The organism is Wolbachia endosymbiont of Drosophila ananassae, from assembly GCF_008033215.1.
Lineage (GTDB): Bacteria > Pseudomonadota > Alphaproteobacteria > Rickettsiales > Anaplasmataceae > Wolbachia > Wolbachia pipientis.
Genome location: NZ_CP042904.1, coordinates 1,326,446 through 1,384,116, shown reverse-complemented (window position 1 = coordinate 1,384,116; position 57,671 = coordinate 1,326,446). Strand labels below are relative to the sequence as shown.

58 protein-coding genes, 1 tRNA gene and 1 pseudogene (2 of these 60 running past the window's edge) are annotated in these 57,671 nt (G+C 35.2%); 35 read left to right on the top strand and 25 right to left on the bottom strand.

All coding sequences use genetic code 11. From position 1 onward, the window contains the following. Nucleotides 1-456 carry the 3' portion of a DsbA family protein gene (locus EA652_RS06780; RefSeq protein WP_012673422.1) on the top strand. Its footprint begins 303 nt before the window's first position, so the window shows 456 of its 759 coding nt (coding positions 304-759); the start codon falls outside the window, past its left edge; its stop codon occupies nt 454-456. Nucleotides 457-647: 191 nt separating this feature from the next. Continuing rightward, nucleotides 648-1,244, top strand: a complete 597-nt coding sequence (locus EA652_RS06775; protein WP_007548538.1) for a TIGR02217 family protein — start codon at nt 648-650, stop codon at nt 1,242-1,244. Between the two features lie 123 nt (nt 1,245-1,367). Here the strand turns inward: EA652_RS06775 and EA652_RS06770 are convergent, their stop codons facing one another. From EA652_RS06770 to purE, 4 genes are all read right to left on the bottom strand, one after another. Then, complete coding sequence (locus EA652_RS06770; RefSeq protein ID WP_007548537.1) at nt 1,368-2,156, bottom strand: GTPase Era family protein; 789 nt, start codon at nt 2,154-2,156, stop codon at nt 1,368-1,370. 245 nt (nt 2,157-2,401) lie between these two features. Continuing rightward, the gene (locus tag EA652_RS06765; RefSeq protein WP_012673421.1) at nt 2,402-5,047 is read right to left on the bottom strand and encodes a 2-oxoglutarate dehydrogenase E1 component; all 2,646 of its coding nucleotides are present in this window, start codon (nt 5,045-5,047) and stop codon (nt 2,402-2,404) included. Between the two features lie 872 nt (nt 5,048-5,919). Continuing rightward, nucleotides 5,920-7,737 (bottom strand): DNA mismatch repair endonuclease MutL, encoded by a 1,818-nt coding sequence (gene mutL / locus EA652_RS06755; RefSeq protein WP_007548532.1) that lies wholly within the window; start codon nt 7,735-7,737, stop codon nt 5,920-5,922. 7 nt (nt 7,738-7,744) lie between these two features. Continuing rightward, entirely contained in the window at nt 7,745-8,236 is a 492-nt protein-coding gene (purE, locus tag EA652_RS06750; protein WP_006280351.1) for a 5-(carboxyamino)imidazole ribonucleotide mutase, read from the bottom strand. 436 nt (nt 8,237-8,672) lie between these two features. On the opposite strand from purE, the gene EA652_RS06745 reads away from it, so the two are divergent. From EA652_RS06745 to EA652_RS06705, 9 genes are all read left to right on the top strand, one after another. Further along, nucleotides 8,673-8,969: a helix-turn-helix domain-containing protein gene (locus tag EA652_RS06745; RefSeq protein WP_012673420.1), complete on the top strand. Its 297-nt coding sequence runs from the start codon at nt 8,673-8,675 to the stop codon at nt 8,967-8,969. 60 nt (nt 8,970-9,029) lie between these two features. Beyond that, complete coding sequence (gene rpoZ / locus EA652_RS06740; protein ID WP_007548528.1) at nt 9,030-9,437, top strand: DNA-directed RNA polymerase subunit omega; 408 nt, start codon at nt 9,030-9,032, stop codon at nt 9,435-9,437. A gap of 28 nt (nt 9,438-9,465) precedes the next feature. Then, nucleotides 9,466-9,711, top strand: a complete 246-nt coding sequence (locus EA652_RS06735; protein ID WP_007548527.1) for a monovalent cation/H+ antiporter complex subunit F — start codon at nt 9,466-9,468, stop codon at nt 9,709-9,711. Nucleotides 9,712-9,717: 6 nt separating this feature from the next. Then, nucleotides 9,718-10,005, top strand: a complete 288-nt coding sequence (gene mnhG, locus EA652_RS06730) for a monovalent cation/H(+) antiporter subunit G (RefSeq protein WP_006279703.1) — start codon at nt 9,718-9,720, stop codon at nt 10,003-10,005. A gap of 1 nt (nt 10,006) precedes the next feature. Next, complete coding sequence (locus EA652_RS06725) at nt 10,007-10,534, top strand: DUF4040 domain-containing protein (RefSeq protein WP_006280630.1); 528 nt, start codon at nt 10,007-10,009, stop codon at nt 10,532-10,534. Beyond that, nucleotides 10,527-10,946, top strand: a complete 420-nt coding sequence (locus EA652_RS06720) for a Na(+)/H(+) antiporter subunit B (RefSeq protein WP_006279705.1) — start codon at nt 10,527-10,529, stop codon at nt 10,944-10,946. Before EA652_RS06725 ends, EA652_RS06720 begins: the two co-directional genes overlap by 8 nt. Next, on the top strand, nt 10,943-11,254 hold the full coding sequence (locus tag EA652_RS06715; RefSeq protein ID WP_006279706.1) for a cation:proton antiporter subunit C: 312 nt from the start codon (nt 10,943-10,945) through the stop codon (nt 11,252-11,254). The genes EA652_RS06720 and EA652_RS06715 overlap by 4 nt, the downstream gene beginning before the upstream one ends. A gap of 138 nt (nt 11,255-11,392) precedes the next feature. Beyond that, nucleotides 11,393-13,345: an RNA polymerase sigma factor RpoD gene (gene rpoD / locus EA652_RS06710; protein ID WP_012673419.1), complete on the top strand. Its 1,953-nt coding sequence runs from the start codon at nt 11,393-11,395 to the stop codon at nt 13,343-13,345. A 140-nt stretch (nt 13,346-13,485) separates the two neighbouring features. Further along, complete coding sequence (locus EA652_RS06705) at nt 13,486-14,466, top strand: SGNH/GDSL hydrolase family protein (protein WP_006280157.1); 981 nt, start codon at nt 13,486-13,488, stop codon at nt 14,464-14,466. 174 nt (nt 14,467-14,640) lie between these two features. Here the strand turns inward: EA652_RS06705 and EA652_RS07225 are convergent, their stop codons facing one another. The 3 genes from EA652_RS07225 to carB form a co-directional block, all read right to left on the bottom strand. Continuing rightward, the gene (locus EA652_RS07225; protein WP_227738574.1) at nt 14,641-15,024 is read right to left on the bottom strand and encodes a hypothetical protein; all 384 of its coding nucleotides are present in this window, start codon (nt 15,022-15,024) and stop codon (nt 14,641-14,643) included. Continuing rightward, nucleotides 14,975-15,235: an IS110 family transposase gene (locus EA652_RS07220; protein ID WP_007548517.1), complete on the bottom strand. Its 261-nt coding sequence runs from the start codon at nt 15,233-15,235 to the stop codon at nt 14,975-14,977. The genes EA652_RS07225 and EA652_RS07220 overlap by 50 nt, the downstream gene beginning before the upstream one ends. 376 nt (nt 15,236-15,611) lie before the next feature. After that, nucleotides 15,612-19,067, bottom strand: coding sequence for a carbamoyl-phosphate synthase large subunit (carB, locus tag EA652_RS06690; protein WP_006280156.1), 3,456 nt, complete (start codon nt 19,065-19,067; stop codon nt 15,612-15,614). 138 nt (nt 19,068-19,205) lie between these two features. Here carB and EA652_RS06685 point away from each other — a divergent pair, with 138 nt between their 5' ends. Continuing rightward, on the top strand, nt 19,206-19,367 hold the full coding sequence (locus tag EA652_RS06685; protein ID WP_238514577.1) for a hypothetical protein: 162 nt from the start codon (nt 19,206-19,208) through the stop codon (nt 19,365-19,367). A gap of 480 nt (nt 19,368-19,847) precedes the next feature. On the opposite strand, the gene EA652_RS06680 is transcribed toward EA652_RS06685, so the two are convergent. The 4 genes and pseudogenes from EA652_RS06680 to EA652_RS07215 all read right to left on the bottom strand — a co-directional run. Further along, nucleotides 19,848-20,603, bottom strand: coding sequence for an SDR family oxidoreductase (locus tag EA652_RS06680; RefSeq protein ID WP_012673418.1), 756 nt, complete (start codon nt 20,601-20,603; stop codon nt 19,848-19,850). After that, nucleotides 20,590-21,315: a YihY/virulence factor BrkB family protein gene (locus tag EA652_RS06675; RefSeq protein ID WP_007548515.1), complete on the bottom strand. Its 726-nt coding sequence runs from the start codon at nt 21,313-21,315 to the stop codon at nt 20,590-20,592. Before EA652_RS06675 ends, EA652_RS06680 begins: the two co-directional genes overlap by 14 nt. Before the next feature lie 211 nt (nt 21,316-21,526). Beyond that, complete coding sequence (locus tag EA652_RS06670) at nt 21,527-22,549, bottom strand: IS110-like element ISWen2 family transposase (RefSeq protein WP_007548332.1); 1,023 nt, start codon at nt 22,547-22,549, stop codon at nt 21,527-21,529. 214 nt (nt 22,550-22,763) lie between these two features. Then, nucleotides 22,764-22,895 (bottom strand): annotated as a pseudogene (locus tag EA652_RS07215) (ribonuclease); the annotation flags it as partial. Between the two features lie 136 nt (nt 22,896-23,031). On the opposite strand from EA652_RS07215, the gene EA652_RS06660 reads away from it, so the two are divergent. The 3 genes from EA652_RS06660 (at nt 23,032) to EA652_RS06650 (ending at nt 24,275) form a co-directional block, all read left to right on the top strand. Then, nucleotides 23,032-23,373: a TrbC/VirB2 family protein gene (locus EA652_RS06660; RefSeq protein ID WP_012673417.1), complete on the top strand. Its 342-nt coding sequence runs from the start codon at nt 23,032-23,034 to the stop codon at nt 23,371-23,373. Nucleotides 23,374-23,390: 17 nt separating this feature from the next. After that, on the top strand, nt 23,391-23,747 hold the full coding sequence (locus tag EA652_RS06655; protein WP_007548675.1) for a TrbC/VirB2 family protein: 357 nt from the start codon (nt 23,391-23,393) through the stop codon (nt 23,745-23,747). Between the two features lie 207 nt (nt 23,748-23,954). Next, nucleotides 23,955-24,275, top strand: a complete 321-nt coding sequence (locus EA652_RS06650; protein WP_012673416.1) for a TrbC/VirB2 family protein — start codon at nt 23,955-23,957, stop codon at nt 24,273-24,275. Between the two features lie 669 nt (nt 24,276-24,944). Here the strand turns inward: EA652_RS06650 and recF are convergent. From recF to EA652_RS06630, 3 genes are all read right to left on the bottom strand, one after another. Then, complete coding sequence (recF, locus tag EA652_RS06640) at nt 24,945-26,042, bottom strand: DNA replication/repair protein RecF (RefSeq protein ID WP_006280110.1); 1,098 nt, start codon at nt 26,040-26,042, stop codon at nt 24,945-24,947. Nucleotides 26,043-26,058: 16 nt separating this feature from the next. Next, on the bottom strand, nt 26,059-26,526 hold the full coding sequence (bcp, locus tag EA652_RS06635; RefSeq protein ID WP_007548671.1) for a thioredoxin-dependent thiol peroxidase: 468 nt from the start codon (nt 26,524-26,526) through the stop codon (nt 26,059-26,061). Nucleotides 26,527-26,715: 189 nt separating this feature from the next. Then, nucleotides 26,716-28,143 (bottom strand): sensor histidine kinase, encoded by a 1,428-nt coding sequence (locus EA652_RS06630; RefSeq protein ID WP_006280108.1) that lies wholly within the window; start codon nt 28,141-28,143, stop codon nt 26,716-26,718. A gap of 66 nt (nt 28,144-28,209) precedes the next feature. On the opposite strand from EA652_RS06630, the gene EA652_RS06625 reads away from it, so the two are divergent. The 5 genes from EA652_RS06625 (at nt 28,210) to EA652_RS06605 (ending at nt 32,733) form a co-directional block, all read left to right on the top strand. After that, nucleotides 28,210-29,385 carry an aspartate aminotransferase family protein gene (locus EA652_RS06625; RefSeq protein WP_006280106.1) on the top strand — a complete coding sequence of 392 codons (1,176 nt, stop codon included), beginning with the start codon at nt 28,210-28,212 and terminating at the stop codon, nt 29,383-29,385. Nucleotides 29,386-29,399: 14 nt separating this feature from the next. Beyond that, the gene (gene rimM / locus EA652_RS06620; RefSeq protein ID WP_006279718.1) at nt 29,400-29,906 is read left to right on the top strand and encodes a ribosome maturation factor RimM; all 507 of its coding nucleotides are present in this window, start codon (nt 29,400-29,402) and stop codon (nt 29,904-29,906) included. Between the two features lie 62 nt (nt 29,907-29,968). Then, nucleotides 29,969-30,535 (top strand): elongation factor P, encoded by a 567-nt coding sequence (gene efp / locus EA652_RS06615; RefSeq protein WP_012673415.1) that lies wholly within the window; start codon nt 29,969-29,971, stop codon nt 30,533-30,535. 8 nt (nt 30,536-30,543) lie between these two features. Beyond that, nucleotides 30,544-31,239 (top strand): inositol monophosphatase family protein, encoded by a 696-nt coding sequence (locus EA652_RS06610; protein WP_012673414.1) that lies wholly within the window; start codon nt 30,544-30,546, stop codon nt 31,237-31,239. A 111-nt stretch (nt 31,240-31,350) separates the two neighbouring features. After that, the gene (locus EA652_RS06605; protein WP_007548562.1) at nt 31,351-32,733 is read left to right on the top strand and encodes an IS66-like element ISWen3 family transposase; all 1,383 of its coding nucleotides are present in this window, start codon (nt 31,351-31,353) and stop codon (nt 32,731-32,733) included. Nucleotides 32,734-32,847: 114 nt separating this feature from the next. On the opposite strand, the gene hemA is transcribed toward EA652_RS06605, so the two are convergent. The 4 genes from hemA to htpG form a co-directional block, all read right to left on the bottom strand. Continuing rightward, nucleotides 32,848-34,056 (bottom strand): 5-aminolevulinate synthase, encoded by a 1,209-nt coding sequence (hemA, locus tag EA652_RS06600; protein WP_012673413.1) that lies wholly within the window; start codon nt 34,054-34,056, stop codon nt 32,848-32,850. A 64-nt stretch (nt 34,057-34,120) separates the two neighbouring features. Next, entirely contained in the window at nt 34,121-35,242 is a 1,122-nt protein-coding gene (locus EA652_RS06595) for a TomO hydrophobic C-terminal domain-containing protein (protein ID WP_039963871.1), read from the bottom strand. Nucleotides 35,243-35,284: 42 nt separating this feature from the next. Next, the gene (locus EA652_RS06590; protein WP_007548662.1) at nt 35,285-36,886 is read right to left on the bottom strand and encodes a host RNA manipulator TomO; all 1,602 of its coding nucleotides are present in this window, start codon (nt 36,884-36,886) and stop codon (nt 35,285-35,287) included. A gap of 37 nt (nt 36,887-36,923) precedes the next feature. Further along, nucleotides 36,924-38,819 carry a molecular chaperone HtpG gene (gene htpG / locus EA652_RS06585; protein WP_041582670.1) on the bottom strand — a complete coding sequence of 632 codons (1,896 nt, stop codon included), beginning with the start codon at nt 38,817-38,819 and terminating at the stop codon, nt 36,924-36,926. Nucleotides 38,820-40,364: 1,545 nt separating this feature from the next. Between htpG and EA652_RS06570 the strand changes: the two genes are divergently transcribed. Further along, nucleotides 40,365-40,438: transfer RNA gene (locus EA652_RS06570), tRNA-Arg, on the top strand. Between the two features lie 8 nt (nt 40,439-40,446). Here the strand turns inward: EA652_RS06570 and EA652_RS06565 are convergent. Both EA652_RS06565 and EA652_RS06560 read right to left on the bottom strand, forming a co-directional pair. Then, nucleotides 40,447-41,397 carry a complex I NDUFA9 subunit family protein gene (locus EA652_RS06565; protein ID WP_012673411.1) on the bottom strand — a complete coding sequence of 317 codons (951 nt, stop codon included), beginning with the start codon at nt 41,395-41,397 and terminating at the stop codon, nt 40,447-40,449. Between the two features lie 50 nt (nt 41,398-41,447). Next, nucleotides 41,448-42,977: a UDP-N-acetylmuramoyl-tripeptide--D-alanyl-D-alanine ligase gene (locus EA652_RS06560; RefSeq protein ID WP_012673410.1), complete on the bottom strand. Its 1,530-nt coding sequence runs from the start codon at nt 42,975-42,977 to the stop codon at nt 41,448-41,450. 183 nt (nt 42,978-43,160) lie between these two features. Here EA652_RS06560 and EA652_RS06555 point away from each other — a divergent pair, with 183 nt between their 5' ends. From EA652_RS06555 to mdh, 7 genes are read left to right on the top strand one after another with little or no spacing between them, the layout of a single operon-like run. Next, nucleotides 43,161-43,934 carry a hypothetical protein gene (locus EA652_RS06555; RefSeq protein WP_012673409.1) on the top strand — a complete coding sequence of 258 codons (774 nt, stop codon included), beginning with the start codon at nt 43,161-43,163 and terminating at the stop codon, nt 43,932-43,934. A 16-nt stretch (nt 43,935-43,950) separates the two neighbouring features. Continuing rightward, nucleotides 43,951-44,208, top strand: coding sequence for a hypothetical protein (locus tag EA652_RS06550; protein WP_006279579.1), 258 nt, complete (start codon nt 43,951-43,953; stop codon nt 44,206-44,208). 3 nt (nt 44,209-44,211) lie between these two features. Then, nucleotides 44,212-44,580 (top strand): HIT domain-containing protein, encoded by a 369-nt coding sequence (locus EA652_RS06545; RefSeq protein WP_007548574.1) that lies wholly within the window; start codon nt 44,212-44,214, stop codon nt 44,578-44,580. An 18-nt stretch (nt 44,581-44,598) separates the two neighbouring features. Beyond that, nucleotides 44,599-44,952 carry an NADH-quinone oxidoreductase subunit A gene (locus EA652_RS06540; protein WP_007548575.1) on the top strand — a complete coding sequence of 118 codons (354 nt, stop codon included), beginning with the start codon at nt 44,599-44,601 and terminating at the stop codon, nt 44,950-44,952. Nucleotides 44,953-44,955: 3 nt separating this feature from the next. Beyond that, complete coding sequence (locus tag EA652_RS06535) at nt 44,956-45,462, top strand: NuoB/complex I 20 kDa subunit family protein (protein WP_006279574.1); 507 nt, start codon at nt 44,956-44,958, stop codon at nt 45,460-45,462. After that, nucleotides 45,455-46,027 (top strand): NADH-quinone oxidoreductase subunit C, encoded by a 573-nt coding sequence (locus EA652_RS06530; protein ID WP_007548576.1) that lies wholly within the window; start codon nt 45,455-45,457, stop codon nt 46,025-46,027. Before EA652_RS06535 ends, EA652_RS06530 begins: the two co-directional genes overlap by 8 nt. 3 nt (nt 46,028-46,030) lie before the next feature. After that, complete coding sequence (mdh, locus tag EA652_RS06525; protein ID WP_007548577.1) at nt 46,031-46,981, top strand: malate dehydrogenase; 951 nt, start codon at nt 46,031-46,033, stop codon at nt 46,979-46,981. Nucleotides 46,982-47,008: 27 nt separating this feature from the next. Here the strand turns inward: mdh and EA652_RS06520 are convergent, their stop codons facing one another. The 3 genes from EA652_RS06520 to EA652_RS06510 are packed head-to-tail and all read right to left on the bottom strand — an operon-like array spanning nt 47,009 to nt 48,871. Continuing rightward, nucleotides 47,009-47,776: a TatD family hydrolase gene (locus EA652_RS06520; RefSeq protein WP_006280340.1), complete on the bottom strand. Its 768-nt coding sequence runs from the start codon at nt 47,774-47,776 to the stop codon at nt 47,009-47,011. Further along, a complete protein-coding gene (locus EA652_RS06515) occupies nt 47,773-48,261 on the bottom strand; it encodes an RNA pyrophosphohydrolase (RefSeq protein ID WP_006279569.1) in 489 nt (162 codons plus the stop codon). The genes EA652_RS06520 and EA652_RS06515 overlap by 4 nt, the downstream gene beginning before the upstream one ends. Continuing rightward, nucleotides 48,254-48,871, bottom strand: a complete 618-nt coding sequence (locus EA652_RS06510) for an AAA family ATPase (RefSeq protein WP_044471315.1) — start codon at nt 48,869-48,871, stop codon at nt 48,254-48,256. The genes EA652_RS06515 and EA652_RS06510 overlap by 8 nt, the downstream gene beginning before the upstream one ends. A gap of 179 nt (nt 48,872-49,050) precedes the next feature. Between EA652_RS06510 and rsfS the strand changes: the two genes are divergently transcribed. The 7 genes from rsfS to EA652_RS06475 all read left to right on the top strand — a co-directional run bounded on the left by rsfS (nt 49,051) and on the right by EA652_RS06475 (nt 55,459). Beyond that, nucleotides 49,051-49,368, top strand: a complete 318-nt coding sequence (gene rsfS, locus EA652_RS06505; protein WP_006279567.1) for a ribosome silencing factor — start codon at nt 49,051-49,053, stop codon at nt 49,366-49,368. Beyond that, nucleotides 49,359-49,598 carry a hypothetical protein gene (locus EA652_RS06500; RefSeq protein ID WP_010963049.1) on the top strand — a complete coding sequence of 80 codons (240 nt, stop codon included), beginning with the start codon at nt 49,359-49,361 and terminating at the stop codon, nt 49,596-49,598. The genes rsfS and EA652_RS06500 overlap by 10 nt, the downstream gene beginning before the upstream one ends. 1 nt (nt 49,599) lies before the next feature. Next, nucleotides 49,600-50,850, top strand: coding sequence for a tyrosine--tRNA ligase (tyrS, locus tag EA652_RS06495; protein WP_007548582.1), 1,251 nt, complete (start codon nt 49,600-49,602; stop codon nt 50,848-50,850). A 963-nt stretch (nt 50,851-51,813) separates the two neighbouring features. Next, nucleotides 51,814-52,143, top strand: coding sequence for an SWIM zinc finger family protein (locus EA652_RS06490; protein ID WP_007548583.1), 330 nt, complete (start codon nt 51,814-51,816; stop codon nt 52,141-52,143). A gap of 862 nt (nt 52,144-53,005) precedes the next feature. Continuing rightward, the gene (ruvA, locus tag EA652_RS06485; RefSeq protein ID WP_007548584.1) at nt 53,006-53,578 is read left to right on the top strand and encodes a Holliday junction branch migration protein RuvA; all 573 of its coding nucleotides are present in this window, start codon (nt 53,006-53,008) and stop codon (nt 53,576-53,578) included. Then, entirely contained in the window at nt 53,575-54,549 is a 975-nt protein-coding gene (gene ruvB / locus EA652_RS06480) for a Holliday junction branch migration DNA helicase RuvB (RefSeq protein ID WP_007548585.1), read from the top strand. The genes ruvA and ruvB overlap by 4 nt, the downstream gene beginning before the upstream one ends. 400 nt (nt 54,550-54,949) lie before the next feature. Beyond that, on the top strand, nt 54,950-55,459 hold the full coding sequence (locus EA652_RS06475; protein ID WP_006280127.1) for a DNA-3-methyladenine glycosylase: 510 nt from the start codon (nt 54,950-54,952) through the stop codon (nt 55,457-55,459). 19 nt (nt 55,460-55,478) lie between these two features. Here the strand turns inward: EA652_RS06475 and purF are convergent, their stop codons facing one another. Together purF and rodA are read right to left on the bottom strand one after the other, a co-directional pair. Next, nucleotides 55,479-56,864 (bottom strand): amidophosphoribosyltransferase, encoded by a 1,386-nt coding sequence (gene purF, locus EA652_RS06470; protein WP_006280126.1) that lies wholly within the window; start codon nt 56,862-56,864, stop codon nt 55,479-55,481. A gap of 25 nt (nt 56,865-56,889) precedes the next feature. After that, a protein-coding gene (gene rodA / locus EA652_RS06465; protein WP_121721680.1) for a rod shape-determining protein RodA crosses the window boundary here: on the bottom strand, nt 56,890-57,671 show its 3' portion. 322 nt of this gene lie beyond the right edge of the window; 782 of the gene's 1,104 nt are visible here — the last part of the coding sequence; its start codon lies beyond the right edge, outside the window — the gene reads right to left on this strand; it ends in the stop codon at nt 56,890-56,892.

The window sequence follows — 57,671 nt, the reverse complement described above, 5'->3', positions numbered from 1 at the left end:
TTCCTTGACTATTCTTGTGGATATTGCAAAGCTATGAAGAATGATATAAAGCAGTTAATTAACGACGGTAAAATTAAGTATATCTTTAGAGATGCTCCAATACTTAGTAACGCTTCTTTAAAGGCAGCAAAAAGTGCTTTAGCTGTCTATTTTCTCGATAAAGAAAAATATTTCGATTTTCACCATGCTGCTTTAAGTCACAAAGGAGAATTTTCAGACGAAAGCATATTGGATATAGTGAAAAACATAGGGATTGATGAGGACGATTTTAATGATTCCATAAAAGATAACGCGGACAAAATTGAGCAAATGATAAACAACAGTAGGCTTCTAGTAAGAGATTTGGGAGTAGGTGGTACACCTTTTTTAATAATTGGAGATAGCCTGTTTGTAGGAGCAACTGATTTGAATGTATTACGCAAAAAAGTAGATGAATTAAGTCACAAGCAAGGCTAGTTACAGTTTGCCATAAAATTTTATTTTTTTTGCTTGACAACTCAAATGAACCTGAGTATAGTAACTGTGGGTGTGACAGCAGTTTAACTCAGTAGTCTCATCCACTTTCCATAGCGTCATTTACTATGTGAAACGCTTTCAAATTACAACATTTTCTTCAACCAAACTATTTTACTTTCACAGGAGGGTATATGTCATTCACAGAAATTAGATTTCCAGAAAATATATCTTATGGTTCCGCTGGAGGACCGGAATTTTCCACTGACGTTGTAACAACTCATAACGGTTGTGAACAGCGCAACATCAATTGGTCTCATGCACGCACTAGATACAACATAGCTTACGGGGTCAGATCAAACGAGCAGCTACTAGAACTAATAACATTTTTTCATGCACGAAAAGGTAAAGCAATAGGGTTTCGTTTTAAGGATTGGTCGGATTTTATAGCCATTAATCAAGAGATTGGTATAGGAGATAACAAAAAAACGACTTTTCAGCTAATCAAAACTTATGTAAGTGGGGAAGATAAGCATATACGTATGATCAAAAAGCCAGTACATGGGACAGTAAAGATTTATTTAAATGGTAAAGAAGAGAGTGAATATTCAGTAAATTATTCAACGGGAGAAATAACATTCATGAAACCGCCAGTAAAAGATGTGATAATCACTGCGAGCTTTGAATTTGATGTGCCCGTACGCTTTGATACAGATTACTTAAACGCTTCGATTGATGACTATGGAAGCAATAGCTGGAATAACATTCCACTAATAGAGGTAAAATTTTAGTTATAAGCGAGCATAGATCTACATCATAGTAGGGCTACCATAAATTGAAAAAATTAAGCACCACTGAGGCTCTATACCTAAATGAGCCTCAGTATATGCAATTATTTTAAACTTTATCACCAGCTATATACTACAATGTTGCTGAGCTTTGCTAACATTTACACTTGAAGCTTGGGGAGATTCTAGCTTAGTGCTTTCTCCTTCCTGCAAAATAGAAAGCTTCAACAATTCCTTTAGAGTTGATTTTGCAAGTGTTGTATCATCTTTGTTTAAGATGTAGTCTAGCATGTTGTTTTTCTGTAAACGATTAACAAAGTATCTATCTTCCTCATTAAGAACCTCTATCTTGTTAATACAAGATAATACTAAATCCGAATTCTTTGTTGCTAAAATTCCATTCAAAAAGATATCTAATTTTGTTTTGTCTTCAGTCAAGTCTCTAGCTAACCTATTTCTGATGTTATCATTATCAAGCACAGTGTACTCGAGGTACGAGCAAGGCTCAATAAGTATAAAGTCCTCTAAAGGCACTAGTTCTGGATAGGTGCCAGCGTAATCAAGTATGCCACACTCAGTAATACACCCTCCTTTTCTTATAACACAGCAATTGAGACGACCATGATACATTGATAACAAAGAAAAAAGACGTATTATACTTGTACCTCTATCTTTCATTTCCTCGAAAAGCTTCCTATCATTTATTAATTTGTGCAAAATGTAATCCATAGCAGGACCTGGTTTGCGGAAATGAAACATATTATTCTCTTCAAAAATGGCCTCAGCTAATTCGATAGATTCTTTATCCTCATCTACAAAAGCTTTTTCATTTCTATTTAACTGTATGATCTCAGCTTTGCTATCTCTGCGTAGACCAGTTCTCCTTATTAACATCTCAAATATTTTTGTATTCATATATATCCTATATTAATTAAAGTAAATATTAATAATGTTTACTTTTTAAATAAAAATAAATGAAAATTTTAATAAAAATTAAATTTTTTTTAATAGAATAAAAATCTTTTATATTTGCTTGAGTACCAAAAGGGCTTTATTGGTGTAATGCGTTTTCTATTGCGCCTGGCCGCAGCGCGTAATGCAACCGGATTCAAGTGTCAGCTACTTTTATAGCACCACTTCTGCTTCAATAACTGTAAATACTAAGCGATCTGTCTTAAAATCTCCTCTTGTTGCTGAGCATGGACACTAGCATAACCACATGCAGGAGATGCAGCAGCAGGTCTTGCGATACACTTAGGTCTTTTTGCTTGAATATTGAGATTGGATAACACTTCCTCTATCAATGGATTGACAAAAAACCATCCTCCCATATTTTTTGGTTCTTCTTGACACCATATAATTTCAGCGTTTTTGTACTTTTCAAGTTCATTACTTAGTTTATCTGCAGGAAACGGATAGAATTGTTCTAAACGTATCACTGCTATATCGTTTATTTTTTGTGTTTCAAGCATTTCAATTATATCGTAATAAACTTTACCGCTGCATATTACAACTTTTCGTACTTTATCACTTGAAACTAAACCTTTTCTACATTCTGGAATCACCGTGAGGAATTTTCCTTCAAAATCGGATAGGTTAGAAACTGCTCTTTTATGACGCAGTAGCGATTTAGGTGTAAACACTACCAAAGGCTTACGAAAGTCTCTATGCATTTGTCTGCGTAAGACATGGAAGTAATTCGCCGGAGTGGAACAATTAACTACCTGCATATTATCCTCTGCGCAGAGTTGCAAAAATCTCTCTATACGTGCGGAGCTATGCTCAGGTCCCTGTCCTTCATAACCATGAGGCAGCAATAAAACTAGACCGCTTGATCGCAACCACTTTGTTTCTGCAGATGCGATAAACTGGTCGATCATAATTTGTGCACCATTTGCAAAATCACCAAATTGTCCTTCCCAGAGCACCAGTGAATACGGGGAATCAAGGCTATATCCATATTCAAAGCCCATTACAGCATACTCAGATAGTGCGCTATCTATGACCTCAAAGTGAGCTTGCTTTTCATTTATATTGTTTAGCGGAATAAACGCTTCTTCTGTTACCTGATCAACAAGCCTTGAATGACGGTGCGAGAAAGTCCCACGACCAGAGTCTTGTCCTGATAAACGCACTCCTATTCCTTCTGTAAGCAGTGATGCAAACGCAAGACTTTCGGCAGTTGCCCAGTCTATATTACTACCGGAATTTATACTGTCTATTCTGCCATCGAGTATTTTTCTAACCTTATTGTTAATGTTAAAGTTACTTGGGATATTGCTATTTATATGCACACCTAATTTTTTCAGCTCATCTGGCGGAACACCAGAATCCGTGTAGTATTCGCTCAAATCGTTCAACTTTGCTCTTCTTAATTTTGACCACACTCCACCGAACCAGTCAGCTTTTTTTGGAGTGTAAGCCGCTGATTCAGCAAGACTTTTATCTAATTTTGCCCTGAATTCACTGCGCAATTTATTTACTTCATCGTCATCTAATACTTTCTCTGCAGTCAATTTTTCTTCATACAATGTTCCAGGAGTTTTATGCTTTGATATCGCCTTATACATAAGTGGCTGAGTGAAATTCGGTTCATCACCTTCATTATGGCCATATTTGCGGTAGCACATTATGTCAATTACTACGTCCTTTTTAAATTTCTGCCTATATTCCATCGCCAAATTCGCAACAAAACTCACAGCTTCAGGGTTATCTCCATTAACGTGAAACACTGGAGCTTCTATTGATTTTGCTATGTCAGTGCAATAAAAAGAGGATCGTGCGCAGCTTGGGCTTGCAGTAAAACCAACTTGGTTATTAATGACAATGTGCACGATGCCATCCACCCTATAGCCTTCAATATTGCTCAAGGTTAAAGTTTCAGCAACCACTCCTTGACCGATGAAAGCCGCATCACCATGAATTGATATGCCAAGCACAGATCTTATATTCTGTTTTGCTCTTATTCTTCCAGCCAAAACCGGATTTACCGCTTCAAGGTGAGATGGATTAGGGCATAAACTTAAATGTATTTTTTTGCCACCTGAAAGTGCTCGATCAGAAGAGTAACCAAGGTGATATTTAACATCACCAGACACCTCAAGACCACTTGGGTATGCAAGATTGCCTTGAAATTCAGACAGCATTGCTGCATATTCTTTGCCCATAACTTTGGTTAGAACATTGAGTCGTCCGCGATGAGCCATGCCAAGGACTATTTCTTCAATACCAAAAACCGTAGAATCACTAATGATTTTTTCAATTGCAACGATAGCTGATTCTCCACCTTCTATAGAAAAACGCTTATATCCAGGAAATTTCATATGGAGAAATTGCTCGAACATCTCAGATTCGATCAAGTGCCTCAGTATTTCCTTTTTATCTTGTGAACTCAGCGTATAGGTTTGATTTTCGATCTTTTCCTGCAGCCACATCCTCTCCTCATAAGAGGAGATATGCATAAATTCAAAACCGATGTTCTTGCAGTAAATATCTCTATAGATTCCAGCGTCACTTGCCGGATATAGATTCGAATATTTCTGATAATCTACTTCCTTATTCACATTGGGTGATAACGGATTAAGATCCGCAAAAAAATGACCGTAAGATCTGAAAAAATTTGCTACTGAATCATCCACCTTAGTTACATGTTGTGCACCGCAGGTCTCCGCTTTATTAACTTCTAAATTACTTGAAAAAATTCTGTTCCAATCTTCCCCGATTGATTTATCGCCCTGCAGATAACGGCTATACATCTCTTCTACAAATTCTGCATTATCACCATAAAGGCAGCTTAAACTCGACATAATCACTATAAAAAGTATCAAATACTTATAAGTATAACTTAAGTTTTTTAAAAAAGAACTTTTTTAGTTTCTATACGTCATACCGCCGCGGTATCTCTTAACATAGATCCCGCTAACACGTAGCGGGATGACGATTGTCAGGGTGTCATTCCAGCGCGTGACGCTGGAATCCAGTTTTTATTTGCAGCCTACTTGACTCGAAGCTAAGTTTTCTGGATCCAAATAGTCAAGGCACTGGGATGACAAAAAAAGGAGCACTGGAATGACAAAGCTATAGGTTGCAAGCGAGACGTCATACCGCCGCGGCGCTAACAAGAGATCCCGCTAACACGTAGCGGGATGACGGTTGTCGTTTAGCTATAAACATTAAGAAATTTACTAAGCGAAAAAAAAGGCAAAAGAAGCCCCGTGGTTGGCTAATTACTTACATTATACTTTCAAGTATGGCGTTTTTTTATTCTAAACGCTTAATAACCGCGATTTAGCTGCTTTTTAATGCAACTAACCTTTAGTCATAAATGTTTAAGAAATTTACTAAACAGAAAAAAAGGCAAAAGAAACCCTAGGGTAGCTAGTTATTCACTATCCATTTTTAAGTTGGCGTTTTTTTATGTTTTAAACGCTTTATAAGCGCGTTTCAGCTTATGTAGGTAGAAGTTTTATAAAGACATAAGGTGCACATAGTGCAAAAAATTAAACATGAGACGCCAGATACGTGAGTTTTTTTGTCATTTAATCTGTACAGAGAAGATAAATAAATAGCTTCACTTTCATGATAAGGGGGCTGACGGAGTTTGTCAAGGAAGTTTTTTCGTTTAATCCGTTTCTATGAGCTACTTGGATGACGAGGTTACATATTTATGGCAACCTCATTACCTACGCTCAAAAAGTTTTTCAATATCACTGAGTTTCATTTCTATATAAGTTGGTCTTCCGTGGTTGCATTGCCCGGAATATGGTGTTTTTTCCATTTGTCTCAGCAGCTCATTCATTTCATCTAACCTCATTTTTCTACCCGCTCTAATTGATCCATGACAAGCGATAGTGGCCAATATTTTGTTCACTTTATCTTCTACTGGCAATGTATCTTCTATTTCCGTTAATCTATCAATTATGTTAATTAGCATCTCTTTCACATCTATTGCTCCCAAAATTGCAGGGATTTCTTTTACTATCACTTTATTCTCTGATTTGATTTCAATATCAAAACCCATTTCAAATAACTTATCTTTATAGATTTCAATCATCTCCATTCCGGCTTGATTTTTGATTTCAACCGTTTCAGGAAGAAGTAGTTTTTGTCTTTTTATACTTGATTTTTGTTTTAGGCATTCATATACTAATCTCTCGTGGGCTGCATGCTGATCGACTATAATCAATTTGTCTCTTACCTCTGCAATAATATAAGTATTATAGACCTGACAGCGTGCAAACCCGAGCGGGTGGCTCTCTATCAAATCAACTTGCTCTAACACCTTTTTTTCTAGAACCATAGCCTCCGCTTGTGCTGGGAATTTCTGTATGCCGGTATAATCAAACGATTTTGACTGTTCTGATAAGCCTTTTGCTTTTTCATTTGGAGAAGCAAATTCTTTTATTAGTTGATTTTCAAAAGGACTTGGCCTTCTTTCATTTTGAACATCAGGTTTATCAAAAGGATCTGGCAATGTTGAATCCATTTTCTGGTCATGCGCTGGAAAGGTGCCTATCCTTCTTGACAATGCTTTAATTAATCCTCTTGTCATTATCTCATATATGAGCTTCTTATTCTGAAACCTTACTTCTGACTTATTTGGATGCACATTTACATCTACTTGATCATAAGGTATCTCTAAATGTAACGCTGCGAAAGGATACCTATCGCTTGGAATAAAATCATGATATGCATACCTAACTGCGCCAATAAGTAGATTATCTTTGATTGGCCTTCCATTAACAAACGTATAGATCTGAGTGGACTTACCACGATTGACGGTCGGCTTACAGATGTGTCCCGTAAGTTTAATGCCGTCTTCTTCTTCATTAATCTCCAGAGAACTGCCCTGAAATTCTTCTTCTACTTCACACAATCTATGAAATAACGAAGTCTGCTTAGCGTATTTTAAGAGCTTTTTATTACCTGAAGTGAGAGTAAACCCTATATGATAGTTAATCATTGCTAGGTTGTTTACAATATCAACAATGCTTTGAGTTTCTGCTCTTTCGGTTTTTAGAAATTTTAGTCTATTTGGAGTGGCAAAAAATAAATCTCGTACTTCAATATGTGTCCCTTGCGATAAAGAGTAAGGAGTTTGCTCCCCTATTTTCTCTCCACCCTCATAACTTATAGACCATGCTTCACTTGCTTCTCTTGCCTTAGACGATAATTTTATCCTACTTACTGCTGCAATTGAAGGCAGAGCTTCTCCTCTAAAGCCAAGATGCTTGATTTCTATCAACTCACTATCGCTCAATTTTGAAGTAGCATGGCGCATAAACGCAAGTTCTAAATCGTTTTTTTCTACTCCGTTACCATCATCTGTCACAATAATAAGGTTACGCCCACCACTTTCTATTTTAATCTCTATTTCTAAACTTCCAGCATCTATTGCATTTTCCACTAATTCCTTTACTACACTTGCTGGCCTTTCTATCACCTCCCCCGCTGCTATACGGTTTATGGTTTTTGTGTCTAAAAGAATTATTGCCATAGATTTATTATGAAACTGGTTTTTCTTTTACTTCTTTGGTCTGTTTCTCTCTCCACTTTTTTAACCTACCTGCAATTTCACTGTTGGAAATTGACAATATAGATACGGCAGTAATGGCAGCATTATATGCTCCATTTTCTCCTATAGACATGGTTGCAACTGGAACACCCTTTGGCATTTGAACTATAGAGAGTAGGCTGTCCAGCCCATTTAATTGTTTACTATGCACAGGAACGCCGATAACTGGTAAACAAGTTAGTGACGCAACCATACCAGGTAAATGAGCTGCACCTCCTGCACCAGCTATAATAACCTTAAAACCTTCTTCTTGTGCAGATTTAGCAAAATTGAAGAGCCTTTCTGGTGTTCTATGTGCAGATATTATGAATATATCATGTGAAACTTCTAATGCTTTTAACATATCAACAGTATGGACCATAGTGGTGTAATCTGACTCACTTCCCATAATAACAGCAACATCTTTTTTTATTTTTGTCATATTCAACACAATTTTACTTACTAACTAAATAATGTTCCAGCTAAAAAGCAACAAATATTTAAATTATATTATAAATATAATATATAGAATTCTCGTTAAAATAGAAATTTTAAAAATTTAAATAAATATTTATATTAAGATATAGAGATATAAACTTCTTATGTAAGATAAATTTATAAAATAATTATTTTTGTATTTCAAGCTTTGTAATCTTAGCTTGTTCTTTCTATAAATGGTTTTTTCAGATAGACTGATGGTAAAATGGTAATTTAAAATTACTAGAAATTTGATAAAAATATTAATATATAATCAACTTAAAGTTTTAAATATTGATATCATATAATTATTGACAAGTTACATGATATTAATATCTTGGTATATTAAATATTATGTTATAATATTTAATAAAGTTAATTGATATGTGAGTGTAAGAATTATGGAAATAATATCGTTAAATAACTTAGACAGTGCAGGAATAAAAACAAAGTTGCTTTATATAATAAATAAAATTGTAGAAAAAAATGCTTGGACTCAGGCTTTTGCAGCTGAGAAACTTGGTATTGATCAGCCAAAGGTATCGCAAATTAAAAATGGTAAAATAGATGGTTTTTCTTTAGAGCGATTGTTAGGATTTCTAAAAAAACTTGATCATGAGATAACAATCACGATGACAGAAAGCCAAGAAATAAAATCTGAGGCAGAAAAAGTAAAACATGAAGTTGAATCGCAATAGATACAAAGTTGACAACTTGTTTTTTGTGATATAGTATAAAACTTATTAAGGTAGTATCTTATGGCTGAGTCTATTGTAGAAAAGTGTATAGAACGGGTAAGTAACCGTTTCAAATTGGTTCTGTTGGCAAGTCAAAGAACACATGATTTAAATACAGGGGCAAGTAATCCAATTCAAGCAGCTAAGTTTAAAGGTCATAAAAATACCATAGTTTCCTTACATGAAATAGCAGGAAAACAGGTGGATACTCATGAGCTGTTTAGCCTTTTGGTAGGTAGATGCAAGGAATACATGAAAGGAAATATGAATAATGTTTACAGCAGTAATACAAGTAAGCTAGCGAATTTATTAAATTTTTCTGATAACACAGATCTTGATGCAAGTCAAGAAAGCCAAGATTATGAAGTGGATGGTGAAATAGATGATGAAATAAATGATCAAGATGGCGATGAAGAAGTATCCGTTTAGAAATCTACTGAAGTCACATAGTCTTTAAATGATTTGCATTGCTATCTATACACTGTTGTTCTGTATGAGTGTAATGTTGTGTTGCATAGTGTCTAAGTCAAATGATGTGTACAATAAGGTTTTAGCGTTCAATAATTTCTCAACGCAAGTAGTTGTACTTATAACAGCAATATCAATCATTCTGAATAATTTTTTTTTAATTGATATAGCATTGTTGTATGCTAGCGTTAGCTTTATATCAACTATAGCACTAATGAGATTAATGTTGTTTTGATAATTTATGATAGGATCCATTTTCATATTTTTAGGTATTTGTTTGATAATTATTTCAAATATAGGGGTGATCAGATTTCCTGATTTCTATACTAGGTTACATGCAGCAGGTATTACAGATTCTAGCGGTGCAACGTTATTGTTAATTGGTTTTGCTTTGCAGAATGGATTTTCAATCAATACTGTTAAAATAGTATTATTAATTTTTATAATATGGGTAGCTAACTCAACTAATAGCTATATTTTAGCACGCACTCATTATAAAGTTAAGAAAAAAACTGTTAAAGAAGGCTAAGGTGTTAGAAATATTAAATGTAGTGTTACTTTTGTTGTTACTAACAGTGACGGTTTTTATAGTCTTCTCGCAACATTTAGTCGTAAGTGCTGTTCTAATGTGTGTATTTAGTTCACTTATTGCGCTTATATACTTAATTATGAATGCACCTGATGTTGCAATTACTGAAGCTTCTGTTGGTGCGGGGCTCAGTACAGTTTTTACGTTTGCAGCACTCTCCTTGATAAAGAATCATAAAGTAAATCTATCTCATAACCCTATAACGCTTTTTTTTATGTTATTTCTGGCTGTATGTTTGTCATATTTTATGATTCAATTGCCAGATTTTGGCAGCCACAATGCTCCGATCCACTTGCATGTTGCTCCTTATTATGTGGAAAATACCGAAAAAGCTACCGGTATTCCTAATATAGTGACAGCTATTTTGGCAAGCTTTCGTGGTTATGACACGTTTGGAGAAACTATAGTAGTTTTTACTGCTGCGCTTTGTATAACGTTGATATTAAAAGAAGAAAAAGAAAATGATTAAAGATCCGATATTAAATGCAGTAACATTTTTGATGATACCTTTTATCATTTTATTTGGTTTATACATACAATTTCACGGTGATTACACTCCGGGTGGAGGTTTTCAAGCAGGAATAATTATTGCCTCCGGGATAATATTATACTCAATGCTATTTGGTGTATCTACAACTCTAAAAGCAATACCTTATTCTGTGATTAGATTGACTAACGTGTTAGGTATTTTAATTTATGGAGGAACGGGCGTTGCAACAACTTTACTTGGCCAAAATTTTTTATCTTATGATATCTTGTTAACCAATAATAGAACCGGTCAAAAATTAGGTATTTTTTTGGTGGAATTAGGTGTAGCATTTACTGTCTGCTCCTCTATGTTAATTATATATATAAATTTTGCTCGTAGGAAAAAACAATGACTTTATATAATTATACGATTATTATTGTATTAATGGTGCTAGGTTTATATATTATTATAAACGATAAAAATTTAATCAAGAAAATGATAGGGGTAAGCGTCTTCCAAGCATCTGTTTTGTTATTTTACATATCTCTAGGATATATAAAAAGTTCCTTGCCTCCTATATTGGTTTCAAATTTTTATTCATATAGCAATCCTATACCCCATGTTTTAATGCTTACTGCTATAGTGGTTGGAATTGCAACATTTTCAGTTGGATTATCCATAGCAGTAAAAATGGAAGAAAAGTATGGAACAATCGATTAAGACAAGTGTACATAAATTAACAGTATCTTAAACTATATGAAGTAACAAATAGCCACAAGTTAAAAGTAAAATTATAGACTTGCTCGTTGTAAGTTTGTTTGTTAATAAGAAATAAAATTATAAACTATAAAGGTAATGATGTCAACTATTAATGATGCAGAAGATAAGAAAAAAATTATCAAAGATCTGGTAACTAAGAGTATAAAAAAGGGTGGTTTTATCACCTTTGATGATATAAATGATAAATTATCAGATGAAAATTTTTCGTCTGACTTTATAGATGATGCTATATCTTTATTGCAGGATTCCGGAATTAATGTGCTTGAAAGTAGCGAAGATGAAGAAGATATTCCTTCCAACAGTGATGATAGTAAACTTGATGATGATGACACATCGCCAAATGTTACTGCAACTTTAGTACAAAATGATGATCCAGTGAGGATTTATTTACAAGACATGAGCTCCGTAAAGCTTTTATCAAGGGCAGATGAAATCGAGATAGCAAAAAAAATTGAATCTGAAAAGCATAACATGTTACGTGCAATAATTGAAACATCAGTAACATTAAAGGTGATAAAAGTATGGCGTGATGATTTAAGTAATGGAGCTCTCTTACTGAGAGAAATTATAGATCTGGATGCAATTTATAACTCTGATTTTAATGTGGTACCCAAAGAAGAAAGTGAAGAGAGTGAAGAAAGTGCTGAAGATGTTGAGGATTCTGAGGATGTTTCTGAAGATGCTGAGTACTGTAGTGATGATGAGAAAGATAGTAAAAAAAGTGATGATGAGAAAGACGGTAATAATGAAGATATAAGTTCAGTCAATTTAAATGTTTCTATTCTTGAAATGGAAAGTGACTTATTGCCAAAGGTCATAGTTGCATTGGATGAGATAATTACTTTAACAAATGAAGCGTTGATATTAAGAAAAAATTCTAAAAATTTCTCTAATGAGCTAGAAAATTTGTATAATCAAATATGGTCTATAGCATTACAAATTAAGTTAAGTGATGCTGCTGTTGCCAGAATTACACAAGAACTTTATAAGATAAATAGATCCATTACGCTTGAAGAGGCTAATCTTATTGCTGAGGCTAGAAAATACGATATCGATAGAGAAAGTTTCTATAAAGTTTATGATGACGTGCTTTTAAAGCACGAATTGAAAAAGATAAGTCTTTTAAAGATCAATGAAAATCAGTCCTCTTTTACAGGTGAATTAAAAAACAAATTTTTAAGGTTTATAGACGATAACTCTGAACATATAGCTAGTACCTTGAACGGTATTAAGCAGCATATACAGGAAGATAACGTACAAGAATTTAAGGAGCTAATCAAGAGAATACAAAAACACGAACGAGAAGTCTCTGAAGCAAAGCAAGAAATGATTAAGGCTAACTTAAGGCTAGTAGTTTCCATTGCTAAGAAGTATTCAAAAAGAGGCCTTGATCTGCTTGATTTGATACAAGAAGGCAATATTGGTCTTATGAAGGCCGTGGATAAGTTTGATTACAAACGTGGATATAAATTTTCAACTTATGGCACTTGGTGGGTAAGACAATCAATCACTAGAGCAATACCTGAGCAGTCTAAAGTAGTTAGAATACCAGTTCATATGGTGGAAATTATCAGTAAAATCAACAGAGCATTAAGAAAGATGACTCATGAGATGGGAAGAGAGCCGACGTTAGAGGAATTGAGTGTAGAACTGACAATGCCACTAGAAAGAATACGCAAAGTTATGAAAATAGCAAGGGATCCAGTAAGTCTTGAAGCTCCAACAGGAAAAGATGATAGTAGTACCTTTGGTGATTGTATAGAAGACAAGCGAGTCTCCAGGCCAGAGGATGCTGCAATACTTGCTGACTTGCGTGGCATTACAACCAATGTTCTTGCAACTTTAACACCAAAGGAAGAAAGAATTTTAAGAATGCGTTTTGGCCTTGGTAAAGATGGGAAGGAACATACCTTAGAAGAAGTAGGAAAAATTTTTAATGTAACACGTGAGAGAATTAGGCAAATAGAGGCAAAAGCACTGCGCAAGTTGAAACATCCAAGCCGTGCTAGAAAACTTAGAGGGTTCTTTTAAGTATACGTGTCAAGTTAAGAAGAAGCTGATTTTGCCCGGAAAAAGTGGAGAGCAAGTTAGGCCAAAGTTGTATAATTTCACCGCTATTTTTCTTTTTCTATGAATCTAATGAAACAACATGCTAATCTACAGTAAATATTATGACAAACAAAAATGACAATTCTAATTCAAAGTATAGAAATTTTTATGTTCTGGGTGATAGCTTATCCGATAATGGCGCAATCATTGGAATTTTAAATAATTTATCCTTTGCAAAAAGCGTAAAATTTGATGATCCTTTTTATCAAGGAAGATCTTTTAGCAATAGCCCTACTGCTGTTGAATATATAGCAAAATATTTAGATTTAGATGAATTTAAACCTGGGTGGAGTTATTCATTTTTTGGGAGATGCCACGAACAGCAAGGTCAGAATTACGCAGTTTCATATGCAACAGCATCTGAAATTTTTGACCCTATTTTTTCTTATTTCTTCAATAAATTTCGTTTAGCTAACCAGCTAGATGCGGTAATTAAACATCATCCAGATATAGGTAAAGAAGATTTATTTTGCATCATAATCGGCGGAAATGATGTTATGGTTGCCACTGCTTATGACGATACTAAAGCGGAAGAAGTGTTGGAACAAGCAGTGAGTGAAATATGTAATGCACTTAAGGTTCTAAATGAACATGGTGTTAAGCATGTAGTTGTTGCAAATGCACCTGAAGTTGGCTCAATACCAGCTTTTAATAGAGATGAAGAAGCAAGGGAACTAGCTACAAAGCTCACGGAGAGTTTCAATGCAAAACTGGCTAAAGGCTTAGATTATATGAAGAAAAGTACAAATCTTGAAATAAAAGCATTTGATCTTAACTCTAAAATGAGAAGTATGTTTAGCGAATACAAGAGCAAAGGTTTAAATTGTCAAGATGCATGCACATCGAACATTGCAGACCAAGTTGGGAGATTTAAAGAAAATATAAAAATACTCTTAAAGTTGATATTTAAAGGGGAACTTGACGTTCACTATAACCCTGGGTGTAGCAAAGAAACACTAAAGGATTATTTCTTTTTTGATTATTTCCATCCAACTGCGGAACTTCATCATGAAGTTGGTAATGAAGTGTATGAGTTGATTTGACACAGTTTTTTGAACATATCCTTTTAAATAGTAACCAGACTGCATTCTGTGATTTTTAGCAAAACACGATCTTTCATTTGAGCTTTCTTCAATTTAAAATAAATACAGAAAATTGCTGCCTATAGCTAAACTGACTTAGATTTACCGATAATTTGAAAAACCGTCATCCCGCTACTATATAGTTATTGATATATATTTTCTTTTAAGCTCTTGGTTTTGATCGATAAATGTAATCATTTCATCTTCTAAAGTTTTAATTTGATTACGTAAAATTGCAAGAAGTTCCTCTATTTGTTTGATTATAGATGTATCAGTTACCTGTTGGATTTGGGTTTTTTGTATTTTTGCTATTTCTACAAGTTGGTTTCTACGAGATAATTTTTGTTTCAAGCAATCAATATTGCCATTACTAACTGTTAAAGGAGTAACACGCATATCTGTATTATTAATATAACGTGAGATGATACTGCAGTCTATTTTATCAGTTTTTGTAGTAATACCAAGGCTTTTAGCATAGTCTCTCCCACCTTGGTTGAATGACGTACACTTTAAAACCATTGCTTAGTAAAGTATAGGCACATAATTTTTCGTATCCACCAGTTGCCTCAAGACCAATTTTGGTTACATTATGCAAACGTAAAAAGTCCAGCATTTCATCAATGGATTGTACATTGTTTTCAAATATTTTATAATGCTCAAGTGGGTGAATGTGGAGATCTAATTTACTTTTGCTAACATCAATGCCAGCAATAATGTTTGATGAATTCATAATTCCTCCGTAATAATAACATATACTGCATTTTCCAGCCTTATATACGAGCCTAAAAGCTCAATCAGTTGTTCGGAACTTTCAGTATAATAAACCAGAGAAGAGAACCTTGCTGAACAACGATTCTTATAATCAAGGGGCGTGACGGTTCCTCTTCTCTGTGTGTCTTTAATATCACTACTTTGATATTTATAAAGACTTGTTCTTAACATATAAGGGAAGTGTCCTCTAGGTGAGATTGTGGAGCATTCGTTGCAGCATTTGGCTGTTCAATTACGCTAGTTGATTCTTTAGGTATACTATTTCCTTCAAAATTCCCATCTTTTTATTATGTTCTCTTTAGCATTTTGAGAGTGAATTATTCTAGTTTTGATATTTAAACGTTTTGTATCTGCTGTAATGATTTCACTTCCAGTTTGCTATTCTTTACATATTGAATTGCAAGCACTAACGCTTTACTTCCGGAAGCTGTGGTGCTGTAAGCTATATTTTGCAAAATAGCAGTTCTCCTGATATCTTTGCTGTCTGAGACTGACTTTACACCTTTTGAAGTATTAATCACTAGATTTATTTTTCCATCTTTGAGCATATCAACTATGTGGGGTCTGCCTTCTCTCACTTTATTTACAGCTTTTGCAGCAATGCCGTTATTGTTCAGATACAAAGCCGTACCTTTGGTTGCATATATTTCAAAACTCAGTTCTTTCAACATTCGTACAACAGGCAATATATACTCTTTATCATCATCTTTTACTGAAACCAGAGCTGCTCCTTCTGTTGGTAACTTGTATCCTGCAGCCATGTGCACTTTTGCAAGTGCAGCTTCGAAAGATGAGTCGATTCCCATCACTTCTCCTGTTGATTTCATTTCAGGACCAAGTAAAGTATCCACTCCTGCAAAGCGGGTAAATGGAAAAACAGCAGCTTTAACTGCAAAATGATTGAAAGGCTTGTTTTCCTGATTCAATTTTTTACCCAAAATAACCTGAGTGGCAAGCTTTGCAATAGGAATATTGATTACCTTGGAAATAAAAGGAACTGTGCGACTAGCCCTTAAATTCACTTCAAGTATGTATACATCACTAGACCTCTTGCATAACTCGATTTCTGAAGGCAATTTTGTCGTCAAAGCTTGTCTGCGCTCCTCAAATACATTCGAGTATTCTGTGGTGCTCATCTGCACTTTTCCTAAAAATTTCTCATCACAAACAGGTTCTGCAAGAGGTCTATTCTCTTGAACAGCAAACTGAATGTTTATCAGACCTTTCACTTTTAATGCTAATGCTATTCTTTCAGTTTGTAGCTTAATCTCTTTTATTACTTCGTCGCTCAATGTATTTGTCGGTATTGAGCATGTTGAATCGCCAGAGTGGATACCAGCTTCTTCAATGTGCTCCATGACCGCTGCAATGAAAACTTTTTCCCCATCACATACAGCATCAACGTCAACCTCAACTGCATTGACTAAAAATTTATCAAGAAGCAGCGATCCGTGTTCAAAAATTTTGGTTTGATTCAAGACATACTCTTTAAAGCTCTGAGTATCGTGTCTAATCGACATGGATTGACCACCGAGGACATATGATGGCCTGACTACTAGTGGAAACCCCACCTTTTCTGCATTGGTTAACGCTTCTTCTACTGAATAGCAGATAGAACTTCCAGGTTGTTTTAAATTAAGTTGCAAAGCAAGATTCTTAAACCTCATGCGATCTTCTGCAAGGTCAATAGAATCAAACGAAGTTCCCAGAATTTTGAAACCTCTCTCGTTAAGCACTTTGGCTAACTTTAAAGGTGTTTGACCACCTATTTGAACTATTACACCAACCAGTGTGCCATTTTCTTGCTCTTTACTAAGTATTTCAAGCACATCCTCTGCAATCAGTGGGGCAAAATATAAACGATCAGCGGTATCGTAGTCAGTTGAGACAGTTTCTGGATTACAGTTGATCATTATTGTTTCATACCCCATTTCTTTGGCGGCAGAAGCTGCATGTACGCATGCATAATCAAACTCAATACCTTGACCAATGCGATTTGGACCACTTCCTAAAATGACAACCTTTTCTCGGTCAGAAATATTCGCCTCACATTCCGTTTTATTTTCAACATCACCCTCATAGCAGCCATACATATAAGCAGTGCTCGATTCAAATTCAGCTGCACAGGTGTCTACGCGTTTATAAACTTGTTTAATGCCAAATTTTTTTCTTATTTCTTCGATTTGTTTTACTCGATCTCCAGCGTGTAACGCTGGCTGGATCCCAGTGTCACGCACTGGGATGACATTAGAGGGTACTGGAATGACAGAGGTAGGTCTATTACTTAACTTTGCTAATCTTGCATCTGAAAATCCCATTTTTTTCAGCTCTAACATTTCGTACGCAGTTCCAGGAAATCCATTTTCCTTGATTTTTTGTTCAGTTAATATAATTTGCTGTATATTTTGCAGAAACCATAAGTCATATCCTGTAATCGAATTTATTTCTTCTATGCTAATTCCGTGGCGCATTGCGTCAGCAGCAATCAGTAATCTGTTTGGTAGCAATTTTGCTAATTGAGATTTTACGTGATCAATATCAATGTTCTCAGGAAACACTTCATCAAGTCCTGTAAGATCAGTTTCAAGTGAACGAAAAGCTTTCTGCAGTGACTCATTAAAAGTGCGGCCTATAGACATTACTTCTCCCACTGATTTCATGGAGGTTGATAGTTCACAATTCGTTCCTTTAAATTTCTCAAACTCAAATCGAGGAATTTTAGTGACGATATAATCAATCACTGGTTCGAATGCTGCTGGTATTATTGGAGCACAGTCGTTACGTATTTCGTCGAGGGAATAGCCAATAGCAAGTTTAGTTACAACTTTTGCAATAGGATAGCCTGTTGCTTTCGAAGCAAGTGCAGAAGAACGAGAAACCCTTGGATTCATTTCAATTACAACGAGGCTTCCATCTTCTTTAGGATTCACTGCAAACTGAACATTTGCACCACCGGCACTAACATCAATTTCTCTCAGCACTGCTATAGATGCATTTCTCATCTGTTGGTATTCTACGTCACGCAGAGTCAAAGCAGGAGCAACAGTTATGCTATCCCCAGTGTGCACTCCCATCGGATCAACATTTTCTATCGAACAGACTATTATGCAGTTATCTTTACAATCGCGGATAACTTCCATTTCATATTCTTTCCAGCCGATAATTGATTCATCTATCTGAACTTCATTTATTGGCGAAATTTTGAGAGCACTTTCTGCGATATTGAAAAACTCCTCTTTATTATATGCTATGCCACTACCTGCGCCACCAAGAGTGAATGACGAGCGGATAATTGCTGGTAATCCAATGTAATCCAAAGCCTCTTTTATTCGTTCTTGATTTTTTATAATGATACTTTTGGGGTATTTCAGTCCTATTTTATCCATGGACTGGCGGAATAACTCTCTATCCTCTGCTTTTTTTATTGCTTCTCTATTTACCCCTATTAATTCTACGTTGTATTTGTCTAACACTCCATCATCTGCAAGTTTTATTGCACAATTGAGCGCTGTTTGCCCGCCCATTGTTGGCAATATTGCGTCTGGCCTCTCCTTAATTATAATTTTCTCTATGATTTCAGGCAGTACCGGCTCAATATACGTCGCATCAGAAAACTCAGGATCTGTCATTATAGTTGCGGGGTTGGAGTTAACCAAAATGACTTTATAACCTTCACTTTTTAATACTTTACAGCTTTGCGTTCCGGAATAATCAAACTCGCATGCCTGACCTATAACTATTGGGCCTGCTCCTATTACTAATATAGATTCTATATCTGTGCGTTTCGGCATAATTACAATAACGGTCTCTATTCAAGTAATGTTACCAATCTTTCCTGTATATGTGAATTTTTATTAAACCTATTAGCTAATTACTTTTAGGCTTGACGCATAACTGTACGAACATTGCAATTTGCGTGGCAGATTCCAGTGCTTGACACACAGCTGTACAAACATTCATTTTTGAAGGTAAATTGCACAGCAAATGATGTCATTCAAGTAGCTGACACTGGTTCCTTTATGACGGCAGTGCCCAGAGGTGTCATCCCAGTCTGGGATGGCTTTGTTGCATCGCTACTTATGAAAGGCTAACTATAATTAGGATTATAAGCAACTTATTGAAAATCTTGTTTTTTTTGCAATCAATCTGATCAAATTTAAGAATAGTAACTTGTTATTTATATTAATAAATTTAATTCTATTGAAAATAGCTAAAGCATTGAAATTCTTGAATTTTAGCCGGATTAGTGAGTGGTAGTGAAATTTCTTTTACTCAAATTTAGGTATTCACTGACCGTTCTTGTTATAAATACCAGAATAATAAGCTACTGATATTCTCCACCTTTTTTATCTTTAATCCATCATAGCTAGCGATGCAACAAAGCCATCTGGGATCCAGAAAACTTAACTTTAAATAAGTGGCTGCATAATAAAGACTAGATTCCAGTGTCAAGCACTGGAATGACACCATAGAGGCACTGGGATGACATCCTTCCTAGTGGAGATTACTCTCAAATCACAATGTTCATACAGTTGTGGGCTTAACGGTATCTTTGCAGATACTATGGTAATTTATTCGGGAGATTTGCTGAGCGGTAAGATTTTTCCTGATATGCTGCAGTCTTCAGAAGCTAATTCCACAAATTTATCTGTTAGTTTATCAGGTGACACCAATTCAGATCCAGGAAATGCCTGCTCACTACCCACAGGTCCTTCCGTGTATACAGCATTTACACATAATTTTGTATGTTTTGTCTCAGATGCATATATCTGCACCATTATTTCTAGTGCAACTTTACTTGCAGCATACGGCATCCAATATGGATAAGAGGAAGGAGAAAGTGTCACTTCTGAGGTCATGAATATCGCTCTTCCAGCATTAGACTTTTTTAGCATTGGATCTAAGTTTTTTAGTAAGTACCAATTGGCAGTAAAATTTGTATTCATTACGTTCTGTAGCTCTTCAATCTCACAGTCATGAATGGGGTTCAGTTTGCCTAAAATTCCAGCACACGCAACTAATATATCAAGTGCTCCAGATTCTGATAATTTCAGGCTTTCTATCATGTTTGTCAGTATCTTTACATTCTCAAAGTCTAAAAGATCAAGCTGAATTAGTTTCACAGAGCCTTCTTTAAATTCTTCAAGCTCTTCAATTTCATTATATAGTGGCTTGAGATTATCAAGAGATCTTGAAATCAGAATCACACATGCACCTTCTCTTATAAACCTTTTTGCAACAGCAGAGCCTACTCCACCTGAAGCTCCGGTGATTAAAGCTACTTTACCTTCTAACTTACCCATTTCTTTCTCCTTAGCGAGATCCATTGAAATATTTTAGCTGAAAATTGAATTTTGCTCCATATATAAAAATCAAACTTAGCATATAAAAAAATAGTAATGACACTACCACACCACCTAAACTTCCATATATCAAATCCAGTTGGTCAAAGGAAGCTTTTAAGTATTGCTTAAAAGCTGAAGCAGAAATCGTCCAAAGAATAACAGCTACACAAGATCCAGGAAATACGTCTGATAAATTTTGTTTTATGTTTGGTAACATAAAATATAGCCAAGAGACTACTGTGAAAAGTACAAATTCAATAAGTAAATACCTAGTATAACTTAGCCCCTGATAGGAAAAATCAATTAGCATTGGTACTAGTGTAGAAAACACTATAGTTAGAGTTATAATAAGCGTGATTACTAAAAATTGTAATATACTTAGTACTCTTCTTAATATATAAGGCGGCGAAACCGGAACTTTATAGGCCTTATTGAGTATTGTTCTAAGCCCTTCAATTGTCGATGAAGCGGTCCAAACAGCACCTACAATTGCTAAAGTTAGTAAGCTTTGCGGCGGGCCTGATATTATCTCCCTAATACGCGGCATCAAAGATGATAAAATATCCTGTGGCATGTTATCAATGATAAATACCCAGCCAATGTTGTACTGGTCTAAAAAATTTGCGAATGTTGACGCCACAGCCATTAAAACGATGAGAAAAGATACCGTCTTGTTAGTCAACAAAAAAGTCATAAAAATTCTCCAAATTGCATAATAAAATCAAAAAATACTTCCAACTGTGTAGCAGTATACAGATTATAGTTAGTGGATATGTTGATAAGTAAATTAGTTACATATAAAACAGCAGAAATTTACTTATCAACATATCCACTAACCAACAACATTCAATAAATTTGTGTAAGATGCCATTTTACATAAGATGAATTAGAAGCATTTTTTGATTTTAAAGTACTAAACCTTCAGTTAACCTTTTAGCCCTATAGTTCTTGATATGATCTGGATCAAAGGCCTTTTTTGAACTTAAAACACCAAAAACTATATGAAGTAACTTACGCATTGCAGCACCAACTATGGCCATAGCATGCTTGCCTTTCTCTTTTAATCTTTCGCAAGAAGCCATAATGATAGGATTATGCTTTTTAGCTGCTATAGCAGGAAAGTACATTGCTTTACGTAATGTTCGTGAACCGGTTTTACTTAATCTGGGCTTGGCATGTACGGATGAGCCTGATGTTATATTTTGTGGTATAGTTCCAGCATATGCTGCCAATTGCCTAGCATTTATAAAGGCTTTTATACCAGGAATTTCAGCTAAAATAGCTATTGCTGTTTCCTCTCCTATTCCTGGAATAGTTAATAGGAGTTGAAAATCTTCCAACAATTCTTTGTGTTGTTTTAATAGTTCGCGTATGGAGTTTTTTATTGTTTCTATTTTTTGCTCTATGTTCATTGCAAGGTCTTCCCAAGCATTTGCAACTTCTTTAGGCAGTCTCTCTTTCTTTTCTAAATGATTATTTGCTAATGTTAACTCATCCTTTAACGCATTTGAGCAACGATAAAGATGTTTTAATTTTTTCTTTTCAGGAGAAGGTGGTGTCCAACGAGAAGGTTCCTGTCTTTGACAATAATCTGCAATAATCTCTGCATCAGTCTGGTCATTCTTTTGTCGTGTAAGCTTACTTTTTGCATAAAATCTTATGCAAGCTGGGTTTACAACACTAACGAAATATCCAGCGTTGTGGAGGAACTCAGCCAAAGCTTCGCTATAACAACCAGTGGATTCCATGCAAGCTTTTACTTCTTCTACGTTATGTTTTTGTAGAAAGTTCAGTAGACCTTGAAACCCAGTATCATCATTTTTAAATTTCCTTTTCCTAGTTTCACGCTTTCCTTTTTTACTTATGAATGAGAGAGAAACATCAAAGCGTTCTTTTGAAACATCTATACCTAAAAAGTTGTTGATCATATATAACTCCATATACTACTATTAAAAATGAAAAGTAAGGCTTACCTTGTGAATACAGAATTAGAACCATTTAGGCCTTTCTACGATACCGTCCAGCCTCTACTTTTGAGAAGGGAACTCTTTTCTTTTCTACAGATTTTATATCTAAGGAATCTTCCAGAGTTCTTCCCTTCTCCACCTAATGCTTAAGCTTAAAAACACTAGATGCTTTTTTCAAGATACAAGGAAATATTGATAACAGAATTAAAAATGATAAATACCCTGCATGCTCCACTCCATCATTATGAATTGTGTCAATCAAAGCACGATAAAGGCAATAAACGATGCTGTAAAATTTCTGTAGCACTGTAATATAAACGAACCAAGAAAAGTATTCTAAATGAAATAAAGGATACTTTTAAGCAAAAAAATCCTCACCATTTACTTAAATTTAATCAAAATGGTAGATAATCCAGCATTAAATAGAAATTATCGGAGGCATAATGAAAAATTTTCTTCTAGTTGTAGCTCTAATTCTCTCCTTTGCGTTTGATGCAGGTGCTCCTCCTGTTCCCAACCAAAGTACTACTTTTGTTGATACAGATGATACAACATCATCAGTGATATGCAAGATAATAGGCTATACTCACGGCATAGGTGGACCAATGATCACAATAGTGATAATAGGTGCAGCGTTGCTTGCAATATTCGGCAGAATGCCGTGGCCAGCGCTTTTTGCACTCGGTGCATTTACTGCTGTGTTTTTTGGCGCTCCTGTAGTCGTTTCAAAAATAACACCAGGAGGTGTGATTTGTCAAAACGGTGCAGTAGCGAATAAGCCATAGAAATTATTGGAGGCATAATGAAAAATTTTCTTCTACTAGTGGCGTTAATTCTCTTCTTTGCATTTGATAATGCTTTTGCTAGCAGTGTTACTGATGACGCAACGTCAAATACAATATGCAAAATAGTAGGCTATACTCACGGCATAGGTGGACCGATGATCACAATAGTAATAATTGGTGCAGCATTGCTTGCAATATTTGGCAGAATGCCGTGGCCAGCGCTTTTTGCACTCGGTGCATTTACTGCTGTGTTTTTTGGTGCACCTGTAGTTGTTTCAAAAATAGTACCAGGCGGTGTGATTTGTAAAAATGGTGCAACTGCTTGCCCTGATGGTACCAACTGGGATACAAGTACAGGAGCGTGTAAAAAATAGGCGCTGCAGATTTAGAAAAGCATTAGCTAAACGGTGCTTCTTAAAGGAGCACCATTATTCCACAATTGTATAAATGTTGTCCAAGTGAATAACACTGAGATCCGGGAATTTTTATAAACTGATAGGATGACAAATTTACTAGAACCCTTACCATTTACTCAAATTGCAGAATAATCTAACTTAGGACAGAAATGATTGGAGGGTATAATGAAAAATTTTCTTCTACTTGCGGTTTTAATTTTCTCCTTTGCGTTTGATGCAAATGCTGCAGATGCTTTTGTTGATACAAGTGATACAACATCATCAGTGATATGCAAGATAATAGGCTATACTCATGGCATAGGTGGACCAATGATCACAATAGTGATCATTGGTGCAGCGTTGCTTGCAATATTCGGTAGAATGCCGTGGCCAGCGCTTTTTGCACTCGGTGCATTCACTGCTGTGTTTTTTGGCGCTCCTGTAGTCGTTTCAAAAATAACACCAGGAGGTGTGATTTGTAAAGACGGTGCAGTAGCGGATAAGTAATAGAAATTATTGGAGGCACAAACGTAGTTTTCTTTACTTGAAAGTGGTCAAGCTGACCACTTTCAGTGTCTATGAATACCTAATAAATTCTCTTTCTGTAATCATATCAGTTAAAGTTTAGATTCCAGCGTCACGCGCTGGAATGACAAGGCTTATCGTCATGCCGCCGCATACCGTCATACCGCGATTCATTCGCGGTATCTCAGCCGCTAACAAGCAGCGGAATAACGGTTGTCGTTTAGCTATGAATATTAAGAAATTTACCAAATGAAAAAAAAGGCAAAAGAAGCCCTGGTCATTGTCTATTTTCAGTATTGGCGTTTTTTAAGTCTTAAACACTGCAATTTAGCTGCTTTTGAATGCAACTCACCTTAGTTTGAATGTTTAAGAAATTTACTAAGCAGAAAAAAAGGCAAAAGAAACCCCGTGTTAGCTAGTTGTCACTCTCTAATCCTGCAAAATTGGCGTACTATACTGTCTTAAACGACTTATAAGCGCGTTTCAGCTTATATAGGTAAAAACCCAGAAATGTTGTGAAGACATAAGGTGCACATAGTGTAAAAAATTAAAAATAAGACGCCAACTACGTTGTTTTCTTGCTGTTTAATCTGCACAGATGAAGATAACTGAATACCTTCAGTATCATGATAAGGGGGCTGGCGAGGTTTGTCAAGGAAGTTTTGCATTTAATTCATTTGATAATTCAAAAAACTTGAAAGAATAAAGATAGCTATTGAAATTATCTTGATTTACATCAGTTATCCAAGTTTGACATTGAATACTTAACACTTCCTCTATTAACGCCTTTCTGTAATGTTTATCCAGATGAGACATTATATCATCAAGTAGAAGAAGTGGTGCCTTATTGTAATGAATACACCTTGCTTTTACACTGGATAAAATAATAGAAAGCAGTAATAACTTTTGTTCTCCAGTGGAGCACAGATTTATTGGTACGTTTCTTTTTTGACAAAAAACCCGAAAATTATCGTTATGCACACCAAAAGTTACTCTACCAGTCAATGAATCTTTTTCTCTGTTTTCCTTTAGACGATTCTGAAAATATTCTGCAGTATCGTCCAAAGTTAGCTGGCTGCTGAATTTCAAACTTGCCTTCGGAAAAAGCTCACCGGAATGGTTATCAATTGTGTCTTGTAGTGTCTTTAAAACAGACGATCGCATACGTAAAATACTAACTGCATTAACGGCCATTATGTTTTCAAGACTAGAGAGCCAATTTTTGTCCAAGGTGTTCTCTCTCAACAGTTTACTTCGCTCACGTTTAGCTTTTCTGTGTTTCATGTAGCAGCAAGTGTAATTTTCCTCAAACAGTGAGACTATACGGTCTAAAAATTTTAATCTGTCACTTGGAGAATTAAGAAGAACATAGTCCATTTGTGGAATCAGCCATATTACATTGGATATCTTATACAAAGATGAATAACTCGATTGCGTTTTTCCATCAATTTGTATTAGTTTCTTATCAAAACTCTTTGCGATACCAATTGAATTAAAATCCATTCCATTAAAAAAATCATAGTGCACTACCCAATCTTCATTACTGAATCTATTTTGTATCTCACTGGCTTTTGCTTTTTTCATTCCATTGCTTTTAGCAAGCAACGAGATTGCTTCAAGTATATTAGTTTTACCAATACCGTTTTTGCCAGTTATTACAACTGAGCTATCATCTGAATCCAGTTCAAAGTTTGAGTGGCTACGAAAATTATGTAATTTCAGCTTTTTTATGTAGCAATGGGTAGCCATTAACCTATTCTTTAGTTTATATTCTCTTTACTTCTTCCAGAACCTCATCAACATGTCCACTAACTTTTACATTTTTCCAGATCTTCACTATTTTACCTTTTTTATCTATTAAAAAAGTAGTGCGTTCTATTCCCATATACTTTTTGCCAAACATACTTTTCTCTACCCAAACACCATATTTTCCCAACATTTCAGCATTCTCATCAGAAACTAAAGAAAACGGCAGAGAATATTTTGCTTTGAAGTTAGTGTGACACTTAACACTATCTTTTGATACACCAATTATCACTGTGTCAAGGAAAGAAAAATCATCTATTTTATCTCTAAAGCCTTTTGCCTCCATTGTACAACCCGGAGTATCGTCTTTAGGATAAAAATAAAGAACTACATTTTTTTTATCAAAAAATTCACTCAGTGATAAATTTTCACCAGAATCTGTTGGTAAGCTAAAATCGGGTGCATTATTTCCTACTGCTAATTCCATACCTTGCTCCATTAATAACACTTCTATCTATAGTAGTATATTGTAGTCAGAGTATCAAATTTTATATATAGCTAACAGATAAGATTCTTGACGGGGGCTTATTGATGAATTTCTGCCTACCTTCTCGGCTTGCCGCTTTTGATAAAGTGTGGTTTTCGTCTGATGTAAGGCCATATCAAATAGATCCTATTAAAAATCAATCGAATCTTCACATGTTTGTTCTTCATAAAAGAAGTTCAATGTTATCGTAGTACCAAGTTTTGCTTCACTTTTAATGTCAAAAGTTCCACCCATTAACTCTACTAATTTCTTGCTTAACGGTAATCCGATGCCCGTACCTTCGTTTCTATATCCCGAATCTGCTTGGCCAAAAACAGACATAACTTTATATATATCCTGCTGCATTATTCCTATTCCATTGTCATGAAACTCAATGGTTAATAAGTTTTTTTCTATATTTTCTTTTATCACCATTCTTATTAAACCATCTTTAGGAGTAAACTTGATTGAGTTTGATAATAAATTTATTATAACTTGTTTCATTCTCTTGGGATCTGCAATGACTAATAATTGTTTATTAGTCATCTCTTTTTTTAAATTAATCCCGGCTTCTTTTAATTTAGGCAATAGCATATTTACACATGAATCTATTATTTTGTTCAGGTTAAACTTCACTTTTTCTACTGTTAAACTACTTGATTCAGCTTTTGAAAAATCGAGCACATCGTTAATTAAAGCAAGTAAATGCGTCCCTGCATTATATATATCGTCTGCATACTCCTTGTATTGAGAGTCATCCATTGAACCTAAAGTTTCATTTTTGATCAACTCTGCAAATCCAATAATAGCATTAAGAGGTGTGCGTAATTCATGTGTAACGCTTGCAAAAAACTTTAGCTTGTTTGCATTTTCTTGCTCTAATGCCTCTTTTATCTGCTGTAATTCAATGTTAGTTTTATGTTGCTTGGCCAGCATTTTGGTATTAGAAAAGTGCAAATAGAACATTATTAATATCAAAATTATTAATAATAAGCCTAAAAATATTAAAAATAGGCCATATGCTATAACATAAGAATTATTGTAGCTTCGAAGAATCTTCAAAAAAAACGACGGCTTAGCGCTATTTTCATGGAATATAGGGAAAATAGAAGTTAATGTATTTCCTGTAGTATAAAGTATTTCTTGGTCACTTAATAATTTATCAATTTCATCGTTTGTAAGTAACTGTTCATAATCATAATCTTGAGTGTTAAAATTACTGAATATTATTCTGCCGTTTTGATCATACAGTATTAAGCTGAAATCCTTTACTTTGCTCACTGATTGTAATAATTCAGCACGTAGTTTTACTAGTTGGTTTATGTAGTCAAAATTTTTGTATTTAATGTGATGCTTTTCTATTAGTAAATAATGGTATTTTTTTATTATACCATTTTCTAATACACTTTTTAAGTTTACACTTGAATCACGGTAAGAAGAAAGGAAATTACTCCTTAGTAAATAATTACAATATATCACACTGAATAAAATCATAAAAATTGATGAGAATAATGCGATAACTTTTGTGTATTTGTTTTTTCCCAGTGCAGAAAACATTAATTTACCTATCTTATACATATCCTTACTCATTGCGAAACAACGGCTTTTATGTTATTAATAATAAAATTTAGCATATAATATTTTATGACAATTTCTCCTATTTTGCCAGTTTATTCTCCTATTAACATAAATTTTTCTTATGGTAAAGATATTTACTTGTATGATATTGACGGTAAGCGCTACGTAGATTTTCACTCTGGAATAGCCGTTAGCAGCTTAGGTCACACCAATTCACGATTAATTAGTGCTCTAAAATTGCAAGGAGAAAAATTATGGCATATATCAAATACCTATAATATACCTGCTGCCAATAATTTTGCAGAAAAATTAATAAACAATAGTTTCGCTGACACTGTATTTTTCTCAAATTCTGGATCAGAGGCAGTAGAATGTGGACTTAAGATTGCTAGGATCTATCAAAATGGAAAAGGCAATAAAAATCGTCACAGAATTTTAACATTTCATGGTGCATTTCATGGAAGAACCTTTTTAACTTGTGCTACAAACGATAAACAGAAATTTTCTGAATTACTAAATCCCTACATTGATTGGTGTGATAACATCGAGCCCAATATTGAGAGCGTAAAGAAAGCAATTTCAAGTGGTATAGGCGTTATATTAATAGAACCAATACAAGGGCAAGGTGGTATCAAAGTAATGAATGAAGTCTTTATGAAAGAACTAAGAAGGCTGTGTGATGAAAATGACATATTGTTATTTTTTGATTGCGTACAATGCGGTGCTGGTAGGACAGGAAAATTATTCGCATACGAACATATAGGAGTGGAACCTGATATATGTGCTCTTGCAAAGGGAATAGGCGGGGGGTTTCCGCTGGGGGCTTGTCTTGCAACTGAAAAGGCTGCTAAATATATGGCAGTTGGTATGCACGGTTCCACTTTTGGTGGCAATCCGCTTGCAACCTCAGTAGGTAATGCTGTGCTCGAAGAATTGCTCAGCCCCGGCTTTTTGAAAAATGTTGAAATTAGAGGTAAATACTTAAAAAATAAACTAGAAGACTTAGCAAGTAAATTTCCAATAATAGAGGAAGTAAGAGGGAAAGGGTTAATGCTTGGAATAAAAGTGAAAGCAGACAATCAAAAGTTTGCAGAAGAGTTAAGTCATCGCGGCTTGCTTACTGTTGGGGTAACATCAGATAACGTTGTGAGAATTTTACCTCCACTCATTATCACTGAAAAAGAGATTGATGAAGGCATCGAGATTTTGACTCAATATTTATCTGAGAAATCTTCTGATTAGATACTTGCATTAATATGAACGACAATCTGGTATGCTTAGGAATTATTACCTCTCCTCACGGAATTAAAGGAGCTGTTAAAGTAAAAACCTTTACTGAAAAGCCTGAAAATATCTCCTTATATGGTAAGCTAATAAGTGGTGATGAGAATTATAAAATAGACTCAGTATCCGTCATAGGTGATAATTTAGTAATAGCTACAATAAGCGGAGTAAATTCCCGTAATGAAGCAGAGCTTTTAAGGAATAAGAAGCTATATATAGAAAGAAGCAAGTTACCAGAGCTAAATGATGAGGATGAATTTTACCAAAGTGACCTTGTAGATATGGAAGTAAGGCTGAAAAGTAATGAATTATATGGCTATGTAAAATCTGTGTATAATTTCGGCTCAGGGGATATATTAGAAATTTTAGTTATCAGCACAAAAAAACGTATTATGCTGTCTTTCACTAAAGAGATATTTCCACATATAAATATAAAGGGGAGGTATATAGTATTAAATATACCAGAATTTATTGACTAATAAAGACTTTGATATTTATATAAAGCTATTTATAATTGTAAGATCAAACTGAAAATGTAATTATGGCAGAAAGAGCTAACGACATTAGACCAGGTCAGGTGTTGGAACATAACGGCGGATTATTTTTGGTTGTAGGTATTATGCATACTCAACCTGGTAAAGGTGGTGCATACATACAAGCCGAAATGAAAAACATCAAAACCGGAGCAAAACACTATGAAAGATTTCGTTCTGATGCAACAATCAGAAGGGCAATTTTAGATGAAGAGGAATATGTTTACCTTTTCACTGAAGGAAACATTGTAAATCTTATGCATCCAAGTAATTACGAGCAAATCACTATAAATTTGGATTTATTGGGAGAAAAAAAGATTTATCTACAGGATAACATGAAAATTAAAGTTGTAGCTTATCAAGACAAAATAATTTCTGCGCATGTGCCTGATTATGTTACACTTGCTGTGAAAGAAACAGAGTCTGTTATTAAAGGACAAACTGCTACTGCTTCTTATAAGCCTGCAATTTTGGAAAACGGAATGCGCGTTAACGTGCCTCAGTTTATAAAAGAAGAGGATAAAATTGTAGTATATACTCCAGATGACAGCTATTATGAAAGAGTGAAAGAGTAAAAAGAAGAATGTCCATCTCATCACCACGAATTAATGTGATGCTTGATTCTGTGCGTAGTGCTTCCAGGCAGCTTATGCGCGATTTTAATGAATTACAAATCTCTAATGTTAAATCAGCAGACTTTATCAATAAAACTTATTCAAAATCCAAGCAAACCATATACGATTGCTTGCACGATTACAAACGAGACTATGATTTTATTTTTGAAGATGATACTGATCAAGAAGTAAAAGATGACACTTATACCTGGTTTATTATGCCTATAGAGGGCAGGGAGAATTTTTCTAGTTGCATGGTTTATTTTGCAGTATCAGTCTGTCTCATTCATAAAAATAAAGTTGTGGCAGCTGTAATTGATGCTCCGGCTCTTAGAGAAACTTTTTGGGCAGAAGAAAAGAAAGGTGCTTTTCTTGAGGATTTTAGATCTCGTCATATAAAAATGCGGGTGAAAAGCCGTGAAGGGGGTCTAATAGATGTAAGTGGTAATTTGTTAAATAAATTGCTGCCTGGCAATAGTAGTGTACGCTCCATCGGTTCAACAATTTTAGGCTTTGCATACCTTGCGGCAGGAAGGCACAGAGGAACAGTTTATTCTGGAGTTAACAAATATAAAACCTTGCTCGGTAGACTTTTTCTGCAAGAAAGCGGTGGAAGGCTAACAGAAGACAACGGATTGATTATTGCTGGAGATATAAAACTATAGCTAAAGTAATTTATGTTTACCTACAATTTGATAGTATCCGTTCAGCGGAGTGGCAGAATAAGGTAGACAAGGTGATCTAAAAAGATAATCATAGAGCAAAAGTGAAATAATATGGTAAACCTTTTAGAACTTTGCAAAAATTTACAGCAAAAAATAGAAAGGTTAGAAGCAAAAATAGAAAGATTGGAAAAAGAGAATGAAAGTTTAAAAGCAGAAAATAAGGCTTTAAAGATAGAAAATGCTGAGTTAAGAGAAAGACTCGGTTTAAGCTCAAAAAATTCATCAATACCAAGTTCCAAAGAGTTGTATAAAATAAAAAAGAATAAGCCGAAAAGCGAAAGGAATATTGGCGGTCAGGTTGGTCATAAAGGAAGTTTTCGCGCCAACATGGATGCAGATAAAGTAGTAAAGATAGAGTTGCCTAATACTTGCGAATGCGGAGGAGAAATTGCAATATGTGAAAAACCATATATTCATCAGAAAGTTGATCTTCCAGAAATCAAGCCTTATGTAGTGGAATATCAGTTAGAACATGGCCGTTGTCGGAGATGCGGAAAGAGAAGAAGTAGCAAGTTACCGGAAGGTGTTACGCCAGATACATTTGGTCCAAGGGTTAAGTCAATAATTGCAGCGTTCAGCGGATTCTACAAAAATTCAAAACGCGAAATAGCGAGTGTCGTAAATGATATCTTCAATTTGAACATAAGCGTCGGTAGCATATCAAATAGTGAACATAGAGTTGCTTCAAAATGCAAAAAAATGTATGAGCAGATCGAACAAGAGATAAGTAGGAGTAAAGTTCTACATATTGATGAAACGAGCCATTATAACAAAGGTAAACTCGCTTGGTGTTGGATGTTTGCAAGCAATACGGCAAGTTTTGTAAAATTTACAGAGTCAAGAGGAATGAAAGTTTTACAAAATAGTAAATTCTGCAATCGCAATAGCTTGGTAATAACTGACAGGTATGCAGCATACAATTATTTTGCCGATAAAAACAGGCAAATCTGTTGGGCACATTTATCAAGAGATTTTGAAAGATTAGCACATAGTTGGAATATTGAAGTTAAAGTTCTGGGTTGTTACTTGAGAAACGTGGCCACTGAATTATTTGCACTAAAAAAAGCTTTACTAAAAAGTGAGATAGATGTTTTGAGGTTTGTCAGACGTGCCAGAAAATTAAGAAAACGTACAAAGTATTACTTGAAGGAGATATCTCGTTTACCTGAAGCAATTGGAGCCTCTCGAGTTGCAAAAAATGTTCTGAGATCTGAAAGAATGATGTGGAAATTTTTAGATGACCCAGAAAATATTCCGCTGACAAATAACCACGCTGAACGGCAAATTCGGCATTATGTCGTTTATCGCAAAAACTCATATTTTACACAATCAAAGCGGGGAAATACATTCCTTGAGCGGATAATTTCATTATACTTAACTTGGAAACAAAGGGGTCTCAATCCTTTCCAAAATCTCCTATCTATTGTTTCTTAAACCACTCTCCTGAACGGATACATTTGATAAGCGTAAAACTCGTCATTCCGCTACTTGTTAGCGGAATCCATGCTGAGATACCGCGAATAAATCGCGGTATGACGTAGGGCTGTACTAGCTATAGCATAAACAGGCTAAAGAGATAGACAACTTCTCAAAAACTTTTACAAGAGATTCTGTTAAATGCTCTATCATTTCATCGGTATGATAAGGTGTAGGGGTAATACGGAAACGCTCAGTTCCTCTTGGAACTGTCGGGTAATTTATATGTTGAACGTATATTCCATACTCATCAAATAATAATTTTGATGCTTTTTTGGATAACTCTGAGTTGCCAATTATTATTGGAATTATATGAGTTTCTGTTGGAATGAAGTTAATTCCTGCATTTCTCAGTGAGTTTTTTACTTTTTCAACGACTTGCTTTTGCTTTTCCCTTTCAATGTTGCTTGATTTTAGGTGTTCAACGCTTGCCTTTGCTGCCGCTGCTAAAACAGGCGACATAGCAGTGGTAAAAATAAATCCTGGAGCGGAACTTCTTATTACATCTACCAAGCTCTTTGAAGATGCTATATACCCACCCATCACTCCAAAAGCCTTCGATAGTGTACCTTGAATAACGGTTATTCTATCCATCAGACCTTCTCTTTCTGCAATTCCGCCACCATGTGAACCATACATGCCAACTGCGTGCACCTCATCCAAATAGGTAATTGCATTATGTTGATCTGCAAGATCACATATCGCTTCAAGCGGCGCTATATCGCCATCCATTGAATATACGGATTCAAGTGCTATTATTTTTGGTGTCTTTTTGTCTATAGACTTGAGTAACTGCTCTAGATGATTAACATTATTGTGTTTAAATATATGTTTTGGCCTTTTTCCTGATTTTATGCCTTCTATCATCGAAGAATGGTTCTTCTCGTCTGAAAAAATTACTACGCCAGGAATAACAGACGATAAAGTGCTAAGTGTTGTCTGGTTAGCGAGGTAGCCACAAGCAAAAGTTAAAGCAGCCTCTTTTTTATGCAAACAAGCTAAGGATTTTTCAAGTTCGACAACCTCTTTTGTTGTACCAGATATATTTCTTGTTCCTCCAGCGCCAACAGATGAATTTTGGATAGCGGCAATTACACTCTCATTTTGTGACATTCCCAAATAGTTATTACTGCACCAGACTATTACTTCCCTATTTCTTTCATAGTCCATAATGTGGGGGAGCCTACCTGGCAATGACGCAAAGTGCGTAAATTCACGGTAGCGCCCCTCCTCTTTTATATCTTTGATTTTATTTAAGAATATTTCTTCGTAGTTTACCAAGTTTTTATTCGCTAATAATTAATATAATTATAATAAATTATTAAATGGTAAACTACAATATTTATTATACAGATACGGTAGTAGATGCTTCCTTCGTGTTGAAAGGTTTGTCAACCTTGTTGTTTTCAACTTGGCTTTTAGGTGTACAGCAGTATATAACTGCAGCAGCAACCAGACAACAAGCTCCAACTGCTATTCCTGCAGCTAGCATTTCCAAATAAACTGCAATAGCTACTCCTGAAACAACTCCAGCTACTGCTAACGTCCATGTAGCTATGGTAGGCCACTTACTCTTTTGCGTATTTTGTGTTGCAGTAATAGAGGTTGATTGATTGTTTATAGCACTAGTTTTTTCTACTGCTGCAGGCTTTTCCTTACTGTTAATAACACCTCCAATTGTAGACACATTGTCAGCATTCGAAGAAACTTCACTTACCCCCAACTTCTTTTCACAACCCGTAATTTCTGGAGTTGTGGTAAGTGTACTATTGCTTCCGGTATTATTAGAACTTGTAGATTGGTCTCCTGAATTTGGCAAATCGTTGTTCAGTGAAATATTAACATTACCTTGTTTTGTATTATGGTTTTTAATTTCTTTTTTAATTTCTTCTACTTTACCCTTAAAGGGACCTTCTTTATTTTTTACATATTGTAGTACAAGAGTAGGAGAGTTACTTTTTAGAATATTTTCGAGTTCTTCTCTTGAGTTAGTACTGGTTTTGCTTATAAGTCCATCAATCTTTTTCTTAACAGGACTGGCAAGTTGCTTAACACCTTTTTTTCCGCTGCCTTTTTTGATTTCACCCTCCTCAAAATTATTAATTAAAGGCTCCTGCGTTGAAACCCCTGTGTTATTTAAGATAGCATTTTCTTCCTCCCCTGCAAGAACATTTTTTTCTGTCTGTTGACTGCCAGCACTTTTGGATTTTGGGTTTCTTTGACTGCTTGGTTGATTGTTATTCTCTTCATTTACTACAGCCGTATCGCCTTTTATAACAGGTGATACTGCATTATCACTGCTGCTTCTTTTATTAACTTGTGTATTCGCTTGTGTATGTATATTTGCTTTACTGGAAGTATTGATTAATTTACTACTTTCTAACAAATTTCTAATTAGATATAGATGACTCAAAGTATCTCTATTTTTTTGATACTCATTACGAGTCATACTTGGAGAAAGTTCCATACTTATTTTTTCAAGCTGTTCTGCAACTACTGGTAAAGCTTTCTAAAATTCTTCCTTGCATATTGCCTGAAGAGCTGCGAATTTTAGGTCAACATGCTGACATAAGAGTACAACAACTTCACAATTAGCTTCTTTTATAGCATTTCTCAGTATACTTTGTATGGTTTGCCTGACTACTTGCTGTTTATTATTGGGTATGCTTTGATAAATTTGAACATGAGCTAGAACACTGGCTATAATGTTTTGACTTCCAGTATTAGACAATGCAACTAAAATCGATTCATATGTTTCATCAAATTCGTTATTTTTAAGTTTATGATCAAAATAATTAATAACATCATTGCTGCACTCAGCACATTCTTTGCATAGGTGCTCAATAAATGCAATATTGCCAGCATCCAATGCAGTTTTCAGAATTAAATCATAAATTTCTTTTCTGCCACGAGCTCCTATGTTTTTCAGGATTTGTTGCCCTAGTATTGTAATAACTTTATCATCCGCAAATGCTTGTTCATATACATCGTAAATGGCATGATCTGCACTATTAGTGTATCGTTTGCACAGGTATTCAATGACAGATGTGTGTTCCTGGCTTATCGCAGTTTCTAATAAAGTAACAAAACTCTTTTTTAATAACTCTTCTGTTGAGGCTTTTTTAGTTAGCTTATTAATATATCTTTCAAATGCACCCAGCACTATCGTGATGAATTCTTCATTTTTGATCAGAGACGCTGTTTCAAGCACACCATACAAAGAATCAGGATTACTTGTTTTTAACACCTGTCCAAAATCTCTTAAAACGTATTCGACAAAAACTGCATTTAATAATTCTTGCTCTTTTCTTAATGCTATAACTGAGAAAAAGTCAATCTTATTAGGTTCAACAAGTTGTATAGTTTGATCTTTTAATCTTCCATAAATCCCATCAGTATCATGGAATCTTCCTATAAAAGCTTTAACGTATTCTTGACCACCAACAAGTATAGGTAAAAGACTTAAATTTCCTTCAGCAAAAAGAAAATCCTGATATTGCTCTACTAGCTTGTCATTAGCTGCAATTGCCAATAGTACCAATTCTTTTACTGAATAATCATACTTGAAACCCTCTTGATCAAATTTATATTGTGATAGTACATTTGAATATATATGTTGATGGTTGCTTCCGTTTTGTAACTCCAAATTAAGTTGATTTGAACAGAAATCTTTGAGATTTTCATTATCCAGCGTAATAGACCTGCCTTCATAATCTTCAATATTTTGTACAACCTTGTCTAATTCTTCACAATTATCTTCTTGTATAGCTTGATTTAAGATATTTATAATCTCAGCAAAAGTTAAGTTTTTAGGAATGATACCATATGAATCTTCATCTTTTAACTCTACAGTAAACGACCTATCACAACCATCAGGAAAGTTTGCAAGTATTGCATTCTCTAAACTTAGATTTTCAGGGGGTGTATCACATGGATTAGCTGGTATCTCTTGACTTTTGCCATCTAAAACTTCAAACCCTTCTTCAATACCTGAATCTTCAGAATCTGATCTTTCAAAACCATGCCAACTTTTGATTAATCTTTCAGAATTTGATTGGCCCTGTGAAGTTGCATCCTGTGATACAAAGTCTCTAAAATTGGAACCAAACATGTTTTACCCCTAATTAATAGCTAAGCTAAGTATAGCATTAAACAGAAATCTTGCCAAGCAAATTATTCAGTCTCTTAGCAAAGCTGCTCGCGTCATCCATCTCTTCACCTTCCACTATACAAGCTTGGTAAAATAATAAATGAATCATGTCTTCCAATGTTGGGTTTTCACCATTTTCAGCGTGAGATTTCATTATACTTTTTATTACAGGATGTTTAGTGTTAATTTCCAGCACCTTTGGCGTGCGGTAATTTAGCTGCTTTTGTTCACGCAAAAAACGCTCCATGCGAAGATCCATAGCACCTTCATCAACCGCTAGGCATACGGGACTATCAGTCAATTTTTTGGAAATTTTTACGCTTTTTACTGAATCTCCAAGCACTGTGGTAAAATATTGCAGTATAGTTTCCTCAGTTTTTTCTCCATTTGATTTATTTTCTTCATCTGTCTTATCTTCTTCTGAAGAGAATTTTTCCAAATCAACATCTGCACGGGTTACAGACTTGATTTTCTGATCTTTGTATTCATGAATTACACTAGTCCAAAAGTCATCAACTGGATCAACAAATAGGAGCACTTCTAGTCCTTTACTGACGAATCCCTCAAGTTGCGGACTGTTTTTCACTGAATCGAGGCTATTTCCGGTGAGATAATAGATATGTTCCTGCTCAGGCTTCATTCTGCTTATATAATCATCAATGCTGATCAACTTCTCATCACCGGTGCTATGAAATCTGCAAATCGAGAGCAGCGCTTCTCTCTCATCAGTTGGCATAGCTTCACAAAGACCCTCTTTTAATACTGCACCAAAATTGGTCCAGAATTTTGTGTACTCCTCTAAATTCTCTTTTGCCTTTTTACCGAGCTCTGATATCACACGCTTAGTGAGAGATTTTCTGATCTGCTCAACAACACGATTATTCTGCAGCGTTTCTCTGCTGATATTAAGAGGCAAGTCCGGTGAATCAACCACGCCTTTCAGAAAACGCAAGTATTGTGGTATAATCTGTACGTTATCTTCAGTGATAAATACTTTATTTACATATAACTTCACAGAGCAACGTCTATCTGGATGGAATAAATCAAAAGGTTTTATAGAAGGAACATAAAGCAAATTTGTATATTCTATTGCACCTTCATTTTTATTATGCAATATCATCCAGGGCTCCCCGCCAACGTGGGCAACACTGCGGAAAAAATCGTTGTGCTCCTCTTGAGTAACGTCATTTTTTGGCTTAGTCCAAATTGCAGCCTTACTGTTTAACTTTTCACTTTTTCCTTCTTCGTCTATAAATTCAACAGGAAAATTTATGTGATCAGAGTAAGTAGTGACAATATTTTCAACACGAAATTTATCTAAAAACTCGTTTTCTTCAGGATGCATAATGAGCGTAATTTTGGTTCCGCGAGGGACTTGATTATCTGACTTGCTGATTGAATATTTCCCATCTCCTTTGGATTGCCAGATCCAAGACTCCTCTTCTCCAGCTTTTCTCGATTCTACTATTACTTCTGATGCAACCATAAAGCTTGAGTAAAAACCAACACCAAACTTCCCAATCAGCTCCACAGTTTGGCTTGAATCCTTGCTATTCTTAATCGCATCCAAGAACTTTTGCGTACCAGAGCTTGCAATTGTACCAAGATTGTCTATTAAATCCTGTCTATTCATTCCAATGCCATTATCAGTGATATATAGCTCGTTCTTATCTTTATTGGAGCTGATAGTGATTTTTAATTCGTCACTCAAATCTAGCAAATTAGGGTTTAGTTGAGATTCATAGCGCAACTTATCACATGCATCTGATGCATTTGATATTAATTCACGCAGAAAAATGTCTTTATTGGTGTAAAGTGAATGAATCACTATATTCAGTACTTTCCCTACCTCAGCGTCAAATTTTAAATTTTCAGTTTCTTGTACATTATGCATTTTGAGCTCCATTATTTGCCTACTACCCTAATAATTTAAGTATTGAATCACGATCTTTCAAGGTCACGTACACCAAAATTAATGTGGGTGTAGTTATTATGACACCCAATTTATGGGATCTCTTGCATAACAAACTTTTGGCAGCGCATTGGATGAAACGAAAAACTTCCTTGACACCCTTCGCCAGCCCCCTTATCATGAAACTGAAGCTATTTATTTATCTTCGCAATCTCTGCAGTGGATTAATGACAAAAAAACTTAATGTATTTGGCGTAAATCATGCTTAATTTTTTGCACTATGTGCACCTCATGTCTTTATCAAATTTCTAGCTACACAAGCTGAAATACACTATTTAAAACATCAAAAAACGCCAACTTAAAAAATGGATAGTGAATAATTAGCTACCCTAGGGTTTCTTTGCCTTTTTTTCTGTTTAGTAAATTTCTTAACGTTTATAATTTAGATTAGTTGCGGCTTAAAAGCGGCTGAGTCACGGTTATTAAGCGTTTAGAATAAAAAAACGCCATACTTGAAAGTATAATGTAAGTAACTAGCTAACCATCGGGCTTTTTTTGCCTTTTTTTTCGTTTGGTAAATTTTTTAATACTTAGATTAGTTGCAATTTAAGAGACCAGAAATGGTCAGTGCTTGGCACTGGAATAACGTCCTCCTTTGTTATCCCAGTGCCCAGACACTGGGATCCAGGAAACTTAATTGCAAGTAATGCATTGGATTTGGTGAGTATGGGTTTTATGTTATAGAATGAAACACTTTTGGTGAATTTGTAAAGAAAACTGGATCCCAGTGTTTGGGCACTGGGATGACAGCAGTCCTACGTCATACCGCCGCGAACCGTCATACCGCGATTCATTCGCGGTATCTCTAGATCCCGCTAACAAGCAGCGGGATGACGATTGTCGTTTAGCCATAAACATTAAGGAATTTACCAAACGAAAAAAAATGCAAAAGAAGCCCTGGGGTTATTATCCGCTTTAAAATATTGGCGTTTTTTATGTTTTAAACGCTTGACAAGCGAGATTCAGCCGCTTTTAATTGCAACTAACTTACGCTGCAAATGTTTAAGAAATTTACTAAGCAGAAAAAAAGACAAAGAATCCCCGAGTTAGCTAGTCTTTTACTATCTCTGTCGAGTATTGGCATTTTTTGATGTCTTGTAACGCTTTATAAGCGCGTTCAGCTTATTTAGATAAAAATCTAGATGTAGATGAAGTTTTGTAAAGACATACAGTATCTATATACTGCAAAAAATTGAACATAAGACGCCGATACATTAAGTAATCCTTACCTTTTAATCTGCAGATTGGCGAAAGCAAATACAATAGCTTCAGTTTCATGATAAGGGCGCTGGCGGAGTTTGTCAAGCAACTTTCTATATAATATTTTCTAAAATAAATAGACTTCTCGCATCCAATTTCGGTAGCGCGCGACACACAACTGCAATGACAAGGTTTTGTAAGATAAACATCATATTCACACGAAGTACTTGACTTCACTTGTACTAAGAAGCATTTTATATATGTTGTGTGCCCGTAGCTCAGCTGGATAGAGCAACAGCCTTCTAAGCTGTGGGTCGTAGGTTCGAATCCCACCGGGCACACTCTTTTATCAATACTTTCTATAAATCTTCAAGTACTCTGGCACCACATTTTCAATTGCTAATGGTCGAACCTTCATTGTTTCAAGGTCAACTGACTTTTCGATTGAACTATTCATCATAACTTTCACCTGATCTTGAGTAAGCATAGGGTTCGTATCTCCGGTTATTGGTTTTAGCAGCATAGAAATAATTTTATTTTCTAAAAAGAAAGCTATTAACTTTGCCATTGGAAAAGATACATTGATCAACAAACACTTTCTGTTAGTAACATTCAGAATAAACTTCAATAAGCTTTTGAAAGAGTAAACCTTTGGTCCACCCATGTTATAAATTTTCTTGTCTTGCTTATTAAAACTGATAATACGATATACCACTTCAGCTAAGTCTGTTACACATATTGGCTGAAATTTAGTTGTTCCATTGCCAATTAGTGGTAAGAAAGGAAGAATAGTTGCTAATCTTGCAAATTTATTAAAGAAGTTGTCTTCTTTACCAAATACAAGGCTTGGCCTAATTATTATTGCTTTTTGAAATGCTGAAGTTACAGCTTTTTCACCTTCCAATTTACTTTTGGCATATTTTGACAACTTGCTATTTTCTATTCCCATAGCAGAAAAATGTATCATCATAGGTACATTTTTCATTTTTGCAGCTTTTGCTATCCTTTCAGCTATTTTAACGTGAACAGCGTAAAAATCGTGCTTTTTTGCTTCATATAATATTCCCACTAAGTTTATAGCTACATCACATTCTTCCATACCCTCCAGAACTGATTTTTCATCAAAAAAATCGCCTTTAAATATTGATATTTGTCCTAAATTGCCACACAATTTTAAACAAGCAGCTTTTTCCTGATTACGAGTGAATATCTTTATTAAATATCCTTCTGCTGCCAAGCGTCTTACGATGTGTTTCCCTATAAACCCCGTTCCACCAAAAATAATTACACGTTTTGTCACAATTAAAGTTCCTAATAATTTGTTACTGTAAATTAATACAATGATTTCGCTTAATATTTTATTACGAATTCCCGTACAATAAGATCCATTTTCATTCCTCGTGAGCCTTTAACTAGAATTGCGTCATTATTCTGAATAATGTTAGCTAAATCACTTTTCAATTGATTAGAATCATTAAAATGCGTGCCTCTTATATTATCTGGCAAAAGCTCATGCAATTCTAACATAAATTTACCAACTGTATAAACTTTATCTATATTATTTTCTGTGATAATCTTAACCAAATCTGTATGAAACTCTATGCTTTCATCACCAAGTTCCAACATATCACCAAGCAAAGCTACTTTTCTCTGATTAGAATATGTACTCAAAGTTTTTATTGCAGTTTTCATCGAAGCAGGGCTGGCGTTATAGGAGTCATCAATTAAATGTATATATTTTTTATTGCATTTGACCTTATGAATATTGCCTCTACCTTTCGCTACACTAAAATTCTTAAGTGCAAGTGGTAATTTTGATAAATCAAGTCCGAGGCTTTGCACAACTGCTGCAACAGCAAGTAGCGAATAAGCAAAATGCTCACCTTGTACACGTAAATTACAGTTTATAATTTGATTATCACTCAGCCTGATTTTTAAACTTAATCTATTAGCAACTCGGTTTGATGTCATTCCAGCGCGTGACGCTGGAATCCAGTCTTTATTATACAACCGTCTGATATGCTCATTTGCAATTGAACTTCCTGGATCCAAGTAGTCAAGCACTGGGATGACAGAAGATAGTGCTGAAATGACAGAAGATTCATCGTTTCTTATTAAGTTTAGTAAACAAACTTCAGCATTTTTATCTTTACCGAAGCTTATTACATTTCTATTGGCGTGTGATGAGAGATAATCATAATATTTATTATCTCTGCTTAAAACCAAAGTACCGTTATTTTTCATACCATACAGAATTTCTAACTTCGCTTGTGCAACGTCAAATAGTGATGAAAAATTTTCAGTATGTGCAGGTTCGATGTTGGTAATGACTGCAATATTCGGATTACTAATTTTTGATAATTCTTTTATTTCACCAACTTTATTCATTCCCATTTCAAGAATTAAGTACTGGCAGTTTTTTGGAGCTTTCAGAATTGTCAAAGGCAATCCTATATTATTATTTAAGTTACCTTCGCTTGCATGGGACACTCCATATTGCGATAAAACAGTATGCAGCATATCCTTTGTAGTGGTTTTCCCGACACTGCCTGTAACTGCAATAACTTTAGCATCAATAAGAACATTTCTAATGTAGTATGATGCCATATCGTGCAAAGCTTTCAGGGTATCTTGTACAATCATGAGAGGGAAACTTTTATATTTACCCTCACTCACTATTGCAGCGACAGCCCCTTTTAAAAACGCTTCATGCAAAAAATTATGGCCATCAAAATTCTTTCCCTTGAGGGCAATAAATAAATCACCTTTTTTTATGCTTCTTGTGTCCGTTGAAATATTTGAGCTATGTATCCAATTACAACCATTTACGTCTCTTCCGCCAGTTGCATCAATGATATTATTTGTGTTCCATTTAAACATAATTTAGAGTATTCTTTATAATAAATTGAACAATAAAAGTAGCGAAAATACTACATGTTTTAGACAATGTGCAAATAATGGTTGCAATCCCTATAATTCTATCTTATAATGGATATAGAAGTTTAAATTTTTTCGTCTATAATTAAAATGTATTTAGTTATAGAAACTACCTTGGAGGTATGTATGGCAGAATCTATTTGGGCTAAGATAGGCGGAGCAGTTAAAACAGGTGTAGAAGCTACAGGTCGGGTGTTTGCTCTTGTGCCTAAAGCACTTATTTACCCTATAAAGAAGCCGTTTGCTTCAACGGGTGAAATGAAACATGATGCTACAGTTTCGTTAAAGAAAGCTGTTGGTATAGATGTACCTGAAGAAGAAAGGGAATATGATCCACCTATAGAAACCACACAGGCTAGTAAGGATCTTGGTGTACAAATAACAGAGCAAAAGAAAGGGATAGGAAAGGTAAGTTTTTTAGTGTCAAGAACTCTGACGGGAGATATACCTTATTTGAATGATGAACAATTGAATAAAATAAAAGCACTAAAAAGTGAGTATTCAAACATCACTATACATAGAGAAGAAAATAAAATTGTAATTGAAGTTGATGTTAAAAAAATAATTGAAGACATTAAAACTGACTCTAAAAATAAAGGAAAGAGTCCAGAGGAGATAAAAAAGCTTGCTATTGAAGAAATTAAACAAAAAGTTGACGGTAACCTTAAAGATCTAGCAAAAATTACTGGTGGAGAATTTAAAGTTCACACAGACTTAAAATTGCTGTATGGTATTGCAGAAAAATTGTATAAGGAATATGATAATCAAAAGCAGTCATCAGACAAAGTTGTGAAGTCTGATGTTGGTCAGCCTTCAGAAACTATAGCTTCAGGTGAGAAAAAATGGGCGCAAGAAGCTATAAAAGCAGGTAAGTCGCAAAGTTGTGGAATGCAAAAATAAGTTATAGGAGAGTATTATGAGTGAAGCTAAAAAAATAGAGGAAAGACATCATAGTCTAACTGTTCCTGGGGATATGTATCACTTACAACCAGGAGTTATTACTGGAAAAAGGGTAAGTGGAATAGAACCCTTTTTGAAAGAACAGCAGGACATGGTAAAAGTAAGGGAACTTGTAAGCTCTTTAAATCTTGAAGATGCTTCTGGTGAAGCGATAAAACCACTATCTACACCTAATGTAGAGAAAAACGAAGAAAGAGGGAAAGGTCGCTCTTAAAATATGAGCAATGAAGTTTATGATAGCGATAACATCTTTGCTCAAATATTAAGAGGTGAGTTACCTTGTGAGAAGGTACATGAAAATGAAAATGTACTAGCTTTTCATGATAAGTACCCTGACGCACCAGTTCACATTTTAGCTATACCCAAAAATCAATATATTTCATACGATGATTTTATTCTAAAAGCTTCTGAAGAGGAGATAGCAAATTTCTTCAAAACTGTAAGAGAGATAGCACATAAATATAATCTAGAAAAAACAGGGTATAGGTTAGTCACTAACTACGGTGAAAATGGAGAGCAGGTTGTACCACATTTTCACGTGCATATTTTAGGTGGTAAAAAGTTAGGAAAGCATGTAAATTCATAGTGTTATATGTTTTGTTAAATGAGCGAATATTTAACCATAGTAATCTTTATCTGCGTATCAATTGTAGTATCTTTTGTTTTAGGTATATTGCCTATGTTTCTTGCAGTGAGTAAGCCAGATAGTGAAAAACTTTCCACATATGAGTGTGGCTTCAATCCACTATCCAGTGCAAGAAAAAATTTTGACATTAAATTTTACCTAGTTTCAATATTATTTATAATATTTGACTTAGAAATTGCTTTTCTTTTTCCTTGGGCTGTTTCTTTATCTAAGATAAGCTATGGTGGATTTTGGTCTATGATGGTATTTCTTGCAATACTCACTATAGGTTTTATCTATGAATGGTGTAAAGGTGCATTAGAGTGGGAGTAGTTTATGACAAATCAAATTCTATCTAATGATGACTGGGGTCGTTATAAAAAAGAAGGGTTTCTTGTCACTAAATTTGGTGATTTAACAGATTATGTAATGAATTGGGCAAGGTCTGGTTCATTGTGGCCAATGACATTTGGTCTTGCATGTTGCGCAGTTGAGATGATGCATACTGCATCCAGCCGTTATGATCTTGATAGATATGGTATAATGTTTCGTGCAAGCCCACGTCAATCAGATGTGATGATTGTTGCTGGCACACTAACTAATAAAATGGCAGCAGCATTGCGCAAGGTTTATGATCAAATGGCAGACCCGAAGTATGTTATTTCCATGGGAAGTTGTGCAAATGGTGGTGGTTATTACCATTACTCTTATTCAGTAGTCCGAGGCTGTGATAGAATTGTGCCAGTTGACGTGTATGTCCCTGGATGCCCACCAACCGCTGAGGCGTTGCTATATGGAATGCTATGCCTACAAAACAAAATAAAACGGACTCGGAATGGATAAAACTGCAAAGTATATACAAAAAAAGACCAAATGCGAGTGCATTCAAAAAGATGATGGCATTATTGTAATATATTCAACTTTAGATGAAATTGAAAAGCACCTATTCTTTCTACGTGATGATGAAAAGTGTAGGTTTGAACTATTAGTTGATATTTTTGGGGTTGACTATCCAAATAGAGAGAAGCGTTTCGAGCTAATATACAATCTGCTCAGCATTGTGCATAATATTAGAGTACACATAAAGCTTCAGTTATGTGAAAGCGACATGCCTCCAAGTGTAGCGAAGATATTTAGTACGGCTTTGTGGTTTGAGCGTGAAGTGTTTGATATGTATGGAATAGAGTTTTCTGATCACCCTGATTTGCGTAGGATTCTAACAGACTATGGATTCAAAGGTCATCCAATGTTAAAAGATTTCCCTCTCACTGGTTATGAGGAAGTAAGATATGATATAGAGACAAAAAAGGTTGTGTATAATCCTATAGATTTACCGCAAGATTTTCGTATGTTTGATAGCTTATCGCCTTGGGAAGGTAAAACCATAAAAGTAAATACAAAGGAGTAGAAAATGACAGTACAAAGAAAAAAAATATCTTTAATCGGTGCAGGAAATATCGGTGGAACTCTCACCCATATGATTGCACTAAGGGAACTCGGTGATGTTGTTTTACTTGATATTAGTGATGGAATACCACAAGGTAAAGCACTCGACATAGCAGAATCATCCCCTATTGATGGATTTAATGTCAATATTACTGGCACAAATAGGTATGAAGATATAAAAAACTCCGATGCAATTATAATAACCGCTGGCATCGCTAGAAAACCTGGAATGAGCAGGGATGACCTCCTGCAAACCAATGCTAAAGTAATGAAGGAGGTTGGCGAAAATATTAAAAAATATTCTCCAAACGCGTTTGTAATAGTGGTTACCAACCCTTTGGATGCCATGGTTTCAGTGGTGCATAAATTTTCAAACCTTCCAACTAATATGATTGTTGGCATGGCAGGAGTGCTTGATTCTTCCCGTTTTCGTTACTTTCTTGCAAGTGAGTTAAATATCTCAGTTGAAGATATATCTGCTTTTGTGCTTGGAGGACATGGCGACACTATGGTACCACTAATCAATTGTGCTTCAGTTGCTGGAGTTCCACTTACTCAAATTATCGATATGGGTCTTATCACACAGAAAAAAGTCGATGAAATAGTTGAACGCACTCGCAATGGCGGTAAAGAAATAGTTGATCTGCTTAAGTCTGGATCTGCATACTACGCTCCTGCATCTTCAGCTATATGCATGTTAGAATCATATTTAAAAGATAAGAGGCGCATATTACCATGTGCTGCTTACCTTAATGGTGAATATGGTGTAGAAGAGTTGTTTATTGGTGTTCCTGTAATTATTGGAAAAAACGGAATTGAAAAGATCCTAGAAGTTAAAATGAATGATAGTGAACAAGAAATGTTTAATAAGTCTGTAAACTCGGTGAGAGAGCTGGTGAAATCTTTAGGTTCATAAGCAAATTAATGGTTTTATAGAGCTTCTTTATAGCTCAAACAGCCTAAAAAAGTTGCTTGTGGTTACCTTCGCTACTTGTTCTGGTGACTCATTCCACAACTCTGCCAAACAATCAACAACGTATTTCACCATTGCTGGTTCATTCTTTTTTCCCCTATAAGGCTCAGGTGATAGATATGGTGCATCAGTTTCGACTAAAACACGCTCGCGTGGTACATTTTGTGCAATTTCTCTGAGTAAGCTCGCATTTTTAAAAGTAATAATTCCAGAAAATGAAATACATAACCCCAAATCTATAGATTGATAAGCAAGTTCTTTAGAGGAAGCAAAGCAGTGCATTACTCCACTAAAAGCACCGGCTTTCATTTCTGACCTTAACATATCGATCATCTCATTATCAGCGCTTCTTGTGTGAATAACTAAAGGTAGTCCAGTTATTCTTGACGCTTCTATATGTAATGCAAAACTTTTTTTCTGATTGTCTTTGTTGTCAGATTTATAAAAATCTAACCCGGTTTCACCGATACTAATTACCTTTTGGTTCTTGGTAAATTCAACTAATTCATCAACATGTATACACTCACCGTTTTCTATAGCAGCATCAAGCGGATGTATACCAACAGAGGAGTAGACCTGATCATAGGATGAAGAAATTTTTAATAACTTAGGAACATCGTCAATGCTTACGCATATGTTATGCAAAACCTTTACACCATTTTGCTCTGCCCTTGAAATTACTTTTGGTATTTCATCGTCAGAAAAATAAATCAAGTGGCAATGAGAATCTACTATCATGAGCTTATTGTTGAGGCTTTTATTATAGAAGAAAACTCTTCTATCACTGTTTTATAAACTTCTTTTTTAAATGATATAGCACTGGCTACTAAACTATCTATACCTTGCCAACGCCACTCTTTGAACTCTGGATGACCAGTATAATTAATATCAATGTCCTCATCCTCTCCGCAAAACTTCATTAAGAACCACCTTTGCTTTTGACCAGAATATTTTCCATTCCAGCATATTGGTATAACTTCTTCAGGCAAGTTGTAGTATATCCAATCCTTGCTTTTAGTTATAACCTTTACTTTATTAGTACCAACCTCCTCTAGCAACTCACGTAACGCTGCTTGTTCCAGTTCCTCACCATCATCAACACCTCCTTGTGGCATCTGCCAGTAAGAATCGCTATCAAAGCGTTTTCCAATAAAGGCATGTCCTTGTCTGTTAAATAGCATTATGCCAACACAAGGACGGTACTTATCTTTCTGCTCAACCACGAGTACGCTCTGTTTTTAAATGATTTGTTACAGAAGTTTTAATTAATTTTCCATTTTTTTCTTTCTTCATCTCTTCAACAATTTTCTTTGCAACTTCCTTTGCACTCAAGTTCGAGTTATCAATTTCAAGCGAACCCTGAGGTATAAATAGCCTTTTCCCTTCAATTTTCTTTATAGCAAAATCCGGATCAGTAATTTTATTTTCCTGATATCTCTCTTCTGATTGGACACGTCTTACTAGTTTTTCATTATTACAATGTAATACTACAGAAAAAATTTCCATGTCCATTTTTTTACTTAAATTTACCACTGAGTTATATAATCTTTGGTCATAGGGATCACCCTCTATCAATTCATTTGTAAATATATAATGTTTTGATTTTACGTAGTGTTTTTCCAGTATTGCTAATACATTTTCCCTAACTGCAAAAATTTTTTCCCATAGGTCATCTGGAACTTCAGCGTTTTGTAATTTAACAATATCAAATATAATATTATTGAATAGATTATTGCTTACTATTACTGCACCAATGATTTTACACAGTTCCTTTGCAGTAGTAAACTTACCACTGCCTGGAAAGCCGATTAAGTAGATGAGAGTCTTGCCCATAATGAATACTAGTAAAAAGCTATTTTCAATTATATAAAAAGTATATACATTGTACATGCTAAAAACATGATGATAAAATAGATGCAGGTAATACCTTTAACAAGTAACTGCGTTGAAAATAGTTCATATTTAGAAATTTTGAGTATATAATTATAAATGAATCATATAACCTGTAAACAATGCTTAGCGATATGGAATCGATAAGAAGTACAATTGAAGAGATAATAGATCAAAATAAAGGTCATGATATAGTAACTTTTGATGTGCAGAATAAAACCGTTATTGCAAAATATATGATTATTGCATCTGGTGATTCAAGCCGTCACGTTAAAGCTTTAGCTGAGCACGTAATAAAAAGCCTCAAGCCACATGATAAAATAGATGTAGAAGGTATGGATGAAGGCAATTGGGTAGTTTTGAATTTTCAAGGCATAATGGTTCACATATTCAGGCCGGAAGTAAGGGAGTATTATAAAATAGAAGAGTTATGGAACTGATTGCCTGGATAGCTGGTGCACAACTGCACAAACGTTGTAATTTTGAAGGCAACTCCTGCACAGGTAGTGGTGTCATGAAAGTAGCTGACACTGGAATCCAGTTTTTCATGCAATTTCATCGAAAACGTTGTATAGTGTGCTTGTTTATAATTAAGTTCCAGTGTCTGGGCACTGGCTTCTCTATTAGGGTTACCTTCGGCATTAATGACAGGATAGACTGGGGTTTATAAAATGAAACACGCATCTGAATTTTTAAATTTCATCCAAGAAAGAGGGTACCTATACCAATGCACAAACATTGAAGGACTAGATCAATTATTATTGCAGAGCAATTATATAGTTGCATACATTGGGTTTGATTGCACAGCACCAAGTCTTCATGCTGGTCACCTAATTCAGATTATGATGCTCTGTCACCTACAAAAATTTGGTTATAAGCCGATAGTCTTACTTGGAGGTGGCACAACAAAAATTGGTGACCCATCCTTCAAAGATAAAGCAAGAAGCATCTTGCCTGTAGAGAACATCAATCAAAATACATCCAGTATAAGGAGAATATTAGAGAAAATGGTGTCTTTTAATGACAGCAAGACTGGTGCAATGATAGTAAATAACGCAGATTGGTTGGATAACATAAAATACATAGATTTTTTGCGTGATATAGGAGCTTATTTTTCTGTAAATCGTATGCTAAGTTTTGATAGTGTGAAAACCAGGCTGGATAGAGAGCAAACCTTAAGCTTTCTGGAATTTAATTACATGCTATTGCAAGCTTACGACTTTATTGAATTAAACAAAAAATATGATTGTCGTCTGCAGATTGGAGGGTCAGACCAGTGGGGAAATATAGTAAACGGAATTGAACTTGGAAAAAAGTTGAATTTACCTGAGCTATTTGGCCTTACCATGCCTCTTTTATTAAATGCACAAGGAAAAAAAATGGGCAAAACTGAAAGTGGAGCAGTGTGGCTTGATGATAATATGCTAAAGCCTTACGACTACTGGCAATATTTTCGCAACGTTGATGATCAAGATGTTGGACGTTTTTTAAGATTGCTCACTGATGTGCCAATTGATGAGATTAGAAAATTAGAGTCTTTAAAGGATCAAGAAATAAATGAAGCAAAAAAGGTCTTGGCAACAGAAGTGACAAAAATATGTCATGGTGACAAAGAAGCGGAACTTGCACAATTTGCTGCAATTTCTGCTTTTGAGAATGAAGATAGCTCACTACTTCCTGATTACATCATAAAAAAAGAACAAGTTGCAAGCGGCATATCCTTAGTAGACCTACTACATGACACCGGTTTTGAACCTTCAAAAGGCGCTGCAAAGCGTTTAATACAGGGCAACGGATGCAAGATTAATGATAATGTTGTAAACAATATTGATCATGTAATAAATTTCGAAAGCTTTAAAGATCAGCCATTTATAAAATTATCTGCAGGAAAGAAACGCCATATAAAAGTTGTGGTAGATTAGGTCTCGAAGTAAGAAAACAAATTTTATACAAGTGAGAAATTAGATATGGAGCAAATTTTCAAAATTCGAGAATTATGTATAAAACAACTGGAAAGATAGTAGAAAGCGAAATTCTATTATATATAGCTAAAGTGGCTTAGGTTTACCTACAATTTGAAAAACAACAAATTCGTCATTCCGCTACTCATTAGCGGAATCTATACCGCGAATGAATCCATAACTGTACGGACATTGCAATTTGGGCCTACCAGGAGGGCAATGCCTCTTATCCAAGTACCCTCTTCTTGTCATCCCAGTGCTTGACACTGGGATGGCTTTGTTGCATCGCTACTTATGAAAGGCTAACTATAGTTAGGATTATAAGCAACCTATTGAAAATCTTGTTTTTTTGCAATCAATCTGATCAAATTTAAGAATAGTAATTTGTTATTTATATTAATAAATTTAATTCTATTGAAAATAGCTAAAGCATTGAAATTCTTGAATTTTAGCCGGATTGGTAAATGGTAGTGAAATTTCTTTTACTCAAATTTAGGTATTCATTGACCGTTCTTGTTATAAATACCAGAATAATAAGCTACTGATATTCCCTATCTTTTTTATCTTTAATCCATCATAGCTAGCGATGCAACAAAGCCCACTGGGATCCAGGAATTTTATTAAGTTGGTAAGTATAAAAGTAGCCGTTTTATGTTAAAACACAACGTTCTTGATGAGATTACGGCAAGGCTGGATTCCAGTGTCAGCTACTTTCATGACACCATTTGCTGTGCAATTTACCTTCAAAAATGAATGTTCATACAGTTATGGAATGAATCGCGGTATGACGTAGGGAAACCTTTCTTGAGTTAGCTATAGCACTATAAAATTGTCCGCAGGGCCATATAAAAGTCGTGGTGAGTTAATAAATTTTTATGGAAGAAAGGATATATTAGAAAATTGAGGGTTTTAAAGGAGGTAAAAATGAGACTGTATTATAAAGATATCACAGGTCTTATCAAAGAACCCTACCGCTCCAGAGGAAGGGATTATTTTGACAAAAGAAAGGTACAGATTATATCTGTTAATGAATCTCAAGCTAAATCAAAGGTAGTTGGATCAAATGTATATCGAGTAACACTAAAGCACGATGGTCCTCTTTTGAGTGGAACATGTTCCTGTCCTGCATTTGTGTATTATGGTCCATGTAAGCATATGGCTGCAACAGGTTTTGCTTTGGTTGCACTTGATAGAAAGGAGTATCGATCGTCTGCGCGCCCAGATGAACAGACTCTCTTTGAAAGGTTTTACTAAGAAAAACAAAGCAAGAGCTAATTTCAATAATTACTCGTTCCAGTAAACATTATCCTGAGATTTTTGAAGAACTAGAGGATAAAGAATATGAGCAATTTATTCAAAGTGAACTTTCAAAATCCGAGAATTATGTATAAAACAACCGGAAAGATGGTGAGATCAGGTAATCTATGGCTAAGACGTCATACCGCCGCGGTATCTCTTAGCCGCTAACACGTAGCGGGATGACGAGATGCCACCACGAACCGTCATACCGCGCGATTCATCCGCGGTATCTCTTAGCATAGATCCCGCTAACAAGCAGCGGGATGACGGTTGTCGTTTAGCTATAAACATTAAGAAATTTACCAAACGAAAAAAAAGGCAAAAAAAGCCCCATGATTGGCTAATTACTTACATTATACTTTCAAGTATGGCGTTTTTTTATTCTAAACACTTAATAACCGCGATTCAGCTACTTTTAAACCGCAACTAATCTAAATTATAAACGTTAAGAAATTTACTAAACAGAAAAAAAGGCAAAAGAAACCCTAGGGTAGCTAGTTATTCACTATCCATTTTTTAAGTTGGCGTTTTTTTATGTTTTAAACGCTTTATAAGCGCGTTTCAGCTTATGTAGGTAGAAATTTTATAAGACATAAGGTGCACATAGTGCAAAAAATTAAACATGATACGCCAGATACGTGAGTTTTTTTGTCATTTAATCTGTACAGAGAAGATAAATAAATAGCTTCAGTGTTTATGATAAGGGGGCTGGCGGAGTTTGTCAAGTGGTTTTTTAGCCACGTTTCCCTGTTATAATGTTCGTTTGCTTGACCTAAGATCCGGGAGTATTTAAACTGAACTCTATATAGTGTTAAAAATGATAGGAAATCTAAGCGGAATAGTTGATGAAGTGCGCAGTGATCACATAATCCTGAATGTGAATGATGTTGGCTATATGGTGTATCTTTCAGCCAAAACTTTAAGTGCTTGTGCAATTGGAAGTAGAATCAAATTACTTATCGAAACCTATGCAAATAACAGAGAAAACACTACTCAGCTATATGGTTTTATAAGCGAAGAAGAACAGCAGTGCTTGAGGTTGCTTGTCAAAGTAAGCGGTGTTAGCTATAAAACTGCAATGTCAATTTTGAGTAAATTAACTCCAGAACAGCTATTTTTGGCAATTATGAATGAAGATAAAGTAACACTCAAGATGAGTGGACTTGGCCTGAAACTCATAAATCGAATCATCACTGAATTGAGTGGCAAAGTAAGTAAACTAGAAATAAATAACAATAATTTTCATCCAATTAATGAAGATGCCCTTTCAGCATTGATCAATCTTGGATATGAAAAAATGAAAGCTTATGATACGATAAAAAAATACAGGCCAAATCTGGACACTAAGGATATTATTCGCATGGCGCTTAAGGAGCTCTCAACATTATGAAATCAATATCGTGCGGTAAAGAATATACTGAAGATGTGCGCAATATTAACATCAGGCCTGAGCAACTTGATGATTTTGTCGGGCAAAAAGACTTAATACAAAATTTAAAAGTGTTTATAAACGCTGCACAGACGAGAACTGAAGCTTTAGATCACGTCTTATTGTACGGTCCTCCAGGGCTTGGCAAAACAACTTTAGCACAAATTGTCTCTAAAGAGTTAAGAGTCAGCTTCCGCGCAACTTCTGGTCCTTTACTTAGTAAAGCTGGAGACTTGGCCGCAGTGCTTACCACTTTAAATGCAAAAGATGTTCTATTTATCGACGAAATTCATAGATTAAATCGCAGCATCGAAGAAGTTTTATATACTGCTATGGAAGATTTTTGCTTGGACATATTAGTAGGTGAAGGTCCATCTACTCGCACTTTAAGGATAGATCTACCACCATTTACGCTAATTGGAGCAACAACGCGGCTTGGATTACTTTCTGCACCACTGAGGGATCGCTTTGGCATTCCTTTGCATCTTGAGTTTTATTCCTTTGAGGAGCTGGTTAATATTATAAAAAGAGGCGCAAGAGTTCTTTCTGCTGAAATTGAAGAGGATGCAGCACGGGAAATTGCCTGCCGTGCGCGCGGCACTCCAAGAATTGCTTTGAGGTTACTCAGAAGAATAAGGGATTTTGTTGAAGTGAAAGATGATAAAAAAATTACTTATGAAGTCGCTGATTCTGTATTACTAAAATTGGGTGTAGATAAAATGGGACTCAATAAACTTGATATGAATTATCTAAGATTTTTATTCAACACTTCAGGCCCTGTTGGAATTGACACCATATCTATTGCGCTATCCGAAGATGTTGGCAATATTGAAGAAACAGTAGAACCTTATTTAATCAAAATTAGTTTTGTAAAGCGCACACCAAGAGGGCGCGTTCTAACCGATCAAGCAAAGGAGTATTTGAGCCTTTAATATTAGAGAGCTTTTCTACCATAATTCAATTATATATATTGATTGGCATAATATCATATACTGGCATCTTTTTGTATGAAGGCATATGTGTTAAATAGCACTGAAACTGTAGTTCAAATTAAAACTTCTCCATTTCGTACTCGCTAGTTATGCTATTCTAACTAATTAAGCTATGGTTTGGGTAATAGGAGAAAACTGGATTCCAGCGTCACGCGCTACCCTATGGGTGACTGCTTGCATATATTCTCTCTTTCACCATCTCAATGTTTCTTTCTTATTATGCCAGTACCATTTTCTTGTCATTCAAGTAGCTCCCCTTCTTGTCATCCCAGTGCTTGACACTGGGATCCAGAAATTCTTAAACTGAACTCTATATAGAACCTCAGAACAAAAATAAAAAATGGGTAGCACAATACTGCCAAGAAATTTCTACGAGCGGCCGACCTTAACTGTAGCTGGAGAGTTATTGGGAAAAGTCCTCAAATTTTCTAACTTTAGTGGAATAATAACCGAAGTTGAAGCCTATATAGGAATGAATGACCCAGCTTGTCACGCGGCAAGAGGCTATACTAACCGAACCTCAGTAATGTTTGGTATGCCGGGGTTTTCATACGTGTATTTTATATATGGAATGTATTACTGTTTAAATATTGTAACAGAAACAGAAGGGTTCCCAGCAGCAGTGTTAATACGGGGATTAAAGCTTATTGAACCACTTGAAGCAAATTTAGGTGGGCCAGGAATATTGTGTAAAAGATTAAATATTACAAAAGAACATAACAAACAGGACCTTACTATAAGCCACAAATTTTGTGTTTATGAATCTCACCTCAAACCAGATTATATTTGCACCCCGAGAATCGGAATTAGTAAAGGCCAAGAGAAATTTTGGCGGTTTAAGATTTTCTAAACTTAAGACCTTGCGTAGACTATTTGCCAATCGGATAATCACCAGTGAAACAAGCATCACAATATTGTGGTATAGCATTGTTACGCACCTCTCCTTTAACAGCCTGATATAGTCCATCAATACTCAAGAAGGCTAGGCTATCTACTCCTATAATTTCCTTAATTTCCTTTACAGATTTATTTGCAGCAATTAAATCTTTGCACTCTGGCGTATCTATTCCATAAAAACAAGAATGCTTAATTGGTGGGCTTGAAATTTTGAGGTGAATCTCTTTTACTCCTGCATCCTTTAACATAACTATTATATTTGTTAACGTACTACCACGCACTATACTATCATCTATTAAAATTATGTTTTTACCTTTCAAAGTGTGCTTATTAGCATTGAATTTTAATTTTATTCTAACTTTACGTACTTCAGCGGTTGGTTGTATAAAAGTTCTTCCTATGTAATGATTACGAATTATTCCCAGTTCCATAGGTAATCCTGAATGCTTTGCATATCCAATAGCTGCAGGTATTCCAGAATCAGGTATTGGTACAACCATATCCATATTGTTTTTTGGTGGGCTCTCTTCTGCAAGTATTCTTCCTATTTCTTTTCTTATATCATATATGGACCTATTCTCCATTATGCTGTCTGGTCTTGAAAAATAAACGTATTCAAAAATACAAAAACTTGATTTTTGCTGTGGGAAAGGAAATGCTGAAGCTAGATTACCATTTCGATCAATGGTGACTAACTCACCTGGTTCTATTTCTCTAACAAACTCTGCATTTACTATATCAAGAGCACAAGTTTCAGATGCAAGAACATAAGAACCGTTTAACTTCCCTAAAACAAGAGGCCTGATTCCAGATGGATCACGTACTCCAATAACTACTTCTTGATTGATTGCCACAAAAGAATAAGCACCTTGTATTTGCTTTAATGCATATATAAAACTCTCTAAAAAGCTATCTTTTTCACCGCTTGCTGTCAGATGCACTACTACTTCTGTATCAATATCTGACTGAAAAACGCACTCTTGTTTAATTAATTGTTCGCGTATTGGAGAAATATTAATTAAATTACCATTATGTGCTATGGCGAAATCCCCAAATTTGCCACTTTTGCCAAACATGGGCTGCACTCCAAATTTACTACCACTTGTTGAGTATCGAACATGACCTATTGCACAATCTCCAGGTAAGGATTTCTTTATTTCATCTATATCATCAAATATGCTGCTCACTTGACCTTGAAAGTGATAAGAGTGCAGCTTATCGTTGTTACTGGTTACTACGCCAAAAGACTCTTGACCTCTATGCTGCAAAGCGTGGAGAGCAAGTATAGAGTTAAAAGCAGCACTTTGGTTGCAACTTATGCCAAATACCCCACACTCCTCACGCATTTCATCTAGCATAAAAACTATTAAGTAAAGTTAAATTTTACTTTAGCATAGGTAAAATACAAGTATTTTGTTGTTCATCTGCTTTTATTGCTAGCAATAGCCCTATACATATTAAGCTTGCAGCAGTTGTACTTCCTCCATAGGACAGAAATGGCAATGGGTCGCCTATTACAGGTAAGAGGCCCATTGTCATTCCGATGTTTATAAAGAAATGAGCACTAAAAAAGGCAAAAATGCCGATAGATACCGACTTAGAAAAATAATTTTTTGACCTATAAGCAATAGAGAGCATTATAGCAAGCAATGTAGTATAGAGTAAAATTAAAGTCATGCTACCTAAAAATCCCCATTCCTCACTCAGCACTGCAAAAGCAAAATCTGTACGTTTCTCCGGCAAAAATCCAAGTTGAGTTTGACTTCCGTTAACAAAGCCCTTACCAAACAAACCTCCTGAACCAATAGCTATTTGAGATTGCTGCGCATTATAACCTATTCCAAGTGGATCCACTGATGAATCCAAAAATGACAATATCCTTTGCTTGTGATAAGGACGTAAAAAAGGCCAAATAGCCGGTACTGCAAAAATGCCAAGAGTTCCACATATTACTGAATGAGATCTTTTTATTATTGTTGTGAATATAATTGATATCCCTATAAATAACATTATCATAGCTGTGCCTAAATTAGGTTGCTTTAACACCAAGAACACGGGTAAGAAAATAATTATAAGTGCCTTAAGCAATCTTTTAAATTCCATCATTTTATACACACTCTGCTTATCAAAATAGCGAGCAAGCGCAAGTATTAAGCCTACTTTTG

Excerpts from the sequence above, each read along its gene's own strand:
- EA652_RS06550 (WP_006279579.1), top strand. The coding sequence starts at position 43,951 with ATGAGTGAAGCTAAAAAAATAGAGGAAAGACATCATAGTCTAACTGTT.
- EA652_RS06630 (WP_006280108.1), bottom strand. The coding sequence starts at position 28,143 with ATGTATAAGATAGGTAAATTAATGTTTTCTGCACTGGGAAAAAACAAA.
- tyrS (WP_007548582.1), top strand. The coding sequence starts at position 49,600 with ATGAAACACGCATCTGAATTTTTAAATTTCATCCAAGAAAGAGGGTAC.
- mdh (WP_007548577.1), top strand. The coding sequence starts at position 46,031 with ATGACAGTACAAAGAAAAAAAATATCTTTAATCGGTGCAGGAAATATC.
- EA652_RS06765 (WP_012673421.1), bottom strand. The coding sequence starts at position 5,047 with ATGTCGAGTTTAAGCTGCCTTTATGGTGATAATGCAGAATTTGTAGAA.
- ruvA (WP_007548584.1), top strand. The coding sequence starts at position 53,006 with ATGATAGGAAATCTAAGCGGAATAGTTGATGAAGTGCGCAGTGATCAC.
- recF (WP_006280110.1), bottom strand. The coding sequence starts at position 26,042 with ATGGCTACCCATTGCTACATAAAAAAGCTGAAATTACATAATTTTCGT.
- efp (WP_012673415.1), top strand. The coding sequence starts at position 29,969 with ATGGCAGAAAGAGCTAACGACATTAGACCAGGTCAGGTGTTGGAACAT.
- EA652_RS06555 (WP_012673409.1), top strand. The coding sequence starts at position 43,161 with ATGGCAGAATCTATTTGGGCTAAGATAGGCGGAGCAGTTAAAACAGGT.
- htpG (WP_041582670.1), bottom strand. The coding sequence starts at position 38,819 with ATGCATAATGTACAAGAAACTGAAAATTTAAAATTTGACGCTGAGGTA.
- rpoD (WP_012673419.1), top strand. The coding sequence starts at position 11,393 with ATGTCAACTATTAATGATGCAGAAGATAAGAAAAAAATTATCAAAGAT.
- EA652_RS06605 (WP_007548562.1), top strand. The coding sequence starts at position 31,351 with ATGGTAAACCTTTTAGAACTTTGCAAAAATTTACAGCAAAAAATAGAA.
- EA652_RS07220 (WP_007548517.1), bottom strand. The coding sequence starts at position 15,235 with ATGAATTCATCAAACATTATTGCTGGCATTGATGTTAGCAAAAGTAAA.
- ruvB (WP_007548585.1), top strand. The coding sequence starts at position 53,575 with ATGAAATCAATATCGTGCGGTAAAGAATATACTGAAGATGTGCGCAAT.
- EA652_RS06735 (WP_007548527.1), top strand. The coding sequence starts at position 9,466 with ATGATTTGCATTGCTATCTATACACTGTTGTTCTGTATGAGTGTAATG.
- EA652_RS06545 (WP_007548574.1), top strand. The coding sequence starts at position 44,212 with ATGAGCAATGAAGTTTATGATAGCGATAACATCTTTGCTCAAATATTA.
- EA652_RS06670 (WP_007548332.1), bottom strand. The coding sequence starts at position 22,549 with ATGATCAACAACTTTTTAGGTATAGATGTTTCAAAAGAACGCTTTGAT.
- EA652_RS06590 (WP_007548662.1), bottom strand. The coding sequence starts at position 36,886 with ATGTTTGGTTCCAATTTTAGAGACTTTGTATCACAGGATGCAACTTCA.
- EA652_RS06530 (WP_007548576.1), top strand. The coding sequence starts at position 45,455 with ATGGATAAAACTGCAAAGTATATACAAAAAAAGACCAAATGCGAGTGC.
- bcp (WP_007548671.1), bottom strand. The coding sequence starts at position 26,526 with ATGGAATTAGCAGTAGGAAATAATGCACCCGATTTTAGCTTACCAACA.
- EA652_RS06660 (WP_012673417.1), top strand. The coding sequence starts at position 23,032 with ATGAAAAATTTTCTTCTAGTTGTAGCTCTAATTCTCTCCTTTGCGTTT.
- EA652_RS06625 (WP_006280106.1), top strand. The coding sequence starts at position 28,210 with ATGACAATTTCTCCTATTTTGCCAGTTTATTCTCCTATTAACATAAAT.
- EA652_RS06475 (WP_006280127.1), top strand. The coding sequence starts at position 54,950 with ATGGGTAGCACAATACTGCCAAGAAATTTCTACGAGCGGCCGACCTTA.
- rimM (WP_006279718.1), top strand. The coding sequence starts at position 29,400 with ATGAACGACAATCTGGTATGCTTAGGAATTATTACCTCTCCTCACGGA.
- EA652_RS06715 (WP_006279706.1), top strand. The coding sequence starts at position 10,943 with ATGACTTTATATAATTATACGATTATTATTGTATTAATGGTGCTAGGT.
- EA652_RS06770 (WP_007548537.1), bottom strand. The coding sequence starts at position 2,156 with ATGAATACAAAAATATTTGAGATGTTAATAAGGAGAACTGGTCTACGC.
- purF (WP_006280126.1), bottom strand. The coding sequence starts at position 56,864 with ATGCTAGATGAAATGCGTGAGGAGTGTGGGGTATTTGGCATAAGTTGC.
- mutL (WP_007548532.1), bottom strand. The coding sequence starts at position 7,737 with ATGGCAATAATTCTTTTAGACACAAAAACCATAAACCGTATAGCAGCG.
- EA652_RS06500 (WP_010963049.1), top strand. The coding sequence starts at position 49,359 with ATGGAACTGATTGCCTGGATAGCTGGTGCACAACTGCACAAACGTTGT.
- rpoZ (WP_007548528.1), top strand. The coding sequence starts at position 9,030 with ATGGCTGAGTCTATTGTAGAAAAGTGTATAGAACGGGTAAGTAACCGT.
- carB (WP_006280156.1), bottom strand. The coding sequence starts at position 19,067 with ATGCCGAAACGCACAGATATAGAATCTATATTAGTAATAGGAGCAGGC.
- EA652_RS06610 (WP_012673414.1), top strand. The coding sequence starts at position 30,544 with ATGTCCATCTCATCACCACGAATTAATGTGATGCTTGATTCTGTGCGT.
- EA652_RS06680 (WP_012673418.1), bottom strand. The coding sequence starts at position 20,603 with ATGGATCTCGCTAAGGAGAAAGAAATGGGTAAGTTAGAAGGTAAAGTA.
- EA652_RS06490 (WP_007548583.1), top strand. The coding sequence starts at position 51,814 with ATGAGACTGTATTATAAAGATATCACAGGTCTTATCAAAGAACCCTAC.
- EA652_RS06705 (WP_006280157.1), top strand. The coding sequence starts at position 13,486 with ATGACAAACAAAAATGACAATTCTAATTCAAAGTATAGAAATTTTTAT.
- rsfS (WP_006279567.1), top strand. The coding sequence starts at position 49,051 with ATGCTTAGCGATATGGAATCGATAAGAAGTACAATTGAAGAGATAATA.
- mnhG (WP_006279703.1), top strand. The coding sequence starts at position 9,718 with ATGATAGGATCCATTTTCATATTTTTAGGTATTTGTTTGATAATTATT.
- EA652_RS07225 (WP_227738574.1), bottom strand. The coding sequence starts at position 15,024 with ATGGTTTTAAAGTGTACGTCATTCAACCAAGGTGGGAGAGACTATGCT.
- EA652_RS06775 (WP_007548538.1), top strand. The coding sequence starts at position 648 with ATGTCATTCACAGAAATTAGATTTCCAGAAAATATATCTTATGGTTCC.
- EA652_RS06595 (WP_039963871.1), bottom strand. The coding sequence starts at position 35,242 with ATGGAACTTTCTCCAAGTATGACTCGTAATGAGTATCAAAAAAATAGA.
- EA652_RS06520 (WP_006280340.1), bottom strand. The coding sequence starts at position 47,776 with ATGATAGTAGATTCTCATTGCCACTTGATTTATTTTTCTGACGATGAA.
- EA652_RS06560 (WP_012673410.1), bottom strand. The coding sequence starts at position 42,977 with ATGTTTAAATGGAACACAAATAATATCATTGATGCAACTGGCGGAAGA.
- EA652_RS06540 (WP_007548575.1), top strand. The coding sequence starts at position 44,599 with ATGAGCGAATATTTAACCATAGTAATCTTTATCTGCGTATCAATTGTA.
- EA652_RS06655 (WP_007548675.1), top strand. The coding sequence starts at position 23,391 with ATGAAAAATTTTCTTCTACTAGTGGCGTTAATTCTCTTCTTTGCATTT.
- EA652_RS06745 (WP_012673420.1), top strand. The coding sequence starts at position 8,673 with ATGGAAATAATATCGTTAAATAACTTAGACAGTGCAGGAATAAAAACA.
- EA652_RS06535 (WP_006279574.1), top strand. The coding sequence starts at position 44,956 with ATGACAAATCAAATTCTATCTAATGATGACTGGGGTCGTTATAAAAAA.
- EA652_RS06675 (WP_007548515.1), bottom strand. The coding sequence starts at position 21,315 with ATGACTTTTTTGTTGACTAACAAGACGGTATCTTTTCTCATCGTTTTA.
- EA652_RS06650 (WP_012673416.1), top strand. The coding sequence starts at position 23,955 with ATGAAAAATTTTCTTCTACTTGCGGTTTTAATTTTCTCCTTTGCGTTT.
- EA652_RS06720 (WP_006279705.1), top strand. The coding sequence starts at position 10,527 with ATGATTAAAGATCCGATATTAAATGCAGTAACATTTTTGATGATACCT.
- purE (WP_006280351.1), bottom strand. The coding sequence starts at position 8,236 with ATGACAAAAATAAAAAAAGATGTTGCTGTTATTATGGGAAGTGAGTCA.
- EA652_RS06510 (WP_044471315.1), bottom strand. The coding sequence starts at position 48,871 with ATGGGCAAGACTCTCATCTACTTAATCGGCTTTCCAGGCAGTGGTAAG.